The following is a 56254-nucleotide window of genomic DNA, read 5'->3' as shown; positions in this document are numbered from 1 at the left end:
ACAGCTGCGCCACATCCACCCAGCAGGAGCCGCCCGCCTCCAGCGTGGCGCCGACCGCGCAGGCGCTGCCGGGACGCGCGGCCGTCGTAGGAATCCTGCCCGGCACGCCCAGCGGAAAGCAGGTGTTCCACACAGGGTCCGTGATACCGGTGATTTTCAGCCGTAGCGATGTCTGGTTGCGGTAGACCACGGGCAGGAAGCCCTGCGGCGCTCCAGCGGCGCCCAGGGCGCTCGCCTGCACGGGAATGACAAGCGTCTCGCCCGCAGCCTGGTTGAAGGCTTCCTGCAATTCCTGAATCTGGGCCTGCACCCGCTCGCCCCAGACCGCCGTGGCTGCGGTCATGACAACAGCACCGCCCATGGCCCAGGCACGCAGGCCGACCAGGGAGATCCGCCCTTTTTGCACACCCCGCACAAGGCAGGCCCCCAAGGCCAACGCCAGCAGCGCAAGAGCGCCAGGGTGGTCCACAGGAATCGCCGCCGGCGCCACGGCCGCCAGCGGTGCCGCAGTGATGCTCTGGGCCTGGGCTGCCGGCACGGCACAGGCCACGGCCAAGGCGCCCAACGCCTGTGCGAGCCCCGTGCCACGGGCAAGGAATTGGAAAAGTTGCAGCATGGGTCTGGCCTGGAAGAAAAGATCCGAAGATCCGAACAGGCGGGGAGCGGTCCCCGCCACTGCCTTCAGGCAGGCCACAAATGACTGCGCTGCTGACAATTTCTTACTTTAGACGACGACCTGCGCAGCGCATATCCCTGAAAGCAGGTAATTGGCCAGCGGGCACCGGCTCTGGCAAGGGCCGCTCGAAGGCCGCACGACCCCTCCCATGCGCCCAGCTCGTCCGACCGCCCGCCCTTGCCTGGCAGGTACCGGCCCAAACCCACCCCGCCCACATGCGGGCCGCATATCACTCGACTTGTGACAACCCTAGAAAACCCAGGGATTTTCTCGCGGGCCTTTGTGATTTTTCCCATCAGAAAAACCGAGCCGCATCAGCGAATTAAGTCAATGGAGCCGGAGAAAGTTTCGCAAAAAGACAAACGCCTGCGCAATCTGACAAGAGAAAGCTTTTCCAAATGTAAACAATTGTTTATTCAGCCTGTAAGATTCCTCCAGTCAATCAGTGTTTCCCATGGGACAGGCCTGCGCCACCCCACAGATGCATTCATCATGAAAATGCATCAATCGAGCAGGATCATTGATTTTTTCATGCAAGAATTCTTACTCAATCCATCTTTTGACGCACAACATCCACGGCCACCCAGATGAGAGCGCATCCAGATTGTGGAGAATAATATCCGACCATCACCAGCGACCTGATCAGGGAAACAATAAAATCAGCCGGGCCGAGCAATTGCTGCAGGCGTGCAAATGGCCGGAGCCGCCGATATATCCATCATTGGTACTCAGGCATATTCAGGAAGCGCAGGCGATTTTCGAATTGCACCGCATGCCTGACCGCGCGGTGTCGTCGCGCATCGCAGCGGCCTTCATCCATTGCCAGCTGGGTGAGGAGCGCAATGCCATTTCACTGGCCACGGCGGCCATGGCCAATCCCGCGCTGCTGCCGCCCGAGGCCCTGGTGCGCGCCACCTATGTGCTGGCGCTGGCGCATGGCCGGCTGGGCGAGCTCGATACCGCCCTGCAATTGATCGAAGGCAAGGACCATGATTTTGCGCAAATGGCGCCCGGAGACAGCCCCTGGCTGCCCGCCCTGATCACCTGGGCCAGGGCGCAAATCCTATGGAAGGTCTTTCTTTATAAAAACCACCAGGACCTGTGGTGCGGGCCGCCGCCCGATTCAGGCCTGGTCCAGCTGGGTGCCGCTGCGCCCGACAGCGTTGCCTTGCAGGACCTGCTGGGGAATGTGGGCCGCCAGCTGCCAGCGGGCCTGGCCTGGCCGTACAGCGAGCTGCTGCGGCTGTCGCTCAAGGGGCTGGAGTCGGGCCGGCGCGAGGCTGCCGCCGTGGTCCGCGCCATTGAGCGCATCGGCATCCACTACCAGGCCAAGAACCCGCCCATTGCAGGCTGGGCCTGGCTCAGCAGTGCGCTGGTGCATTGCAGCAAGCGCCAGTACGGACAGGCGCTGCAGGCCGCCGTACTGGCCAAGTCCACGGCGCAGACCTACCAGTTGGAGGGCCTGCACCGCAATGCGCTGGTCTATGAGTACCACATACAGGAAACGCAGGGCGATTTCGCGGGCGCACTGTCCACGCTGAAGGCGCTGAACATCATGCGACTCAAGAGCATGGCCATCAGTCCTTATCTGGAGAAATCACGATTCACGGCCATGGACGAGGCGCGGTTGCATGACCTGGAACCTGCCTATGTGAAACGTGCCCTTCAATACATAGAAGACAACCTGGACAAGAAACTGCTGGTGCAGTCCATTGCCGACCATTGCCGCGTCAGCCGCCGCACGCTGGAAGTTTCATTTCGCCATAGCCGATCATGCAGCATTGGTGAATATATAAGACAAAGCCGTATCCACCTGGCTGCGGAATCCTTGCTGACCACGGATCAAAGCATAGGACAGATTTCCTCCCGGCTTGGATATTCCTCCCTCTCCACATTTTCCAGGGATTTTTCCGGCCATTATGGGATACCGCCATCGGCCTGGGTTCGGCACCACCGGCTGACGTGATTTGAAAAATCCTGGAATGCATATGACGGGCGTGTATTCAGGCCCTACCGATCACCCGAAGCAACATGCAAAGTAGGACGCAAAGGAAGACGCATGAAATATCTGAAGAATATGAAAACGGGCTCCATGCTGGGTCTGGGTTTCTCGGTTCTCATCCTCATCGCGCTGTCGATTGCGCTGCTGGGCCGAGCGCGGCTGATCCAGGCCTCGGACGATGTCTCCTACCTGGCCGACACGCGCATCACCAGCCTGCTCAGGCTGGTGGAGGTCAAGAGCTCGGTGGAGTTCATCTTCCGCGGCGTGCGCAGTCTGGCGCTGATCGAAGACCCTGCGGAAAAGGCCCTGGCCAAGGCCACGCTGGACACGCAGCGCCAGAAGATAGGCCAGCTCATGGAGCAGTTCCGCGAGGGACTGACCACGCCGCAGGGCATCGCCCTGTACGACCGCATGAGGAATGCGCGCACCGCCTACCTGCCGCTGCTGGACCAGTTCATGGCCGCGGCCATGCGGCATGACCTGCCCACCGTCTCGGCCATGCTGGGCAGCAGCGGAGAGTTCCGCAAGCAGCAGGACGCGTTCTTTGCCGCCATCAACGACATGCTGGCCCACCAGCAGGTGCGTGCCACGGAAACGGCCCAGGCCACCGAAGGCAAATCGCTGGCCGCCGGCCGGCAGATGCTGTCGCTGGCCCTGGCCTCGCTGTTGCTGGGTGCGCTGGTGGCCTGGGCCATCACCCGCCGCATCAAGGGCCTGCTCGGTGGCGAGCCGGCCTACGCGGCCCAGGTCACGCAGGAAGTGGCCAAGGGCAACCTGGCGGTGAACGTGCAGCTGCGCCGGGGCGATACCACCAGCCTGCTGGCCAGCCTGGAGGCCATGCGCGCCAGCCTGGCCGGCATCGTCAGCCAGGTGCGCCACAGCAGCGAATCGATTGCCACGGGCGCCAGCCAGATCGCCTCGGGCAACGCCGACCTGAGCGCGCGCACGGAAGAGCAGGCCGCCAACCTGGAGGAAACGGCTGCCTCCATGGAGCAGATGACCGCCACCATTCAGCAGAACGTGGACACGGTGCGCAGTGCCTCGGGCCTGGCCCAGTCGGCCAGCGCCACGGCCGTGCACGGCGGCGAGGTGGTGCATGGCGTGGTCAGCACCATGGAGGACATCACGCACAGCTCGCGCAAGATCGGGGAAATCATCGGCGTGATCGACGCCATTGCGTTCCAGACCAACATCCTCGCGCTCAATGCCGCCGTGGAGGCCGCGCGTGCCGGGGAACAGGGCAAGGGCTTTGCGGTGGTCGCCTCGGAGGTGCGCTCCCTGGCCCAGCGCTGCGCCAATGCGGCCAAGGAGATCAAGGGCCTGATCAGCGAGAGCGTGGGCAAGGTCGCCGCCGGCTCCCGCCAGGTGGCCGAGGCCGGCAGCACCATGAACGACATCGTCACCCAGACGCACCGCGTGGCCGAACTGATCTCCGACATCGGTGCCGCCACGCAGGAGCAGTCCCAGGGCGTGACCCAGGTCAGCGACGCCGTGCAGCAGCTCGACCAGGTGACGCAGCACAACGCATCCCTGGTGGAAGAGTCCGCCGCCGCTGCCGACAGCCTGAACAAGCAGGCCGCGCAGCTGGTGCAGCTGGTCAGCGTATTCCGCCTGGATGAGAGCGATGCCCGGGCACAGGCCGTTTCCGCGCCGGTGGCAGCGGCCGGTCTGGCGCGCGCACAGACCGCCAGGCCGTCTCCAGCGCTGGCCCCTGCCGTGCCCCGCCCCGCCAAGCCCTTGCGCGCGGCAGCGGCTGCGGCCTCCAGCGCGCCTGTGGCGCTGCCCGCCAAGGCGGCAACACCCCGCCGCGCCACGGCGGCCGGAATGGCCGAGACCGATGAGTGGGAGCAGTTCTAGAACAGGCTCAGCGCATCACCAGGCCGCCATCGACGAACAGTACCTGTCCCGTCATGAAGCCGCTCAGTTCCGAGGCCAGGAACAGCACCGGCCCCGCCACGTCTTCGGGGCTTGCCAGACGGCGCAGCGGCGTGGCGGCCATCAGCGATTCGCGGAAGGACTCGCGCGTGTCCTGCGTGCCCTGCGTGGGATAGACCAGGCCCGGCGCCACGCAGTTGACGCGTATGCCCACGGGCCCCAGCTCGCTGGCCAGGTTGCGGCTGAAGGCCACCAGCGAGGCCTTGGCCGTGGTGTAGTCGTGGTAGGGCACGACGGGGTGCTCCACCAGGTTGCTGGCGATGTTGACGATGCTGCCCCGCGCACGCTGGCGCATCTGCGGCAGCACGGCGCGGCAGACGTTGAAGGCCGCGCCCACGGCACCGTCGTACTGGGCCTGGTAGTCGCTCCAGTCCAGGTCGTCGAAACGGCTGCGCCGCTCGGGATCGAAGGCATAGGGCCTGAAGGCGTTGTTGACCACGATGTCGATGGCGCCGGCCTCGCGCGCGATGGCCTCGGCCATGGCCTGGACGGCAGGCTGCGAGCCCACATCGGCCTTGATGGCCCAGGCATCGCCTCCGGCCTGCTTGCCCGCAGCCTGGCAGGCCGCCACGGTGCGGGCGGCGGCAGCGTCGTTGGACAGGTGGTTGACCGCCACGAGGGCGCCCTCGCGCGCGAAGGCGGTGGCAATGGCCGCGCCTATGCCGCGGCCGGCGCCGGTGACCAGCACCACCTTGCCTTGCAGTCCCAGGGAAGACGGCTGTGCCATCTCAGGCCCCGGGCAGCAGGCTGGTGTCCACCACGTCGGACACCTTGATCTGCCTTTGCACCATGCCCAGCGCGCGGTAGGCGTCGGCGCCCTTTTGCAGGGCGGCCAGGTCGAAGCTGCCCAGCGGCTTGCCGGCCTGCAGCGGCTGCGAAGACGCATTGCGCAGGCGGATCACGTCCAGGTTGATATCGCGCTGAGTGCCGTCGATGGCGTGCTTGCCGGCCAGCGTGGCGGCCTCATCGGGGTTGGCCATCATCCAGGCGGCGCTGTCGCGGTAGCCCTTGAGGAAGGCGCGCAGCAGGTCCTTCTTGTCGCGCAGCGTGTCCTCGCGCACCACGAACATGTCGCTGGAGATGTTGAGGTGGTCGCGCACCTGCATCACATCGACCTCGCCAATGCCTTTGCGCAGGCCCACGGCCAGGCCGGTGTCGGTGGCGGCCGTGGCATCGACCTGGCCCTGCATCAGCGGCGCGAAGTTGAGCAGGCCGGTGACGACGATGGTCACGTCCGACTCCTTGAGGCCGGCCTGGTGCAGCATCACCAGCAGGTTCTGGCGCGTGCCGCTGGACAGGCTGTAGACGCCGATCTTCTTGCCCTTGAGGTCCGCCGGCTTGCGGATGCCGGCCGACTTGAGCGAGACCACGTTGAACACGTTCTGCGGGTAGATGTCGTAGATGGCGACCAGCTTCTCGCCCTTGTCCAGCGCCATGAAGAAGGAGCCGGGGTCGGTGAAGGCCACATCGGCCTGGCCGCTGAGCATGTTGCGGATGGCGTCGCCGCCGCCCGCGCCGGGCAGGTAGGCCAGCTCCACGCCCTGGGCCTTGAAGAAGCCCTTGTCGGGCTCGGCCAGGATGTTGGTGATCTCGCTGATGGGCTTGCTCCAGCCCGCCAGGCGGATCTTGCCTTGCACAGGAGCGGCCAGGCAATTGCCGGCCAGCGCCAGGCCGGCAAAACCGGCAGAGGCGCCCAGCAGGCTGCGGCGGGTGAGGAAGGGGGATTGCGGTGTGTGCATGGCGCTTGGGGAAAAGGTTGCGGAAGTGTTCAGGACGGTCAGGCGGCGCGCGAGCGCAGCAGCCGGCGCTCCAGCACCAGGCAGGCCTGGTACAGCAGCAGGCCCATGGCGGCGATCAGCACCAGGGCGGCGAACATGAGGGTGGTGTCCATCATTCCCTGGGCGGCAATGACCACGGCGCCCAGGCCCCGGCTGGCGCCCATGAATTCGGCCACCACGGCGCCGACCAGGGCCAGCACCACGGCCACGCGCAGGCCCGCAAGAATGGCGGGCAGGCCCGTGGGCAGCTTCAGGCGCAGCAGCGTCTGCAGCCGCGTGGCGCCCAGCATGCGAAACAGCTGCAGCCGCTGGGCATCGACCTGGCGCAGGCCGGTCAAGGTGTTTTCCATCAGCGGGAAAAAGCAGATCAGCGTCGTGATCAGCACCGTGGGCAGCATGCCGAAGCCGAACCACAGCACGAACAGCGGCGCCAGCGCCAGCTTGGGCACGACCTGGCTGACCACCACGTAGGGCTTGAGCACACGCTCCAGCAGCTCGGATTCAGCCAGGGCCATGCCCGCCAGCAGGCCGATCGCGCTGCCGGCCGCCAGCCCCAGCAGCAGGGCCTGGAGCGTCGCCCAGATGTGCGGCCAGAAATAGCCCGTGGCCAGCCCCGTCCACAGCGATGCCGCAATGGCCGAGGGCGCCGGCAGCACCAGGGCGGACAGGCCCCATTGCCGCACCAGCAGCTCCCACAGGCCCAGCAGGACCAGCGCCAGCGCGGCGGCCAGCAGGCGGGCATGGAACAAGGACACCGTCATGCCGCCGTCCTGTCCAGGGCTGCGCGCACGCGGGCGCAGTGTTCGTTGAACGCCGGCCCGTGGCGCATGGCCTGGGTGCGCGGCGCGGGCAGATCGACTGCCATATCGGCCACGATGCGCCCGCCGTGCATGAGGGCGATGCGGTCTCCCAGGTAGACGGCCTCGTTGATGTCGTGGGTGACGAAGAGCACCGTGGTGCCGCGCTCGCGGCAGGTGCGCAGCAGGTCGTCCTGCAGCTCGGCGCGCGTGATGGCGTCCAGCGCGGCAAAGGGCTCGTCCAGCAGCAGCAGCGGCGGATCGAGGACCAGCGCCCGTGCCAGCGCCACGCGGCTTTGCTGCCCGCCCGAGAGATGGCGCGGATGGCGCTGCGCGTGGCTGGCCAGGCCCAGCTGCTCCAGCAGCGCCAGGGCGCGTTGTTCGTCCTGCGGCGCGGGGCGCCTTTGCAGCGACACGGGCAGCAGCACATTGCCCAGCGCCGTATGCCACTCCAGCAGCGTGGGCGCCTGGAACATGAAGCCCAGTTGCGGGCCGGGCTCGGCCAGCTCGGCGCCACGCAGCAGGATACGGCCCGACTGCGGCCTGAGCAGCCCCGCCGCCAGCTTCAGCAAGGTGGTCTTGCCGCAGCCGCTGCGGCCCAGCAGGCAGTGGACCTCACCGGCCTGCACGCGCCAGTCCACGCCGTCCACCACGGGCGGGCGGCCAGGGTAGGTGAAGACCACTTGCTCGACATCGAGAAACGCCATGGTTGCAGCCCCGTCCGTCCCCTCTTGCAGGTTCGCCATGTCAGTCCGCATACGGCGCAAACGGCTGCGCCGCCGCCTCGGCAGATTGCTCTATCTCGGTCATGCGCACCAGATCCAGCAGGTTGAAGCGGCCGTCATGGTGCCAGCCGGCCTCGGGCATGCTCATGGAGCCGATGGCGCTGATGCGCGTGACGCCGGCCGCGCCCAGCAGGCCGGCCAGGCGGTACAGCTGCTCGGGCGAGGCGGCAATGCCGGCCGTCTGCAGGTAGTCGCGCTGCGCGGCCACCACGGGCACGGCGTCATCCAGGCGGTCCACGCACACCACGGCAATCGTGCGGTACAGGGCCGTGGGCGCCAGCGGCTGCAGGCTGTCGCTGTACGCCACGCTCCAGGGCGCGTCCACCGGACCCAGCAGTTGCTGTTCGTCACCCGACCATTCCACGGACTGCTGCCAGCGGGCCACGGCGGCGCCCTCCTCCAGCTCCAACGGCCGGCGCGCAAAGCGCCGCTGCAGGTTGGCCAGCTCGGCCGCCAGGTAGTCGGCAAAGGCACGCGGCGGCACGGGGGCACCGCGCTCCACGTAGAAGACATGGGGCGAGTAGCAGCCCTGCTGGTCGTAGCGCATCACGTCCCAGGCCGCCAGCCGCGCCACGGCGGGCGCCTTGAGCGTGTCCAGCGCGGCAGCGCCCACCATGCCGAAGCCCAGCTTGTGGCCATGCGGCAGAAAGCGCGTGGTCACGGGCAGGCGCTGGCGCAGCGCCTGCAGCGTCTGGTTGCCGCCGTAGGCGAGCACGGTGTCGGCCTCGGCGTGGAGCGCGGCGGCGGCATCTCCATTCGCGCCCTCCGCCCCATCCACAGCCCCCGCACCGCTCCACCACACCACGGCCAGGCAATCGGCCAGCGGCGGATGCACCTCGGCCAGCAGCCGTGCGAACCAGCCCGCGAACAGCGGCTCGGCGCTGGCCAGCTTGCCAATGGCGGGCGCCTTGACCAGCAGGCCGCAGACCAGGCTCCACAGGGACAGCGCAGGCACATTGCCGGCCCAGCTGTGCATCAGCAGGTCGGGCCCGAAGGCGCGCACCGCGCCGCCCTTGGGCGCGGGCTGGAAGCCGTCCAGCACGGCCGGGTTGGCAAAGTCCTCGGCCACGAAGCGCCGCAGCTGCGCGGCGCGGAAGGTCTTGAAGAAGCCCGTCAGCCCCAGGCGCACCATGTCGGCGTCATAGCCGCTGACCACGGGCAGCCAGGCCTCGGCCTGGCGCCGATAGGGATCGCTGCGGTCCAGCAGGCGGGCAATGGCACGGTCGATGGCGTCGATGATCTCGGCCACGGGCATGGCCCTGAGATGGCGGTCGGCGGCACGGCGCACATGGGCTGCCAGCGCATGCATCTGCGGGCCGGTCAGCAGGGGCACGGAGACTTCCAGCCGCACGCCACCGCGTTCGAAGGGCAGCACATGCCACTGCACCTCGTCCTCGCGCAAACCAGGCAGTTCGGGCAGGTAGCCGGCCGTGATCCGCTCGATGTTCATGCAGCAGCGGCCTTCACGAATTCATCGACCGCCAGCGAGCAGCCCTTGGCCGCTGCGCCCTCGGCACGCCCCAGCAACAGGAAACCGCTGTTCTCGCCATGGCCGGCCCACAGGCCCACGTCCTCGGTGAGGATGGTGGTGACCGCGTTGTAGTTGGCCAGGTCGCAGTGCACGAGAATGCCGCGCTCGCCGGGCGCCACGCTGCGGCCGGTGACGGGCTCGACCAGGCGCGAGCGTATCCAGTGCGGCCCCGACTTGACCGAGGGCAGCGTGGCATTGCCGTCGTCATAGAACTGCGTGCTCAACTCGGTCATGCCGTACATGTTGATGCAGTGGCTGCGCGGCACGCCCAGCAGCCGGGACAGGTCGGCGTAGAAGTCCTCCAGCGGCAGCTCGCGCGACTGGCCCTTGTAGCCGCCCGTGTCCAGGATGCGGCTGCCCGGCGGCAGGCAAAAGCTGCGGCCCTGCTCGCGCAGCGCGTCCATCACATGCACCAGGCTGAAGCTGGCGCCCAGCAGCGCATAGGGGCGGCCGCTGCGCTCGGATTCCTCCAGCACGGCGCACAGGCCGGGCATGTCCAGGCCGTCGGGGGTGAGGAAGTAGCGGCTGTCGGGAGTGCCGAATTCCGTCTTGGCCAGCGCCAGGTAGTGGGCCAGCGAAGAGTTGGGCATGGCCTGCTCGTCGGGAAAGAGGATGCCCATGGGCAGGCGCTCGTGCCCGGCCATGAAGCGCTGCGCGAAGTTGCGCGTCATCGACTCATCGTAGACATCGAGCGCGGGATGGAAGTGGCGCCCGCGCGAAGACAGCCCCTTGGCCTGGCCCGTGGTGCCGCTGGTCATGAACACGCGCTCCGCGGGCGAGGCCGGCTCGCTGCGCAGTTCCATGGCCTTGAACGCATCGATGGGCACGGCGGGAATGTCGCTCCAGGTCTTCACATTGCGCAGCGTGGCGCCGCGCCGCTGGCAGAAGCTGCGAAACGGCGCATTCGATTCGTATTGGTAGGCGAACAGCCGCAGGGCCAGTGCATCGAACTGCTCGTCGGTGCAGCCGTCCATGGCGATGAATGCAAGCAGGTCTGCGACCAGAGAAGCCGCCTGGGGCCGGGCCTTGTCCATGGAATTCCTTCGAGAGCTGGGACGTGATGCTCCGAAGGCTCCCCCGGCCGTGGCGCATGGGCGGCCACGCAGGGGTGCAGGCTCTTCTTCCGCCGGAATGACCCGGTTCAAGTTCTCGGGTGTGGATCTCAGCACTGGCGTGCACCCCGGAGCGGAGGGCTATCTTACAGCAGGGTCGCCAACGCCGCAGGCCCGGGGCCATCGCCCTGCAAGACTGCGTCAGCCCAGTGCCGTCAGCCGCCGCATCACCCATTCCACGGGCCCCTGCGCCACCTTCTTGCTCCAGGCCCAGGCGGCCAGGCTGGCGATGATCACGTACAGCGCGGCGGCCACGGCCACTTCGCGCAGGCTGCGTGAGCCGTCCAGCGCGCCCATGGCCTCCAGCAGGCCCATGCCGATGAGGATGTGTGCCAGGTACAGGGTCAGCGTCATGCGCCCGGCCGGCAGCAGGCCACGCCACGGTCCAGCGGGCCAGCGGTCGGCCAGCCGCAGGCAGGCGCCTATGGCAATGCTGGCGCAGCCCAGGCCCATCAGCAGGTAGGCCGGGCCGGGCGGCATGGGGCCGGTGCCCAGCCAGGGCGCCCAAGCGCTGCGGGCCGCAAGCGCCGAGACGGCGCAGGCCAATCCCACCATCACGCCACCCGCAGCCACCAGACCCCATTGCACGCGCGGCTCGGCCAGCGGCAGGCGCGCCAGCAGCATGCCGCAGAGGAAGAACGCAAACCACGGCAGCACCGGATGGAAGCCGTTGAACAGCAGGTTGCGCGCAAAGCCGGCCGGCTCCCACAGGCCCTGGTAGGACAGGCTCGCCCAGTCCCAGCCCTGGCTGTAGTCCAGCTGCAGCAAGGCCCAGGCGGAGAGCACGGCCACGGCCGCCATGCCGGCCAGCAGCGCCCTTGCGCCGGCCTGCAGCCAGGCGATGGCCAGCACGAAGTAGACCGCGTAGTAGTGAATGATGTCGGCCGGAAAGATCACCAGGTTCATGCCACCGGCCACCAGCAGGAACAGCGCGCGGCGCAGTGTCCAGAGGCGCGCCGTGGCCGGCTCCAGCGAGCGCGTGGCCAGCACCAGGCCCAGTCCCGCCAGCACCACGAAGGTGGCCGAGGCCTTGCCCTCCAGAAAATGGAAGAACGACAGCAGCCAGCCAGGCTCCTGCAGCGCGGGATGCATGGCCTGCTTGAAGTTGACGAACACCATGCCTGCCAGCGCGAGGTAGCGCGCCAGGTCCAGCCCCGCCAGGCGGGCGCCCCTGCCGGTGGCATGCCTCATGTCGCGTCTCCCCGTGCCTCGCCTCCAAGAAGGCAGGCCAGCAAGGCGGGATGCAGCACATCGACCCCTTCATCCGCCCCCGCTTCTTCTTGCGGCGTCACCCCCAGCGCAAAGCGCAGCGCATCGCTTTCCACGGCATCCAGCAGCAGTTGCGCGGCCAGGCGCACGGGCACGGCGGGCCGCAAGAGGCCCTGCTGCGCCCCGCGCTCCATGAAGCCTGCCAGGCCGTCGAGCATGCACCTGCGGTTGGCCTCGAAGGCGGGCGCCAGGCCCGGCGAACGCGCGATCTCGGACAGGCACTCGGCGCTGAGCACGGCCCATTCCCGCTGCCGGCACAGCGCCTGGTAGGCGGCCAGGAATTGCGCCACCACCGGCAGCGAAGGGGCTGCGGCCCGCTCCAGCGCCTGAAGCAAGGGCAGCAGCTCGGTCTGCTCCTGCGTGGCGACCTCGGCAATCAAGGCCTCCTTGCCGTCGAAGTGGTTGTACAGGTTGCCCAGGCTCACCGAGGCGGCCTGCGCAATGTCGCGCATGCTGGTGCAGTGAAAGCCGCGCTCCACGAAGCACTGCAGGGCCGCCTGCACGATGAGGGCCCTGCGCTCGCTGATGTCTTCCTTCTTTTTCATGCCCCGAATGATGAACGAACGTTCATTCATAGTCAACACCGGGGCACGAAGTCACAGCGGCGGCAGGGGGCCCACGCCGGAAGGAACGGCCTCCTCGTTGGGCCTGCAGGGCTGGCGCAGCATGCGCCGGCAGTCCGGCAGCTGCCGCTCATGGGCATAGGCGATGTGGCCCAGCACGATCTTCGACGGCCGGCTGCGGTCCAGCCAGACGGTGTTGGTCGAAGGCGTGGACAGATGGTCGAAGGCCCAGTACCCGGTCTGCGAAGGCGTGTCCAGGGTCACGCGCAGGCTGGAGCCCGCGCGGAACACATGGGCGAATTTATGGATTTCCACGCGCATCAGCGTGGGCTCGCCGGGGCGCAGCGGGCGCACGGCGGCCTCGGTGAAATCGCCCCAGGGCCTCAAGGCGGTGGAGCGCTGGCCGTCCAGCGCGCGCATGGAGGCACGCAGCCAGCCGCGCTGCACGAACATCTCCTGGCCGTCGGGACGCACCTCCGAGACGGTGACCTGCACATCGGTGTCGCCGGCCGTGGCGCTGAGCCACAGGTCCAGCGAGGCCTCGCCATAAAAGCTCAGCGCGCGCGGCAGCGGGGCCGTGGTAAAGCGCAGCAGGCCCTGCCCGGCGGGACTGGCCATCCATTGGCCCGCGCCGGACTCGGTGTCCGCGTCGGGATGGTTGGCATCGGCGCCCGGCAGCGGGTAGCGGTAGCTGGCCGATTGGCGCTCGGCCTGCGGGGGCGCATCGCCCAGCCCGCCGCCCGGCTGCAGCCACAGCGTCATGGGCGTGACGCGCACGGGCAGCCGGTCAAAGCTGGCCACGGCCGAGGGGCGCAGCTGCCCATAGTCGCCCCCACCGTTCATCCACTGCATTTCCTGCGCCAGCAGCACGCGCGGCGTGTGCTCGAAGCCGTTGCTCTCGCCCTTGAGAAAGCGCGCGTAAAAGCGCTTCATGGTCTCGCGAATAAAGGGGGCGCTGTCGGTGTGATGGTCGCCGTTGGAGCTGATCAACCACATCTTGTCCGGGGCGATGCTGTCCTCGTAGTAGCCCATGCGGGTGCCCACCTGCTCGTCCTGCCAGGACTGGGTGCCCAGCGTGGGAATGTCGATGCGGTGCGTGGTGTACATGGCGCTCTTGCGCGCGTAGCGGGCGCCGAAGAAGCGGTCCTCGTCCAGCCAGCGCGCCATGTCCAGGTCGGGGCGCTGGATCTTGCGGATGTTGTCCTCCACGACCTGGGCGCATCCGGTATCGCCGTCCAGCGCCTTGGCGTCCTCGGCGGCCTTGCGCCATATCGCGGGGAACTGCCCCCACCAATTGGCGGGAAAGCCGATGTTCTGGATGCCGCCCGGATAGGCCACGTCGCGGTAGGGATCGGCCACGTTCTTGCCCGGCGCGATCGCCTTGAGGCTGGGCGGACGCTGGGCCGCCACCCACAGCTGGTCGTAGCCCGAGTATGAATAGCCCACCATGCCCACCTTGCCCGTGGACCACGCCTGGCGCGCAGCCCACTCCACCGCGTGCGCCCCGGCCGCGCCCACGGAGGCGTCGGCCCACTGGTTCTCGCCCGTGGAGCAGCCCGTGCCGGGCACGTTCAGGCCCATCACGGCATAGCCTTCCTTGGTCCATTCCTGGGTGGTCTGGTCGGTGACCGAGCCCGATCCGTAGCCGTCGTACTCCATCAGCACGGGAAACGGCCCCGGCCCCTTGGGAAAGACCACCGAATAGCGCATCTTGTTGCCGTCAGGCAGCTGGATGTAGCCCCAGATGCGCGGCCCGGGGTTGGTGCTGCCCGACGAGCCCCCGCCGCAGGCCGCAAGGCCCAGGGCAAGGGTGGCGATGCCGGCCGCGCCGAGCCACGCGCGGGAATGGCGAAAAGTCATCATGGATGGTCCTCCTGGTTGCTGATGCAGTCATGCCCGCAAGGGGGCAGGCCGCAATGTAGGACCGTCCGGACGCATGGCGCACGCGCAGGCTGAAGGGGGGCTGAAGCACGCCTGAAGACAGGCTGAAGGCGAACGCGGCCAATCGCCACGGCCTTAGGCCCCGGACCACGGCAGCCGCGCGCCACACTATGATTCGATTTTCAGTTCCTTGACCCCATGCCCCGCGCCCGCACATCCAAGCCCGCTCCGTCCGAAGAGAACACGGCCCCGTCCGGCACCACAGCGCCGGGGCCGTCCATCGACGCCTCTTTCCTGCACACCCTGGTCGGCTACAACGCCCGGCGTGCCTCGATGTCCATCATCGAGGTGTTCGTGGAGCGCATGGCCACCCACGATCTCAAGATGGTGGAGTTCTCCGTGCTGTCCCTGGTGTCCCACAACCCCGGCATCACCTCGCGCCAGCTGTGCACGGCGCTGGACGTGATGCCGCCCAACCTGGTGGGCCTGATCGCCGCCCTGGAGCGGCGCAAGCTCATCGAGCGCCGCCCCCATCCCACAGACCGCCGCGCCGTGGGCGTGCACCTGACGCCGGCCGGCGCCGAACTCACGGCCCAGGCCGAACGAACGGCGGCCCAGCTGGAGATGGATGCCACCTACCGCCTGACCGATGCCGAGCGCAAAACGCTGATCCAGCTGCTGCAGAAGATCTACAACTGAGCGCGCTCAGTCCGCCTTCTGCGCGGCGGGCCGGTCCAAGCCCAGCAGCCGCACCGCATTGCCCTTGAGGATGCCGGGCATCACCTCGGGCTTGAAGCCGGCTTCCTGGAAATCCTTCATCCAGCGCTCGGGCGTGATCAGGGGATAGTCGCTGCCGAAGAGCACGCGGTCCCTGAGCAGGGTGTTGGCGTACTGCACCAGCTGCCGGGGAAAGTACTTGGGGCTCCAGCCCGACAGATCGATCCAGACATTGGGCTTGTGCAGGGCCACGGACAGGGCCTCGTCCTGCCAGGGAAAGCTGGGGTGGGCCATCACGATCTGCATGTCGGGAAAGTCGATGGCCACGTCGTCCAGGTGCATGGGATTGCTGTAGGCCAGGCGCAGGCCGCCGCCGCAGCGCATGCCGCTGCCAATGCCGCTGTGGCCCGTGTGGAAGATGGCCGGCAGTTGGTGCTCGGCCACCACCTCGTAGATCGGCCAGGCCATGCGGTCGTAGGGATGGAAGCCCTGCACCGTGGGGTGGAACTTGAAGCCCCTGACGCCCTCTTCCTCGATCAGCCGCCGCGCCTCGCGCGCACCCATGCGGCCCTTGTGCGGATCGATGCTGGCGAAGGCCACCATCATGTCGCTGTTGGCCCGCGCAGCCTCGGCGATCTCCTCGTTGGGAATGCGGCGCCGGCCCAGCTGCGATTCGCTGTCCACCGTGAACATCACCAGGCCCAGGTTGCGCTCGCGGTAATAGGCCACGGTCTCGGCGATGGTCGGGCGCCGGCCGTTGCCGAAGTACTTGTCGGCGGCGCGGTCGTACTCCTCGCCGTAGTTGTCGAACGGGTTCCAGCAGCTCACCTCGGCATGCGTGTGGATGTCGATGGCAATGAGTTTTTCGTGGTCCATGTCTGTCTCCTGTGCGGCCTGCTGCCTGCCCCGCAATCAAGGGGAAGTCCCAATAAGAAATTCGCAAAGGCCGCTTGAATTGGTTATTAAATATAACCAAAATCGCGGCCATCAGAAAGCGATGCAGATGCAGGCAACGGCTGCCACGTAACGGATTCGCGCTGAGGCTTCACACCACCTTCCGAGGAGACACACATGGACAGAAAGATCCACAAGACCCGTTCCCGCGCCTTGCCGGCCGCGCTGGCCGCCGCCCTGCCCGCCCTGCTGCTGTCGGCCTGCGGCGGCTCGAGCGACGGCATCGCGCAGCTGGCCGAGGCCCGCCCCGCCACGCTGCTGTCGTGCACGGACCTGGCCGCGAAAATATCCTTCCCCAACACCCGCATCACCGCCGCCGAGACCGTGGCCGCCGGCACGCTGGCGGTGGCGGGCAAGCCCATTGCCGAGCACTGCCGCGTGACCGGCCGCATGCACGAGCGCGTCAGCACCGTGGATGGCCAGAACTACGCCGTGGGCTTCGAGATGCGCCTGCCGCGCGACTGGAACGGGCGCTTCTTCTACCAGGCCAACGGCGGGCTGGACGGCGTCGTGAGCACGGCCGTGGGCGCGCTGGGCGGCGGGCCGCTGGGCAACGCGCTGCAGATGGGCTTTGCCGTGCTCAGCTCCGATGCCGGGCATGCAGGCAGCCTGGGTCCCTTCTTCGGCCTGGACCCGCAGGCGCGGCTGGACTATGGCTACCAGGCCGTGGGCAAGCTCACGCCCATGGCGCGCAGCGCGCTGCAGACGGCCTATGGCAAGGGGCCTGACCGCTCCTACCTGGGCGGCTGCTCCAACGGCGGGCGCCACGCCATGGTGGCGGCCTCGCGCTATGCCGACCAGTACGACGGCATCATCGCCGGCAACCCCGGCACGCGCCTGCCGCTGGCGGCCATTGCCAACATTGCCGGCGCCCAGGGCTATGCGAAGCTGGCGACCACGCCCTCGGACCTGGGCACGGGCTTCACCCAGGCCGAGCGCCGCCTGGTCAGCCAGGCCGTGCTGGCCCGGTGCGATGCGCTGGACGGGGCCACCGACGGCATGGTGCAGGCCGGCGCAGCCTGCCAGGCGAGCTTCGACCTGTCGCGCGATGTGCCCACCTGCGGCGGTGCGCGCGACGGCAGCTGCATCAGCGCCGAGCAAAAGAGCACCATTGCCGGCCTGTTCAAGGGCGCCACCACCAGCGGCGGCAGCCGCATCTACAACAGCTTCCCGTATGACGCGGGCCTGGATACGGCCGGCTGGGCCGGCTGGAAATTCTCCAACCCCATCAGCCGCGACTCCGGTGCCGTGGCCTTCATCTGGCAGACGCCGCCGGAAAGCGCCGCCAGCTTCAACGACGCGCAGTTCGCCCTCAACGGCAGCGTGGACAGCATGCTGGCCAAGGTGCAGGCGACCAACGGCACCTTCACGGAAAGCGGCCTGTCGCTGATGATGCCGCCCGACTACGGCAAGCTGCCCGTGCTGCGCAACCGGGGCGCCAAGCTCATGGTCTACCACGGCACGGCCGACCCCATCTTCTCCAGCGATGACACCGTGCAGTGGTACGACACGCTGCGCCGCAACCATGGCGACGCCGCCGACTTCGCCCGCCTGTACCTGGTGCCCGGCATGAACCACTGCAGCGGCGGCCCGGCCACCGATCAGTTCGACATGCTCAGCTCCCTCGTGGCCTGGGTGGAGAAAGGCCAGGCGCCGGACCGCGTGATCGCCAGTGCGCGCGGCGCGGGCAACGCGGGCGGCGCCAACGCCGACCTGCCCGCCAACTGGTCGCCCACGCGCACCCGGCCGCTGTGCCCCCATCCGCTGGCCGCCCGCTACAACGGCAGCGGCGACATGGAAAGCGCTGCCAGCTTCAGTTGCCGCTGACCATGCACTGAAGGCGGGCGGCGCCTGAACGGCCCGCCCCCTCCGCCCCCATCCACCCCTTGTCCGCAGTCCCGCCCCCGGCGGGGCCGGGCCCCGCTGCGCCCGAGAAAAGGCGCGCGGACACCCACGCCAAGACGGCAACGATTTTTCAAACCAGAGGAGACATCACCATGAAAACCACCCCATCCCCGCGGACCCTGGCGGCCACCGCCGTGCTGGCCCTGGCCGGCTCCGGCGCCAGCTTCGGCGCCTTCGCGCAAGGCACCTCCAGCGTCACGCTCTACGGCATCGTCGATGTGGGCGTGGAGCACCTGAACAATGTGGCGGCGGGCGGCGGTCTCAGCCGCATGCCATCGACCACCAGCATGGTGCCCTCGCGCTGGGGCCTGCGCGGCAGCGAGGACCTGGGCGGCGGCCTCAAGGCCATCTACACGCTGGAGTCGGGCTTTGCGCCCGACCAGGGCACCTTCAACCAGGGCGGGCGCGGCTTTGGCCGCCAAAGCTGGGTGGGCCTGGGCGGCAACTGGGGCAGCCTGACCATGGGCCGCCAGAACTCCATGCTGTTCTGGTCGCTGCTGGACTCGGACATCATCGGCCCGGCCGTCTTCGCCATGGGCTCGCTGGACGCCTACATTCCCAACTCGCGCGCCGACAACATGCTGGCCTGGCGCGGCAACTTCGGCGGGCTGGCACTGGGCGCGGGCTACAGCTTCGGGCGTGACACCGTCAATGCCGGCCCCAGCCCGGCAGGCACCAACTGCCCGGGCGAGAGCGGATCGGACACGCAGGCCTGCCGCCAATGGTCGCTGTACGCCAAGTACGACACACCGGCCTGGGGCGTGGCGCTGGGCTACGAGCAGCAAAATGGCCGCACGCCGGCCTCGTCCACCGACCCGGTGTTCGGCGGCATGAACTCCAGCGCCAAGCATGACGAGCGCCTGCACCTGGGCGGCTACTTCAAGCTGGCCGGCGTGAAGATCGGCGGCGGCCTGCTGCGCCGCGACAACGACGGCGACGCCGTCAAGCCACGCAGCAACCTGTGGTACGTGGGCGCCTCCTACCCGGTCACCGAGGCCCTGGTGCTCGAAACCCAGTGGCTCACGCTGCGCTACCGCGGCGTGTCGGGCTACGACTCCGACCTGCTGGTGGCACGCGCCATCTACAACCTGTCCAAGCGCACGGCCGTCTACACGCAGCTCGGCCACATCCGCAACGACCGCCTGGCCACCGTCTCGGTCAGCGGCGGCGCGCCGGGCAGCAACACCGCGCCGGGACGCTCGCAGACCGGCATCAACGTGGGCATCCGCCACATGTTCTGAGCCGCTTCCATCCGCCTGCCTTTCCCATATTCAACAGGAGACATCCCATGCAGATGCATCGCCGTCATTTCGTCCAGGCCCTGGGCAGCGCCGCCGCCCTGGGCTCGCTGTCACCGCTGCAAGCCCTGGCCCAGGCACTGGACCAGGTCAAGATCATGTACGGCTTTCCGGCCGGCAGCTCGGGCGACAGCGTGGCCCGCCGCGTGGCCGAGCGGCTGGGCGGCACGCCGTACAGCAAGGGCCCGGGCTTTGTGGAGAACAAGCCCGGCGCCGGAGGCCGCATCGCGGTGGAGGCCTTGAAGAACTCCCCGCCCAACGGTTCCGTGCTGGCACTGGCCCCCGTATCGGCCTTCTCGGTCTATCCCCACATCTACCCCAAGCTGACCTACAGGCCCGAAGACGCAACGCCCGTATCGATTGGCGCCGTGATCTACCACGGCCTGGCCGTGGGCCCCGCCGTGCCGGCCGAGGTCAAGACGCTCAAGGACTTCCTGGCCTGGGCCAAGGCCAACCCCGACCGCGCCAGCTTCGGCTCGCCGGGCGCGGGCTCCATGCCGCACCTGCTGGGCGCGCTGCTGGGCCTGCGCTCGGGCGTGGAGCTCAAGCACGCGCCCTATCGCGGCACCGTGCCGAGCATCACCGACCTGGTGGGCGGCCAGATCGCGGCCACCATGAACCCCAGCGGCGACTACCTTCAGTACCTGAAGGCCGGCCGCCTGCGCGTGCTGGCCACCTCGGGTAGGCAGCGCTCGCCCTTCCTGCCCGAGGTGCCCACCTTCACCGAGCTGGGCTTTCCCGATGTCACGGTGGAGGAATGGTTCGGGTTCTACGCGCCCGCCAAGACCCCGGCCGCCACCATTGCCAACGCCAACGCGGCCATCACCGCCGCGCTCAAGGACAAGGCCGTGATCGACGGGCTGGCGGCCCTGGGCCTGCTGGCGCGCGGCAGCACGCAGCAGGAGATGGCCGCCGACCAGCAGGCCGAGTTCGAGCGCTGGAGTTCGCTGGTCAAGCAGATCGGGTTCACGGGCGAGTCCTGATGGCGCACCCGGACGGCAGGTCCATATCCCTTCACGGGACAAGGCTACACTCATGCAACAAATAATGTTGCATGAAACAGAACAGCCAATTCTCGGACGTCCTGCATGTGCTGCTGCACATGGCCGAGGGCGATGGACCTGCCACCTCCGACATGCTCGCCGCCGCGCTGCAGACCAACCCGGTCGTGCTGCGCCGGCTGATGTCGGGCCTGCGCGATGCAGGCCTTGTCACCTCCGCCAAAGGCCATGGCGGGGGCTGGGTGCTGTCTTGCGAGCTGGACCGCACCACGCTGCGCGACGTGCATGAAGCCTTGGGCGCCCCTGATCTGGTGTCGCTGGGCTTCAGGGAAGACCGGCCCGAATGCCTGGTCGCCCAGGCCGTGAACGAAGCGCTGAGCAACGCGGTGCAGCAAGCCGAGGCCGCCCTGCTCGCGCGGCTGGGCTCGGTGACGCTGGCTGCCCTGTCCCAGGACTTCCATGCCCGCCTGGCGCGCCACCGCGCAGCGGGCGGCCAGGGCTGGTACCAACTGCAGGAGCACCAGCATGAAACACATTGATTTCGCCATCATCGGCGGCAGCTATGCCGGCCTGTCCGCCGCCCTGCAACTGGCGCGTGCGCGCCGCCAGGTGCTGGTGGTCGATGCCGGGCTGCGGCGCAACCGCTTCGTGGACCAGGCCGGCGAGACATCGCACGGCTTTCTCACCCAGGATGGCGTCGCCCCCGCCCAGATCGCCGCCCAGGCCCGGCAGCAGCTGATGGCCTACCCCACCGTGCAGTGGCTGGACGGCACGGCCGAGGACGCCCGCGTGGCGCCCGATGGCCGGCTGGAGTTCCATGCAGCGGGCACCGCCATCAGCGCCGCCCGCCTCGTCCTGGCGCTGGGCGTGCATGACAGCCTGCCGCCCGTGCCGGGACTGGCCGAGCGCTGGGGCCGCAGCGTCTTCCATTGCCCGTACTGCCACGGCTACGAGATGAATGCGGGCCGCATCGGCATCATCGCCAGCTCGGCCCTGGCCCATCACCATGCCGTCATGCTGCCCGACTGGGGCCAGACCACCCTGCTGCTCAACGGCGCCTACGCGCCAAGTGCCGATGAGCTGGCCGCCTTCGCACGCCGCGGCACACAGGTGGAGGCCACCCCCATCGCCCGCCTGGAAGGCCGGGCCGACGTGCTGCTGCAGGACGGCCGCCGCCTGGTCATGGATGGCCTGTTCACCCAGCCGCGCACCCGCATCGCCAGCCCCGTGGCCGAACAGCTGGGCTGCGCCCTGGAAGAAGGCCCCATGGGTCCCTTCATCAAGGTCGCGGAAGGCCAGGCCACCAGCGTCCCCAACGTGTTCGCCTGTGGCGACGCGGCCCGCGCGGCCGGCAACGTGGCCATGGCCGTGAGCGATGGCGCCATGGCCGGCATTGGCGCGCACCGGTCGATGATGGGATGGTGAACTGCGGCGCCCGCCCTAGAGCGTGCTATGCACTTTGATGTGCCCGCGAAAGCCGGGAAAGGGGTCCGGAACGAGGCGTAGCACGCTCTATCCGAAGACCGCGCCGCCCGCATCCAGCGCGGGCGGCCGCAGAAGATCGGCATTGACGCCCATGGCCTCGCTGGCCCGCTCCACGGCCTGCCAAAGGGGGGCCGGCATCTGCAGTATTTCCTCGGGGGAGTTCGCGCGGGCGATCCAGTCGCTGATCTCAACGTGCTGCTCGGGGGTGAGCAGGTCCAGGTTCAGCATTTCGTCAATGGTCTTCATCGGGTGTCGGTCTGTCGCTCGTGTGCGGAAGGTGTACGGAAAAGGAACGGCCCGTGCATTGTCAGCGGTCCACGGCAGGCAGTCGCTGCAGCAGGGCATCGCGGGCGCGCAGGCCGGCATTGGGCTTTTGCGCCTGCTCGTCCTGGATCAGCGTGGCGAACACCAGCCTGCGCTGGTCCTTGGTGGCCCAGCCCACGTACCAGCCATAGGCCCGGCTGGCGTCGTAGCGGTTGTCGCTGCCCGGCGAGCCCGTGCCCGTCTTGCCATGCACGGTCCAGCCGCCCACGGCCACTGGATGCCGGGTGATGCGCGCGGTCATGTCGATGGCCTGACTGTTCACGGGCAGTTCCCGGCGCACGATCCTGCGCATGAAGGCCACCTGCTCGGCCGCCGAGATGCGCAGCGAAGACACCACCCACACGCCGTTGTGGCCCGGGTCGGCCACTGGCACGGCAGAGACATCCTCGTTGCCATAGCGGAAGGCCTTCACGTAGGCGTCAAAGCGCTGCTGGCCCAGACGCATCACCACCTGCTGCGAGTACCAGAACACCGAGTCCTTCATCCACGCCTGGGGCGTGATATCGCGCCGCCAGGCATCGCCGCCCCAGTCCGGATACTCCGGTTGGTACGGCCACGCGGGCCGGGACTCGTCCTGCAGGATGCCGGCGTCATAGCCCATCAGGCTGATGGCGATCTTGAAGGTGGAGGCCGGCGTGACCCGCTCGGCGCAGGCCGGGCCGCTGTGCACCAGGGACTGGCCCGTGTCGGCGTCGGCGACGAGGGTGCACAGTTCGTGCGCGACAACGGGGACGGGAACGGAAACCCAAAAAAAAGCTGCCACGGCCGTGGCAGCGGTCCCAGGAAATCTATGCATGTGCTGTGCGCTGCGGTGTTCGTATCTGGCGCGCGATCATAGATGCGCGCGCAGCCTTTGCAGAGCCCCTGCAGCAAACAGCCCCACGGCGCCCTGGGCAAGCGCGTGTGGGACTTGCCCATGGATGGGAACTGCCCGCGGGGCTACGCCTGCGCCTCCTGCAACTGCCGCCACATCACCTTGCCGCTGCCGCTCTTGGGCAGGGCCTTGACGAACTCCACCACCTTGGGCGCCTTGTAGACGGCCATGTTCTCGCGGCACCACTGGATGATGTCCTCGGCCGTGGTGTCTTCCTTGCCGGCACGCAGCACGACGACGGCCTTGACCGACTCGCCCCGGTAGGCGTCGCGCGTGGAGATCACGCAGGCTTCCTGGATGGCGGGGTGGCGGAACATCAGCGACTCGACCTCGGCCGGCCAGACCTTGAAGCCGCTGGCGTTGATCATGCGCTTGAGGCGGTCGGTGATGAAGTAGTAGCCGTCCTCATCCACGTGGCCCAGGTCGCCGGTGCGAAAGAACCGCTTGCCGTCGATCTCCATGAAGACCTGGGCCGTGGCGTCGGGGCGCTTCCAGTAGCCGTCGAAGACCTCGGGCCCGTGGACCACGATCTCGCCCTGCTCGCCCTGGGGCACTTCGGCACCGGTGTCAGGATCGATGACGCGCGCCTCCGTGCTCATGAAGGGAATGCCCAGGCACTGCTGCTTGGGGTGCTCGGACGGGTTGCTGTGCGTGGGCGCAGCGGTCTCGGTCAGGCCGTAGCCCTCGCAAAAGCGCAGGCCGTATTGCTCCAGCAGGCGCTGGGCCACAGCCTGGGGCATGGCCGCGCCGCCGCCGCCGATGTACTTGAGGCTGGTGAGGTCGAACTGCGCGAAGTTGGGGCTGCCCAGCAGGTCGATGACCATGGTGGGGATGTTGGTCCAGCTGGTGACCTGGTAGCGCGAGATCAGCCGCCCGGCCAGCTCGCGGTCCCAGCGCGGCATGACCACCACGGTGGCACCCATGAAGATGGCCGTGTGCAGTACCGACACCATGCCCGTGATGTGGAACATGGGCACCACCGCCAGCACGACCGCCTCGCTGGTGCCGCTGCCCCAGTAGCTGCCGGCCACGGCGTTGTGGTTGATGGAGCGGTGCGGGTGCATGCAGCCCTTGGGGTGGCCCGTGGTGCCGCTGGTGTAGGGCAGCACGGCCATGTCGTCGCGGCCCACCACATGGGGCGGCGCAGCGTCGGTGCAGGCCAGGGCCTGCTGCCAGGTGTGGACGCTGCCGCCATCCAGCACAGCCGGCTCGCGCCGGGTGAGCAGCCAGTCGTGCCACTGCGCAGGCGGCGCATCGTCGCCCTGCACACCGGCATCGAAGGCATCGGTGAACTGGGTGACGATCAGGTGATCGAGCCGCTGGCCCGGCGCCAGCGCGTTGCTGGCCTTGGCCAGCTCGGGGGCCAGGTCGGCCGTGGTGATGGCGACCTTGGCGTCGGCGTCGGTGATGTAGTGCTTGAGCTCCTCGGCCATGTTCATGGGATTGACCGGCACCACCACGGCATTGGCGCGGAAGATGGCGTAGTGCGCCAGGATGAGCTGAGGCGTGTTCTGCATCAGCAGGATCACGCGGTCGCCGCGCTGCACGCCCAGGCTGTGCAGGTAGGCCGCCATGCGCTCCGTGCCCTCGCACAGCTCGCGGTAGCTGATGGAGCTGCCGAAGTAGCGGATGGCCGGCTTGTCGGGATAGCGGCGCGCGTTGACGGCCAGGTTCTCCCATACGCTGGTGGCGGGCACGGTGATGGAATGGGGCAGACGGCTGGGCCAGAAGGCGTGGTGCGCGGGCAGGGTCGACATGGACGGATGGGCGTTGAATGGTCGGTGAGTGGATCGGACGGCGGCAATCCGCCTTGCCAGCGAGGCTAGGCGCACACCCGGTTCCCGGCATTGGGGAAGGCCCCAGGGACTCGTCGCCAAAGTGACGCTTGAGCGCCCATGGCATACCGGTGCCACCGCAACTCGCCTTGTGCTTTCGCAAGCCGGCCACGGGCACGCCACAAGTACGCCACGGGTACGATGGCGCCATGCCCTCCACGCCCGCCATGCCCCACCTGTCCCGCCTGCAGCTGTCGCTGCGCGATCTGCTGGCCCGCCGCCGCAGCGCGGCCCTGGCCACCCAGCCCGCCGACTCCCCTGCCCCCGGGGCTGGCGATGCACTGCCCGCTCCCCGTCTGTCCATGGTGCCCTGGGCCTGGAATGCGCAGTTTGGCTGCTTTGTGCTGCACGTCAGCGCACTGGCAGCGCACACGCGGGCCATGGAACTGCACCCGGCCGTCAGCCTGCTGGTGTGCGCGGCCGAAGTGGACGGCGAGGGCGTGCATGCACTGGAGCGCGTGGCCATTGAAGGCGTGGCCAGCACACCACCGCCCGGCAGCGTGCTGGCCGATGGCGCGCGCGACAGCTATGTGCTGCGCTTCCCCGAAGCCGCGTTCATGACCGATCTGGGCGACTTCCGCTTTGTCTGCATCACGCCATCCATCGCCCGGCACGTGGCGGGCTTTGGCGCGGCGCGCGATGTGTCGGCCCATGACCTGATCGAAGCACTGAGCATCCAGCCCAGCTGACTCACGTGCCCCGCACGTGGGCCGCGATCAGGGCGCCCGCCACATCGCCCTGCCCCGCCACGCAGGCGCGTACATGGTCCTCCCACATCTGGCCCTGCTGCTCCACCTGGGCATGGACAAAGCGCTGCAGCATGCGCCGGGGATCGTCGCAGCGCTCGTAGGCATAGGGATCACCGCGCGTGCACAGCGCCTTGAACTGCAGCCAGGCCGCCTGCCGCGTGACGGGCATGCCCTGCAGGCGCTGCCACTGGTGCAGCAGCTCATGGGCAAAGATGCCTGCGATCTGCGGATGCGACAGGCGCAGCGGCTGGCGCGGATCGGACTGCATGAAAAAGGCACGCGGCATGAAGATGCGCCCGCCATTCATGGACAGCGCCCTGCGCGTGTCGCCCAGGCGGCGCAGATAAAGGCGCATGCGCGGCAGCAGCGCATCCAGCGAGGCACCGAAGTGCGTGCGCACAAAGGCCTGTTCCTGCGCATCGAGCGGCCGGCTCCAGTACACCATGCTCAGTCCCCCGGCCCCTGCCGATAGCGCCGTGCCATGAAATCCACGAAGGCACGCACGGCCGGGCGCAGATGCCGCGTGCGCGGATACAGCGCGTGGTAGCTGTACTGCCCCAGATGAAAACAGGGCAGCACCCGCACCAGCTGGCCGCGCTCGATGGCCGAGCGCACGGTATGCCAGGTCAGCGCCGCAATGCCCCGGCCTGCGCGTGCGGCCTCGAAGATGGTGGCCACCGAATCGGTGCGCAGCGCCGTGTGCGGCTGCACCTCGGTGACGGCGCCCTGCCCGGACACCACGCTCCAGCGCAGCTGAGCCGGACCCGCAGCAAAGGCCAGGGCGCGGTGCGCGGCCAGTTGCTCTGGCGCCTGCACCACCCCGTGGCGCATCAGATAGGCGGGCGAAGCCACCAGCACCAGAGGCGAATGCGTGAGCAGCCGCGCCTGCAGTCCACTGTCCGGCAATTGCCGGCTGATGCGCACGGCTGCATCCACGCCCTCGGCCACCAGATCCACCAGCCGGTCGGTGCACAGCAGTTGCAGCTCCAGATCCGGGAATTGCTGCTCGAACTCGGGCAGCCAGTCGCCCAGCTCGATGGCGCCCACGGCCAGCGGCAGCGTGATGCGCAGCACACCCGCCACGCGTGCGCGGCGCACGGCCAGCGCGGCCTCGGCCTCATCGAGCTGCTCCAGCAACTGCACGCAGCTGAGGTAGTAGCTGCGCCCCGCCTCGGTCAGGCTCAGCCCGCGCGAATTGCGCTGCAGCAGCTGCGTGCCCAGTTCCGACTCCAGCCATTTGACATGGCGCGAGGCGGTCGAATGCGTCATGCCCAGCCTGTCCTGCGCCGCCGTGAAGCCCTGCGCATCCACTACGCCGCAAAACACCCGCATGGCCTGCCATCTGTCCATTGCCCGTGCACTCCTTTGGCGGGGATTGTGGGGCATGCGGGCGGCCGCATTCCGTTGCGCCACAGCCCCACGCCGGCCCCTTTTCCGCCCCATTCCTCCCTTTGGGCCGCAGAAACAGACTATTCCTAGAGACAAGCACGCCGCAGCTGCCTAGATTGACCGGCAACCCGGACACAGGCTTGCCTCCACCAGCTCCCCGCCAGACGCATGGCCGCCTCCTGCCCGAGATTCCTAAAAATCCCGAGGGAGAAACTCACATGCACCCACGGCACACGCTGCTGCGCAGCGCCTTGCTATGCATTGCCGCACTGCTGGCCCAGGCCACGCCCACCCTGGCGGCTGCCGCCCCCAGCCTGGGCGGCGGCTCCGGCAAATGCGACCCCACCGTGCAAAGCTGCGCCCCCGGCGCGGGCGGCGGCATCGACCTTGGCGGTGGCGGTGGCGGCTCGGGCGGCGGCACCTGCACCCCCACGCCCGGCGGCAGCCCCTGCGGCGGCGCCGGCCCCGCCACCCAGGGCAACTCCAGCAGCACCCACCAGGGCGCAGGCAACCCCATCCACCTCATCAACGGCAACAAATACCAGCGCGAAGTGGACATGCCCGCCTTGCCAGGCGTGCTCGGCCTGGAAGTCGTGCGCCACTACAACAGCAGCTACAGCCGGGCCTACGTGCCGCCAGGCCTGCTCGGCCGCGGCTGGCTGCTCAGCTACGAGGCCCGCCTGTACGACCACCCCACCAACCTGCAGATCGTGCAGGCCGATGGCACCCGCATCATCTTCAGCAAGCTGCGCAAGCATCCCAGCCTGTGCGCCAGCGAGCAGCCGGGCAACGGCATCGTGCGCATCGAAGGCCCGGATACAAAGGGCACCAAGGAAACCAAGCCCGGCCAGGAACGGCACTACACCTGGCAATGGATGGACGGGCGCGAGCTGCGCTTCAACCACCGGGGGCGCCTGACCCGCATCAGCCTGCCCTCGGGCGAACAGGTCCGCCTGGACTACAACGCCAAGGGCAACCGCCTGCTCAAGGTCACCGACCCGCAGGGGCGCAGCCTGCGCCTGCACTACGCCCAATCGTCGGGCGAGGACAGCTTCACCGGCGTGCAGGCCATCGACACCCCGCTGGGGCGCATCGGCTACCGCCACGGCAGCGCACCGTTGCCCGGCAGCACCCAGCCCCAGGCCAAGCTGAACGCCAGCCTCGTGCAAGTCAGCCTCCCGTCGGCCGATGGCCAAGCCCCGGTCCAGCGCCACTACCACTATGAGGACCCGCGCCACCCCACCTTGCTCACCGGCATCAGCGTCCAGGGCCAGGGCAGCGACGGCAAGCCCATGGACGAGCGCATCGCCAGCTACGCCTACGGCGACACCGGCCGCGCCATCTTGAGCGTGCGCGGCCCGCCGGACAGCCAGCAGGAAAAAGTCACCCTGGACCTCAGCCAGCCCTGGAAGAACACCCTCACCAACAGCCTTGGGCAAGCAACCACCTACCACTACGACACCATCGGCGGGCAATGGCGATTGCTTGAAGTGCGCGGCCCGGGCTGCGCCAGTTGCGGCCCCGGCGACATGCGCTACCGGTACGACGCGCAAGGGCGCCTGACCGAAGCCACGCGGCTCGATCCCGCAGGCCGCCCGCTGGAAGGCACGCGCACCGAGCTGGACCCCTTCGGCCGCCCGCTGGCCGTGTACCGCATCGCCTACACACAAGGCCAAGCCCGGGCCCCGCAGCTGCAGGTGCGCTACGGCTACGGCAAGGACCCCTGGAAGCAATACGCGCCTGAACTCATCGCCCGGCCCAGCGTCGTGCCCGGGCGCGAACACCAGATCCGCATCCGCTACAACAGCAGCCGCCAGCCGCTGCAGATCACCGAGACGGGCTTCAGCCCATTGGATGCCCAGGGCCAGCCCGCAGGCAATGCGGACGGCGCCACGCCCATCGAACGCAGCACGCACTACCGCTACACCGAGATCAACGGCCGCAGCGTGCTGGTGGACATCGACGGGCCGCTGCCCACCTCGCTGGCAGGCTATGACGACGGAAGCCCGGCGCAGAACGATCTCACGCGGCTGCGCTGGGACCGCAGCGGCAGCCACGTCACGCGCGTGCTGCAGCCCGATGGCACCGCCGTGGCGCTGGAGCATGACAAGGCCGGGCGCATCACGACCCGCACCGAAGACGACGGCGTGCGGCGCCTTCAGCGCCAGATGCGCTACAGCGCCTTGTCCGCCAACGCCCTGCAGGCGGAAGAAATCACCACCAGCGGCTGGCTGCTCGATGCCGACGGCCAGCCCCGCGCCAGCAGCCGGCTGAGCCTGAATCCATACCGCATCCGCCACGACGCCCTGGGCCGCCCCAGCCATGCCATCGACACGGCAGGCCGCAGCATCACCTGGGCCTACCAGGGCAGCACCCAGGCTAGGCTCGATGGCCTGGGCAACCGGGGCCAGATCGAACGCGACAGCGAAGGCCGCATCACGCGGCTGGGCCTGTACCGCGAAGGCCAGGACCTCCCCGAACGTGCGGCCTACTACGGCTGGAATGCGCAAGGGCGCCTGAGCCACCGCCTGCTGCCCGATGGGCGCCTGGACAGCTACACCTACGGCGACGCGGGCGAGTTGCTCCAGCACACCGATGGCGACGACACCCGCACGCGCTGGCTGGACAACGGCAGTCTCCATGCCAGCCTGTCGCAAACGCCCGATGGGGCGGTACGGCTGGCATTGCAAGGCCCGGCCAGCGCGGCGATGGAGCAGATCACCAGCAAATCCCGGAGCACCCAACCCGCCGAACGCCGCCAAGCCCTGCGCGACGACTTCGGCCGTACCGTCTGGCTTCAGCTTGCCGATCATGGCCGCCAAAGCGCACGCTACAACGAAGCCGATCAATTGCGGGTGCACACCCGCGCCGACGGCAGCAGCACCCACTACCAGTACGCTCCCAGCGGGCGTCTGCTGTCCAAGACCTACGAGCCGGCGCCCGGTGCAGATCGTCGCTCTTCCTCGCAAACCCGGCTGCACTACCAGGGCCGGCTGCTGCAGACCATCGACAGCAACTGGCAGCGCGAGTCCATCGAATACGACGCCCTGGGCCGCCCCGTGGCACGCACCATTGCGCTGGCCACGCCCGACGGCCAGGCCGAACATACCTACCGCACCGCCACGCGCTATGGCCCGGACGGCCGGGTCCACAGCCGCACCCTGGCCGATGGCCGCGTGCTCGTCACCCGGCGCGGCCCCGCCAGCGAAGGCGCCAGCGTGCAAGGGCTGCAACTGCAAAGCGCCTGGGTGGCCGGCCTGCTGCAGGCCAGTGACCACTGGCTGGGCGCCGGCGCCACAGGCTTGCTCGAACGCCTGCTGCCCGCGCAGACGGTGGTCGGCGACATCCAAACGGACGCCTTCAACGGCCTGCAGCACTACACGGCAGGCAATGGCCTGGCCACCTCGCGCCAATACGACATTGCCGGGCGCCTCACGCAGCAGACCACCGGGCAAGGCACATCACAAGGCACATCGCAAGGCAGCGCACCCATCCTCAGCCAGCGCTACCGCTACGGCGTGGGCCCGCGCATCCGCGCCATCGAGCAGGAGTGGCCACCAGCGGGCCTGCACAAGACCGACTACCGCTACCAGGGCTTCGGCAGGCTGGTGCAGGACAACGCACCGTCAGCACCAGCGCCCGTGCAGCGCGACAGCCAGGGCCGCACCGTCCAGGACGCATTGCACCGCTACACCTACACCGAAGCAGGACAGCTCCAGGGCATCAGCGACCACCAGGACCGGCCCATCGCCAGCTACCGCTACAACAGCCTGGGCCAGCGCGTGGGCAAGACCGTGCACCAGGGCGATGGGCAAACGCACAGCCACTACCTGTGGCAGGACAACCGGCTCGTCGCGGAAATGGATGGCGAAGGCCGCATCACCAGCCAGTACCTGTACCTGAACGAGGGGACTCGCACCCTGCCCATCGCCAAGCTGGAATCCGCGCACAACCGGGACAACGCCAGCGGCAAGGCGCGCATCCTGCACATCCACAACGACCACCGGGGCAGTCCGCAGGCCATGACGGACGCAGGCCAGCGCGTGGTCTGGCGTGCCCGCCAAACCCCCTGGGGAGCGCCGGCCATGCATCAGGCCGGCCACACAAGCCTGCCCCGGCAGCAGGCCGTGCTCAACCTGCGCCTGCCGGGCCAGTACTTCGACGAGGAAAGCGGACTGCACGACAACTGGCACCGCAGCTACGACCCGGCCAGCGGCCGCTACCTGCAGCCGGACCCGCTGGGCTACCCGGACGGACCCGATGCCTACCTGTATGCCGGCGGCGACCCGCTCAACCGCATCGATCCCACCGGGCTGTACCAGGAGGACATGCACTACTACATGGTCTTCTTCCTGGCCCTGGCCGCCGGCCTGGACTACGAACCTGCGCGCATCACGGCGCTGGCTTCGCAGTACGTGGATGACAACCCCATCACCAAGCCGCTGGACGATGCCAACACCCTCACCACGGTGGGCTCGATCTTCAAGAACCACCGGCAACTGCTGTGGTACCACTTCACGCTGTCCGACGACAAGGGCACCACGCTGCCCCAGTACGCCAACGACAACGTCAACAGCGTGGTGGGCAACCTGAGCCCGCAACTGAACAACCTGCTCAACGCCAGCCGGCTGGGCAACCCGGCCCAGCCCTGTGCCGAATACCAGTTCCTGGGCGAATTCCTGCACTCCTACCTGGACACCTTCAGCCACCGGGACAAGGACAACCGGCCGTTCGATGCCATCAGCGCGAAGCTGGGCATAGGGCATGGGTTTGCGGGGTCCGAGCCGGATTACACCTATGACGAGGACATGCCAATACTGGGGAATATGCCTGATCCAGAGGTGCCTTATTGGGGCCAGCGGGAGTATCGATCGCTGCAAGGGGAGAAGGCGGTTTATGAGTTTTTGACGCGGTATGGGGCTAAGCCGGCGGTCAGTTTTAAAGAGATAGAGAAAGTGCTGGAGAGATTTAATGCTACTCGAGAGACTGGAAGAAATTCACCAAATAAATTTAATTTACTAGAAGATACCATCAAAGCCTGGATAAATGATGGCAAGCTAAAACCGACAAAGACAGATCAAAAGGAAGGATTAGTTGAATTAATGGAAATTAACCTTAAAGATGCAGAGTCTGGAGCTTACAGTGAAAGACAAGCCAACTCTAATCGGGAAAAATTTCTTGGAGGGCTCGTTGGGCAAGAAGAAAAGTATCCAGGCGTCTGCTTACCCAGGAGTATCATATGCAAACCAGTATGAAAACTAAATCACTGATATTCATCTTGGCAATTTTATCTTCCGGACTCTCCCAAGGCATGACTTGGGAAGAATGGGCGGAAAGTCGCCATCCCCCCAGCGACAAAGGTCCATTGCCAGATGGCTGCAGTCCCGTCAAATATCGAGGTGGCTTTCATCCTATTGTTGAGTATGTCAGAGGGAGGGGGAATCACTGTGTAGTTCACGACTTTGTACAAAGAAAATTAAGAGATTTCATTAATGGCAGAGTACGCGGGTCACCAACAGACGAGGCTGGTCAGGGCAGTGTAATTAGTTTCTCGGAAGACAGCCATTCCAACATTGATCTAAGGAAACATCTTATATCTGGCAAGCCGTTTGAAAATACCCGCGGCATAGGCATGAATAGCAAATCACTGACTCACTTGGCAGTTCACAACGGAAAAATCGAAACGCCCGGTCCACTAGGTATTGGAATAGATATGGCACCTTATATAGAAGGTCGTCAGAGGCTACAGGAGTTGACAGAAGATCGTCCAGCAATCAAAGAAGTCGGCTACAGCCGTACATTCGCGGGTATTTGGGATTACACCCCACCCACCTTCTACACAGCAGAAAACCTCCAAATCAAATCCGGCGGCCGCGCCATCATCATGGCCGGCTCCGACAACGTGGTGCGCAACAACACCATCGAGGTCGATGGCCGCACCGCCGTCTATCTGTACGGCCCGCGCTCGCTGGTGGAGGGCAACACCTTCATCGTGCACATGGACCTGCGCGACAAGGCCCCGTTGCCCGCCATCCTCAAGCTGCGCGATGCCGATGGTTCCATCATCCGCAACAACCGCTTCATCGTGAAGCGCAGCGGGCTGTTCAGGAAGAAGGAAGAGGAACCCCAGGCCGGCATCAACCTGCTGGAGTCCAAGGACGTAGTGATCGAAGGCAATGTGTTTGAAGAGATCACATTGCCGGTGCGCAAGGATGCGGCCAGTACCACAACAGAGAGTGGAAACATTTCAAAAGGCAGCCCCTGATGGAATGGAGGTATTCGACGGCCATATGCGTTATGAGTTTTTGACGCGGTATGGGGCTAAGCCGGCGGCGAGCTTTAAAGAGATAGAGAAAGTGCTGGAGAGATTCAATGCCACGCGGAAGAGTGGGAGCAATTCTCCAGATAAATTTGATTTGCTACGAAACCATCTAAATAAATGGATTAATGAGGGAAAATTGAATTTAACGAAAGACAATAAAAGTCAGATCAAAATAACAAAAATAGATTTGAAAGATAAAAATTCAGAGGAATATGACTTTGAGAAAGCAGAAAACAATAGAGAGGTCTTTCTTGGTGGTCTAGTGGGTAGGGAGAAAGACTATCCAGGTGTGTGTTTGCCAAGGAGTTTGTTATGCAAACCCGTATAGTGTGCATTTTAATAATATTTGTGCTGCTAGCTTTTTGGCGGACTGGGCATGCAGAAAAACAGCAATGGGAAAAATGGACCGAGAGCCAACACCCTCCTGTTGACGCAAAACTTCCACCCATATGGTGCAAGGCTGTAAAATATAGAGGTCAGAGAGTTCCAATATCAGAGTCAATCAAAGGTTCTGGTAAGCACTGCGTTGTTCATGATTTCGTTCAGCGAAAATCTCGTGACCTCATATCTGGTAGACAAAGAGGGTCTCCAATAAATGATGCTGGAACCGGAAATATATTAACGTTCTTCGAAAGCAGCAATGTGGACCTGGACTTGCAAAATCATCTCGTATCGGGATCGCCTTTTGAAGATACTCGTGGCATTGGAACTAAGGGGATTGAATTATGCTTTCTAAAGGTTCATAATGGAAAGATTGAAACACCTGGAAGATTGGGAATAAGCATAGAAATGGCTTCTGGAGATTCAAATATTAGAAAAAGAATAGAAATGATGAAGGAAGATATTTCAATAATTATTAAAACAAATTGGAATGGCGAGAACCAGAGCTTCAACGAAATTCCCTGGGACTACTCTCCACCCACCTTCTACACAGCAGAAAACCTCCAAATCAAATCCGGCGGCCGCGCCATCATCATGGCCGGCTCCGACAACGTGGTGCGCAACAACACCATCGAGGTCGATGGCCGCACCGCCGTCTACCTGTACGGCCCGCGCTCGCTGGTGGAGGGCAACACCTTCATCGTGCACATGGACCCGCGAGACAAGGCGCCGTTGCCCGCCATCCTCAAGCTGCGCGATGCCGATGGTTCCATCATCCGCAACAACCGCTTCATCGTGAAGCGCAGCGGACTGTTCAGGAAGAAGGAAGAGGAACCCCAGGCCGGCATCAACCTGCTGGAGTCCAAAGGCGTTGTGATCGAAGGCAATGTGTTCGAGCAGATCGCCGTGCCGGTGCGCAAGGATGCGGCCAGCACCACGACGGAGTACGGCAACGCCGTGGATTCTCGCTAGGAGACGATGCGCGGGCCCTGCCTGCAGGCTCAGCGCAGGGGCAGCTGCACCACATGCGCGGTGGGCAGCACATCGCCGAACACATCCTCGATCTCGGCCAGCGCGGCACGGTGCAGGCTGTCGGCGTCCACGGATTCGCCATTGCTGCGCGTGATGGCACGTGTGGCTACGGCGTCGCTGGCCACGACGACCTCGAAGCCCAGCGGCGCGGCATCGCGTGCGGCGCCGGCCACGCAGGCGTGCGTCATGAGGCCGCAGATGACCACGGTGGTGATGCCACGCGCGCGCAGCTGGTCGGCCAGGTCGGTGCCGACGAAGGCGCTGACGCTGCGCTTTTGCACCACGGTGTCGCCCGCGCGCGGCTGCAGGCCGGGGTGGAACTGGACGGTGCTGCCATTGACGGCGAACACGGGCGCACCTTCCGGGGCAATGTGCTGGATGTGGAACACGGCAACCTGCCCGGCATCGGCCCATTGCAGCAGGCGCCGGGCCTGCTCCAGGACCTGCGGGCCGCGCGGGATGGGCAGGCGGCCGCTGAAGTACTCGTTCTGGAAGTCGATGACCAGCAGCGCCGTGGCACCCCGTGGCAACTGGCTGCGCCCCGGCGCGCCGGACAGGGCGCGGAGGGTGGGATGGCTGGTGGATTGGGTGGCATGGCTGGCCTGTTCTGCGAGGGACATGCAGTGCTCCTGAAAACGGGAAGTGGTTGATGCCTGCAGTCTAGAAACGCACAGGGCCCACCACAACGCCATGGAGCGGCCAGCATCTGTGCAGTTTCTGCACAGATCGCCCGTGCTTTGAAAAATGCCCCATCTCTGTGATGGCGCATACGGCCTTGGGCCTTGCATCGCTCCAACCGGCTGCGTGCCGGTGAAGGTGGCGATGCCGCGTTGAACCATGGCCTGCGGCCCTCCCGATCACGGAAGGGCCGCAGGCCGGCACGGCGCTAGTTCTGCAGCTGCTGCCAGACCTTGTCCAGCCGCTTGATGCTGACCGGGTACGGCGTGCGCAGCTCCTGGGCGAAGAAGCTCACGCGCAGCTCCTCCAGCATCCAGCGGTACTCCTGCATGCGCGCATCGATGTGGCCCTTGCGCTCGGCCACCAGGCGCCAGTAGCGCTGCTCCAGCGGGCGCAGCTCGGCCAGGCGGCTGGCGTCGCGCGCAGGGTCGGCGCGGTACTTGTCCAGCCGGCTGGTGATGGCCTTGAGGTAGCGCGCGTAGTGCTGCAGCTGGGTCCAGGGCGCGGCCGCGATGAAGTTCTTGGGCACCAGGCGCTGCAGTTGCTGGGCGGCGTCGGCCGTGGCGTCGGGCGCGTTCTTGGTGTCCTTGATCTTGCGCTGGGCCGCCGCGTACTCGACCAGGATGGTGGAGGCCATGCGCGCCACCTCGTTGGCGATCAGCGTCAGCCGGCCGCGTCCGTCCTGCACGCGCTGCTTGAACTGCGCGTCGTTGGTGGGCAGCGGCTCCTGCAGGAAGGCGCGGTCTATGGCCACGTCGATGATCTGCTCGCGCAGTTCCTCCTGCGTGCCCAGCGGCATGTAGGCGACGGCCATCTTCTGCAGGTCTGGAATGTTCTTTTCCAGGTACTTGAGCGCATCGCGGATCTGCAGCGCGAACAGGCGGCGCAGGCCCACGCGGTGGCGCGCGGCCGCGACCTCGGGTTCGTCGAAGACCTCGATGCCGACGGCATCGCCATGGTCGATCAGCGCCGGAAAGCCGATCAGCGTCTGCCCGCCCCGGCCGATCTCCATCAGCTCGGGCAGCTCGCCAAAGCTCCATTCCTTGTAGCGGCTGTCGGCGGGCTGGCTGGGCCTGGCGTTGCTGGCGGGCTTGGCCTGGTCCGCCTTTTCAGGCTTTGCTGTCTTGTCCGGCCTGGCGCCAGATGCCGCCTTCTTGCCGGCTTCGGACGCGGCGGCAGGTGGGGCCGCAGCCTCGGTGACCGAAGCCACCTTCAGCGCGGCCAGCGCCTGGAAGGCGCCGCGCGCCTTGGCGCCCAGTTCGGCCTTGAGCGCGCCCAGGTTGCGGCCCTGGCCCAGCTGGCGTCCATGCTCGTCCGTGATGCGGAAGTTCATGAACAGGTGCGGGCTGAGCATGTCCAGCTTGAAGTCGGCACGCTTGACGTCCAGCGAGGTCTCGTCGCGCACCTGCTTGAGCAGGGCATCGATGAGCGATCCCTGGCCCCAGCGCTCGGGCGTGGTGAAGAGTTCGGCCAGGCGCTGGGCGCTTTCGGGCAGGGGCACGAAGCGGCTGCGCGGGCGCTGCGGAAGGCTCTTGAGCAGGGCCTGGAGCTTGTCCTTGAGCATGCCGGGCACCAGCCATTCCACGCGCTCGTCGCTGACCTGGTTGAGCACGAACAGCGGCACGGTGACGGTGATGCCGTCGCGCGCGTCGCCCGGGCTGTGCAGGTAGCTGGCCGTGCAGTCCACGCCGCCGAGCTTGACCACCTTGGGAAAGGCCTGGGTGGTGATGCCGGCAGCCTCGTGGCGCATCAGTTCGTCGCGCGACAGGCGCAGCAGGTCGGCGTTTTCCTTGGCCGCCTCGCGGAACCAATGGTCGAAGGTGGCGCCGCTGAACACGTCCTTGGGGATCTGCTGGTCGTAGAAGGCGTAGATCAGCTCGTCATCGACCAGCACGTCCTGGCGGCGGCTCTTGTGCTCCAGCTCCTCGACCTTGCGCACCAGCTTGAGGTTGGCGGGCAGGAAGTGCCAGCGCGTGTCCCACTGACCCTCCACCAGGGCCTGGCGGATGAAGATCTCGCGCGCGGACTGCGGATCGATGCGGCCATAGCTCATGCGCCGGCCGTTGTAGACCACCAGGCCGTAGAGCGTGGCGCGCTCCAGCGCCACCACGTCGGCCTGGTTCTTGGACCAGTGCGGATCAAGCAGCTGCTTCTTGAGCAGGTGGGCGCCGACTTCCTCCAGCCACTGCGGATCGATGGCGGCGATGCCCCGGCCGTACAGGCGCGAGGTTTCCACCAGCTCGGCCGCAACGATCCAGCGCCCGGGTTTCTTGGACAGGTGGGCGCCCGGGTGCGGATGGAAGCGGATGCCGCGCGCGCCCAGGTAGGCGTCGCTTTCATCGCCCTTGTAGCCCAGGTTGCCCAGCAGGCCGGACAGCATGGACAGGTGCACGGCGTCGTAGCCCGCGGGCTCGGTGTTGACCTTCCACTTGTGCTCGTTGACCACGGTCAGCAGCTGCGAGTGGATGTCGCGCCATTCGCGCACGCGGCGGATGTTGATGAAGTTCTGGCGCAGCAGCTGCTCCCACTGGCGGTTGCTGAGCTTGTGCGAGGGCTCGTCATCCGTGCCGGGACCGGTGTCCTGCGGATGGAAGGCCGCCAACGCCTCGGCCGCCGGGGCGGCCACGCTCTGCCCGCCGCTGCGCTGGGCCACGGGCAGGAAGGCGGCATTGCGCGCCGATGGCTTGGCGGCCGGTGCCTGGGCCGTGGCCATTTCCTTGCGGCTCTTGGCCACCACCTTGCCGCCGCGCGCATCCTGCAGCCATTTCCACAGGCGCAGGTAGCCGCTGAATTCGCTTTTCTCGTCGTCGAACTTGGCGTGCTGCTGGTCGGCCTGCTGCTGGGCCTCCAGCGGCCGGTCGCGCACGTCCTGCACGGACAGGGCCGAGGCGATGACCAGCACCTCGGCCACGGCGCCGCGCGTGCGCGCCTCCAGGATCATGCGGCCCACGCGCGGGTCCAGCGGCAGGCGCGACAGCTCGCGGCCCATGGGCAGCAGCTCGCCGCGCTCGTCCACGGCGCCCAGCTCGCCCAGCAGCTGGTAGCCGTCGGCAATGGCGCGGCCCGAGGGCGCTTCGAGGAAGGGAAAGTTCACCACGTCGCCCAGGCCCAGCGACTTCATGCGCAGGATGACGCCGGCCAGCGAGGAGCGCAGGATTTCAGGGTCGGTGAAGCGCGCGCGCGTGCCGAAGTCGGCCTCGTCGTACAGGCGGATGCAGATGCCGTTGGCCACGCGGCCGCAACGGCCGGCGCGCTGGTTGGCCGCTGCCTGGCTGATGGGCTCGACCAGCAGCTGCTCGACCTTGCTGCGGAAGGAATAGCGCTTGACGCGCGCCGTGCCCGCATCGATCACATAGCGGATGCCGGGCACGGTCAGCGAGGTCTCGGCCACGTTGGTGGCCAGCACGATGCGCCGGCCCGTGTGGCTGTCGAAGATGCGGTCCTGCTCGGCCTGCGACAGGCGCGAGAACAGCGGCAGCACCTCGGCATGGCGCAGCACGGGCTGCTGTGCCAGGTGCTTGCGCAGGTGGTCCGCCGCCTCGCGGATCTCGCGCTCGCCGGGCAGGAAGACCAGGATGTCGCCACCCGCGCCGCCGGCCCACAGCTCGTCCACGCCTTCGGCGATGGCGTCGTTGAGGTCATGGTCGCGCTTTTCCTCGAACGGGCGCCAGCGCATCTCCACGGGGTAGGTGCGGCCCGAGACCATGATCACCGGCGCAGGCCCCTGGGGGCCTTCGAAGTGCCTGGAGAACCGCTCGGCATCGATGGTGGCCGATGTCACCACCACCTTGAGGTCGGGGCGCCGGGGCAGGATCTGCTTGATGTAGCCCAGCAGGAAGTCGATGTTGAGGCTGCGCTCGTGGGCCTCGTCGATGATCAGCGTGTCGTAGGCCTTGAGCAGCGGGTCGGTCTGCGTCTCGGCCAGCAGGATGCCGTCCGTCATCAGCTTGACCGAGGCGTCCTTGGACAGCCGGTCCTGGAAACGCACCTTGTAGCCCACCACATCGCCCAGCGGCGTGTTCAGCTCCTCGGCAATGCGCTTGGCCACCGAGCTGGCGGCAATGCGGCGCGGCTGCGTGTGGCCGATCAGGTGGCCGCGCACCTGGCCCTTGTCGTCGGGCGTGGCGTTGACCTTGCCCCGGCCCAGCGCCAGCGCGATCTTGGGCAGCTGCGTGGTCTTGCCCGAGCCCGTCTCGCCGCACACGATGATGACCTGGTGCCGGTCCATGGCCTCCATGATTTCCTCACGGCGGGCGGATACGGGCAGGGATTCAGGGAAGCTGATCTTCAAAGGCATAAGGGGCTGGATTATCCCCGCGCCATGCCGGCGGCGCCACGCGGCTGCAGATTTCCATACGCCGGCCCTGTGCCGCCCGCATGAAAACCCCCGCATGCCAGGGCCTTCGCCAAGTCAGGCCAGCGGCATGCAAGGCATTGCGCACAATCGGCGCTCGCCTTGCCGCCCGCTCCCGGCGCTGGCCGCCTCACCCGCCTTCCTCGATCTGCTCCCCATGGTTACTCTTGCCGCCCTCGTCATCCCGCTACTGGCCCTGTGGCTGTGGTGGCCCGTCCGCCTGATGCCGCGCCGCGCCCGCCTGATGGCGGCCGTCGCCACGGCGGCCCTGGGCTGCACGCCCGCCCTGCTGCTGGTGCTGCTGCGCGAGGGCACGGTCGAGTACCGCACGCTGGCCTATCTGCAGGTGCCGGGCGGCTGGGTGCTGGCCCTGCTGCTGATGCTGGCCGTCTTCATCGTGCTGCGCGACGGCCTCTGGGCGCTGGCCGCCGTGGCCCGGCGCGAGGACTGGAAGCAGCGCCTGCACGCACCGCTGCTCACGGCCGGCGCACTGGCCCTGGCGGGCCTGCTGTCGGCCTGGGGCGTGGCCAATGCGCTGCGCCCGCCCGAGGTGCACGAACGCACGCTGCGCCTGCCCGGCCTGCCCACCGGCCTGGAAGGCCTGCGCGTGGCCGTGCTGGCCGACATCCACGCCAGCCCCATCAACGACGCGCGCTATGTGCAGACCATCGTGGACCGCACGCTGGGCGCGCGCCCCGACCTCATCGTGCTGCCCGGCGACATGGTGGACGGCGACGTGGGCAGCGGCCGCGCCAACGTCGCGCCGCTGGCGCAGCTCAAGGCACGCCACGGCGTCTGGGCGGCGCCCGGCAACCATGAGTACTACAGCGGCTACGACGCCTGGATGGCCGAATTCCGCCGCCTGGGCCTGAACCTGCTGGAAAACCGCATGCAGCTGATCGATGTGCAGGGCGCGCGCCTGGCGCTGTCGGGCATCGGCGATCCGGCCTATGGCCGCCTGTCGCGCCAGAACACCGACCCGTCCGTGGCCGAAGGCGTGCCGCCCGACATCGACACCGTGGCCCGCCAAGCCAAAGAGGCTGGTGCGCAATACCACCTGCTGCTGGCCCACCAGCCCAAGACCGCCCGCGACAACGCGGCCCACGGCGTGGGCCTGCAGCTGTCGGGCCATACGCACGGCGGCCTGATCCTGGGAATGGACCAATGGCTGGTGGCGCCCGCCAATGACGGCTTTGTGCGCGGCGAGTACGAGGTCGGCGCCATGAAGCTCTTCGTCAGCGCCGGCGCAGGCCTGTGGGCCGGCTTTGCCGTGCGCCTGGGCGTGCCGGCCAGCATCGACCTGCTGGTGCTGCGCGGCGCCTGACCTTCAGGTCGCAGGCGCAACCGCTGCGCCCTGGATGCCGTGGCGCTGCAGTGCCTCGGCCACAAAGCCCGAGGCCTTGGCCTCTTCCACAAAGGCCGCCAGCACGCGCAGGGCCTCATCGCCCCGCCCCTTGGGCAGGCCCATGGCCTGCTGGATCACCATGAAGCGGCCTGGCAGCAGGCGCAGGCCGGGCAGGCGGGCGGCATCGGCCTCCAATTGCTGCTTGACGCCGGCGGCCACGTCGGCCGTCGATTCCACAAAGGTCTGCACCACGGCGGGCGAGGACACGGCGCGCTCTATCTGCGCATGCTTGAGCTCGCGGCTCAGGTACAGGTCATAGGCGCTGCCCTTGCCGACCACGACTGTGTGCCCGGCCCGGTCCACCTGGGCGTTGTCGGTCAGCGGCGAATCCTGGCGCACCAGGTAGCTGCCCTCGATCAGCACATAGGGTGCCGTGAAGCCGATGCCCGCGCCGCGCACGGGGTCCACGGCAAAGAAGCCGAAGTCGGCCTCCTCGCGCGTGACGGCATCCACCGACTTGGCGGCCGTGTCGAAGACCACCAGTTCCAGCTCCAACCCCAGCTGCTGCGCAAAGCGCCGGGCCAGGTCGATGGACACGCCCGCAGGCCGGCCGTCGGCATCCAGCCGCGCAAGAATGGGATTGCCGGTGTTGATGGAGGCGCGGATGCGGCCAAGCGGCGCGAGGGTGGACAGCAGCTGGGAGGAATGGTTCATGGATGGCTTTCGAAGTGGCAGACAGAAGGGGCGGCGGTCTTCAAACCTTCATTGTCTGCGCACACGGCCGGTGCAAGGTCCGGGTGTCATCTCACCAGCGAGCATGGCTTGCCGGTATCGGGTCTTGGATTGCCATTGAGTCCAGCACTGGAATTGGGGTTGGACTTCATCGCAATCCCTGCTGGTCAAGCGGCATGAAATCCGCACACAACCCATTGTTATAAAAGGAAAAAACAACACCTTAGAATCAGACCATGTAGAGATCGTCTGAGGCAGAGAATGAACCTGGACAGCAAACTTCAGATATCGCTGAGCAAGCGCTCCGGCAACATCGTGCTCCGGCGTGATCTGAGCAGATTGGCAAGCGCTTCCCACCTCAGCGAGGCCTTGCATGACTTGGTCTCGGACGGCCGCCTGATCCGCCTGGGCGCCGGCATCTATGCCAAGGCAAGGCCCGACGCCAGCGGCGATCCGCAGTTGCTCGCCCCCAGCGATGAGCTGGTCAGGGAGGTGCTGGACAGACTGGGAATCAGGTTTCGCAGCGTGGATCTGATCAACGAGGCGGGTCAGGCCACGCTGCTGATCGATGCAGGCAGCCAGCGCATCTCACGCAGGCTGAATCTGGGCGATGTCGCCGTGCGCTATGTCCGCAATCCCTCGGCACCTGATGAACCCGGCGAAACCTTGCCCGCAGACGTGAACGCCCTGCCCACCAAAGGTGTACGCCAGTTTGTCGAGCGGCTGGCCCGCACGCACCACATCCAGCACCAGCGTACCGGACTGGACGACTATGCACAGGCAGTCACACGCGCTGCAGGAGATGAAGTGGAGCTCGACAGCACGGGCAAGCTGCTCGTGGCCTTGAAGAAAAAACATGTCATCAATGGCCGGCAGCTTGCCAGGCTGATGACCAATCACATGAGGGAGGTGCAGGATGTTCGATCCGTTCGGGGACTTCGAAAGCGCGGGCTACCTGCGCAACATTGAAGGACTGAAAGACGCCCGTGAGGTCAAGATCCAGGAACACCTCTTTTTCGAGGCCAACCTGGAAGAAGCACTTGCCTTTCTGGCAAGCATCCGGGGCCGGATTGGCTACCGCGATTTTTTGCGCGTTCACGCCATCCTGTTTTCCGACTTCTACCCCTGGGCCGGCCAGGACAGGCGTGCGCTGGGCGTGGGCCGGCTCGTCGGCAGGGGTGCAGGCCTGCAATTCGAAGTGTCAGAGCTGTGCCAGCGCGCCGTCGAATGGGGCCTGGACATGGGCAACGATGCAGGCACCCTGCGCGACAAACCTGGTGCTGTCATGGGCGCGTTTGCCTGGGGTCATCCCTTTCTCGACGGAAATGGACGCAGCATGCTGCTGATCCATGCCGAGCTGTGCCACCGCGCGGGCTTTGCCATCGACTGGCTGGCCTCCAACAAGGAGGCTTATCTGAAGGCACTGACCCAGGAGATCCAGAACCCGCAAGGCAGACACCTCGATGCCTATCTGCGCCCCTTGATCACCTCTGCCAACACGCAGACCACCTTGCTTGATCATCTGCGGGCATTGCCAGGGCTGAAGGGTCCGGGCGATGACGTGCATCGCCCGGACATGAACGTGGCATACCGGGCCGACGACCAGGAAGCAGCCCAGTCCTATCTGGAGATGAAGCGGGCACGCGGCGAACACGCCGCTTGACAGCGGTACAGCACCCCTCCCCCTCCCCTACCCCTCATTGACCAGCAACGACAGCGCATGCGCCTCGGTAGGCAAAGGCACATCCCAGCGCTGCAGCAGGCCGAGCAGGGCCGCGTTGGTCAGCGTGGTGTCGCGCGCGCGGTTGCGGGCCAGCAGGGTTGGGCGGCTGGCTTCCAGGTGCACGAGTTCCACGCGGGCGCCGTAGGCCAGGCACAGGTCCACGGTCTTGCCGCGCATCTGGCGCGACAGGTGGGTGGCGTTCCAGACGAAGGGCTGGCCCGCGCGCAGCAGGGCCTTGGCCTTGTCCACGGCGTGGTGGGCGGCCGCGCCCTCGTTCTGGCCGTGGCGCAGGCCCAGCTCCGTACGCGCATCGTCGAAGGAGACCACGGGCAGGTCGCCATGGTGGGCGGCCACCCAGGTGTTCTTGCCGCTGGCCGGCAGGCCGCACATGACGATGGCGCGCGAGCCTTCCTGTGCGTGCAGCGCATAGTCGGGATGCAGCTGCGCGCCGCGGAAGTAGCGCACCGCCGTCTCGTCCGAGGCAAAGCGGCGCGGCGTGCGCAGGCAGCCCTCTTCCAGCGCGAACTCGCGCACCAGCTCGATGTTGACCAGCACGGACGCAATGTCCGGGCAGATGCGCCCGCGCATGTCGGCCCGCGCCAGCAGCGTGAGCAGGTGCAGGTCCACCTGCCAGGACAGCTCGCGCACGATGAACTCGGGCGAGAGGCCGCGCCGCGAATCGGCAAAGGCGAAGAACGGCACCTGGTGCACGGCGATCAGCCGGCAGATGGCCTCGCGCTGGTCCACGGGCGCGCCGGCTTCCCAGAGCATGAGCCGCGCATCCAGCGCACCCCGGCGCGAGTGGCCGGGCTGGCCGATGCGGCCGTCCTCGCCCACCACGGTGGTCGAGCACTTGGCCACGTCGTGCAGCAGCGCGGCCAGGAAGACCGTCTCGCGCTCGGTGGCGGTGAGTGCCGCATGGCCGGGGTCGGCCAGCAGCTCGCGTACCACCATCTGCGTGTGTGTCCAGACATCGCCTTCGGCGTGGTAGACCGGGTCCTGCGGCGTGGTTTTGGCCTGCTCCAGCAGGGGGAAGGCGGCCAGGCAGGCCGCGAAGTCGGGGTCGGCGCCGGGCTGCGGCACCAGGGACTGGATCTGTTTCCAGTTCGTCATGGCAATCTCCTTGCGATGGGTCTGCGCTGCAGGCCTCACCAGCTTTTTGAAATATCGGCCGCAAAGATGTCTGCGCCTTCGCGCAGCCCGTTGGGGACGATGGGCCGCTCGCTGTGGTGCGAGCCCGAGTCGAGGATGACCTGCACGAAGTCCGGCCGCACGAACTTGTAGCGCGCCACGGTCTGGCCGTCCTCCTCCACCTTGAGGTAGAGGCCTTCGGCCAGCTCGGAGCCGTCGGTCTGCCGCCAGCACAGCGGCAGGTCCAGCTTCTGGCGGGCCACCACCTGCTCGAAGGCCTGGCGCCAGCGCGCGCTGCGGCCCAGCGAGGGGGCCAGCAGCGCCAGCAGGTCCTGCATGCGCCGGGGCGCCGCCCCGCTGTAGAGCACGGGCACCGAGACCACGGGCACGCCGGCCAGCAGGGCATGGCGGCGCGGCGTGTCCAGGAAGCACTGCGCCGAGCGGTCCCAGATGTCGAACTCGCAGAACCAGTGCGGCAGCGCGTCGTAGAACAGCGAGTGCTTGGCATACATCCACTCGCCGAACACCTGGTAGCGGTCGTCCAGCAGGGACAGCAGCGCACCCTCGTGGGCCTGGGCCCATTGCTTGAAGAGGTTGAACTGGCGCTCGCGCCCGCCGGGCCGCTCGCTGTCCAGGTAGTGGCCGCGCGACTGCAGCAGCAGCTGGCCGTCGCCGGCAAAGCTCAGCGCGGCGTTGGCGCCGTCGAGCTTTTCCTCGACGACGATGTGCCGGCCGGCCAGCCGCTCATAGGGCACGGCGTCGTCCTGGTCGCCGGCCTGCAGGCGCGAGCCGCGCAGGTGCGGCGTACGGGGGTACTTGAGGATCTCGATGTTCGAAAGAAAACGAGGGCCTGGAGAAATGGATGGGGTCATGTCGTGCTTTCCAAAAGCGATGCAGCACCCCACGGCGACATGCCGTGGAGCGGGAAAAGCCGACGACGACGCCAGGCGCCGCAATGCAGGGGATACAGCGACAGCGCGGCCTGGCCCGTGGTGGCCGGGCCGGCAGGCTGTCGAAGGGGAAGATGGCAGGACTGTCGGGGCCGTCCGCAAAAAGGACGGTCAGCCGCAAGCCCTCAAAAGGCCACGCACCGCAGCGCACACGCAAAAGACATCCGGGGCAAGGCCAGGATCAGCGTGTGACGAAGTCGTTCAGCAGGAAGCTGTGCGGCGGGGCATGGTGCACCTCGAAAGGGTGAGGGTGGATGGGAGGGGTGCGAGTCTATCGCCCGTTGCCCCGCAGGCACAAGCGGCTGCGCGCCATGCCGGGCCGATTGTTGGCTGCTAGCCACGCACGGCGGACTTGAAGGCGGCGCCCAGCGCATCCAGCGCCGCGCGCGGCCGGCCTTCGCGCACGCGGGTGTGCAGCAGCACGGGCAGGCGCGGCAGCGTGGGCAGGCCCAGGCGCGGGCCCACGTCCACGGCGCCCAGGGCCAGCATGCGCGGCGCCAGCGCAGCCACGCCCAGCCCCGCCATGACGGCGGCCGAGACAGCGGCCACGCCGCCGCCCACGAACACCTCGGTCCACGGCATGCGCGCCGTATCCAGCAGTTGCCCGGCCATGGCGCGCACGCCGCAGGGTTCGGCCAGCGTGGCCAGCGGCAGGGGCTCGCCCGCGCGGTGCTGCCAGCCGGGCGCGGCAAACCAGCCGAAGGGCTCCTCGGCCAGCAGCTCGCCGTCGTCACGCCCGGCATGCGTGCGAACGATCACCGTGTCGTACTCGCGCCGGTCGAACCCCTGCAGCAGCGGGCCGGACGATGCGATGCGGATGTCGATCAGCAGTTGCGGGTCCTGCGCATTCATGCGGGCGATCAGGGCCGGCAGCTCCGGCCCGGCCACGTGGTCGCTGATGCCGATGGTCAGCCGCTGGCGCGTGCTGACGGCCAGCGCCAGTGCGCGCTCATGGGCCTGCAGCAGTTCGCGCGCATGGGGCAGGAAGTCGGCGCCCAGCGCCGACAGCTGCACATGGCGCGGCGTGCGCTCGACCAGCCGGCAGCCCAGCCGCTGCTCCAGCCGCTTGAGCTTGAGGCTGACTGCGGCCTGCGTGGTCTGCATGGCTTCGGCCGCGCGCGTGAAGCTGCCCAGGTCCGCGATGTGCACGAAGCCTTGCACGGCATCCAGGTCCAGAGGTCGTTGAATCATTTCAATCCATTATTACTGATATCAGCAATCATGGCTTTTCAAAATATCTGGCGCAGCCTACCTTCGAGGCTCCCACAACGCAAAGCAACGCAACTCAACTCAACGCAAAGGAGCCACACCATGCCCATGACCCGGATCAACATGCGCGCCGGCAAGTCCCCCGCCTACCGCCAGGCCATCTGCGACAGCCTCTACCGCGCCATGCGCGAGACCTTCAACGTGCCGGAGGACGACCAGTTCATGACCATCACCGAGCATGACGGCGACAACTTCCGCTACAGCGCCTCCTACCTGGGCGTGGCGCGCAGCGACGATCTGGTGCTGGTGCAGCTCACGGTCAGCAACACCCGCAGCCTGGAGCAGAAGATGGCGCTGTTCAGCCGCATCGCCGAGCTGCTGGTCGAAAGCCCCGGCCTGCGGCCCGAGGACGTGTTCGTCAACCTGGTCGAGGTGGACAAGGAGAACTGGTCCATGGGCCATGGGCTCGCGCAATACGCAACTTAAGACACGCGGATCGGCGCAACACCCACAGCGGCGCGCTCAGTCCGGCACACTCAGTCCGGCACAGCCAGCGCCGCCACGAATTGCTGGCCCACGGCGGTGATGATCTCGGCGCGCGCCGCCGTGCGCAGCTGCACCAGGGCGATCTGCCGGCTCTCGGCAGTCTGGGCAAGGGGCAGCACGCGCAGGCGCGGGTCGCCCTCCCAGCCATGCCGCGCCAGGTTGGGCAGCATGGCCACGCCCATGCCGTCGCGCACCAGCTCCACGATGGTCTCGATGGAGTTGAGCTCCAGGAACTCCTGGGGCTTGGCGCGCAGACGGCGCAGCGTGCGCTCCACCAGCTCGCCCGTGTGCTCGGTGCGGTCGAAGCGGATGAAGGGATAGCGCTCCACCATGTCGGCAGGCGCCGCGGGCCGGGCGGCGCGCGGCGCCAGCAGCACCATGGGCTCGGCGTACAGCGGCGTCCAGACCAGCGAGGGGCGCTTGATGGCCGGGTTGTAGACCACCACGGCCGCGTCCAGCTCATGGTTCTCCACCTGGGCGATCAGCCGGTTGGACTTGCCCGAGACCACATGCAGGTCCACCGCCGGATGGTGGCGCTTGAGCTCCAGCGTGGCGCGCACCAGCTGGCTCAGCGCCGAGACGATGGAGCCGAACTGCACGGTGCCGGCCAGCGGTGCGTCGGCCCGCGTGCCGTGCTTGGCCTGCTCGTACAGCGCCACCAGCTGGGTGGCAATGGGCACCAGCGCCCGGCCCTGCTCGTTGAGCGTGACCAGCTTGCCCTGGCGCGCGAACAGCTTGCGCTTGAGGTCGTTTTCCAGCGTGCGCATCTGCAGCCCCACGGCCACCTGGGTCAGCGCCACGCGCTGTCCGGCGGCGGTGAAGGAGCCCTCGGCCGCCACGGCGAGGAAAGTGCGAAGAATGCGCAGGCTTGGCATAAAAGTTTTGCTTTCAAGATTCGTAAGAAATTCCAGCTTTCACCAAACAGTTTCTATCATCAAAATCGCTGGCAACCGATAGCCGATCGTCCTGATCGCACCCTCCCACTTCCCGGATTTCTGGAGATCTCCATGCCTGCACCCGTGTCCCGCCGCCTGCTCGTCTGCTGCGCCGCCCTGTTGACCTGCGCCACGCCCGGCTGGGCCGCGCCCGCCGCCGATGCCTGGCCCTCGCAGCCGCTGAAGATCATGGTGGGCTTTGCCGCCGGCGGCGCCAACGACATCGTGGCCCGCATCCTGGCCAAGGAGCTGCAGCAGCGCCTGGGCCAGAGCGTGGTGGTGGAGAACCGCGGCGGCGCGGGCGGCCTGATCGCCAGCGAAGTGGTGGCCAAGGCGCCCAAGAACGGCTACACGCTGCTGCTGGGCTCCATCGGCAGCAACACCGTGGCGCCCGTGCTGGCCAAGAAGCTGTCGTTCGACCCGCGCAAGGACCTGGAGCCCATCACCCTGGTTGCCGAATCCGGCAACGCGCTGCTGGTGAACGCCGCCCTGCCCTACAAGACGGTGCAGGAAATGATCGAGGCCGCGCGCAAGGCGCCGGGCAGCATCAACTACGCATCGTCGGGCAACGGCTCCACGCTGCACCTGGCCGGCGCGCTGTTCGCGCAGCAGGCGGGCGTGAACCTGGTGCACGTGCCCTACCGCGGCAACGGCCCGGCCATCACCGATGTGTCGGGTGGCCAGGTGCAGGCCATCTTCTCGGGCATTCCGCCCGCCATCACCTCGGCCAAGACCGGCCAGACCCGCATCCTGGCCGTGACCACGAAGCAGCGCGTCAAGAACCTGCCCAACGTGCCCACCGTCGCCGAGGCCGGCCTGCCCGGCTATGCCTTCACGTCCTGGTACGGCCTGTTCACCACGGGCGGCACGGACCCGGCCATCGTCGAGCGGCTGGCCCAGGAAGTGCGCAAGATCATGGAGCGCCCCGAAGTGCAGGCCCAGTTCGAGGCCCAGGGCCTGGACCCCGAGACCAGCGACCCCAAGTCCTTCAAGCAGCAGATCGACCGCGAGCTGACGCGCTGGAGCCGTGACGTGAAGACCATGGGCATCACCGCCGACTGAGGCAGGTTCTTTCATGCACGCCTCTTCCTCACCCTTCACTCCCGGCAACCCCTACGACTCCAGGCGGGTGCCCGTGTTCGCGCGCAATGCCGTGTCCACTTCCCACCCGCTGGCGGCGCAGGCCGGCCTGCGCATGCTGTGGGCAGGCGGCAACGCGGTGGACGCGGCCATTGCGGCGGCGGCGGCCATGACCATCGTCGAGCCGGTGAGCAACGGCCTGGGCTCGGACGCCTTCTGCATCCTCTGGGATGGCAAGGAGCTGCACGGGCTCAACGCCAGCGGCCGCGCACCGCAGGGCTGGGCGCCCGAGTACTTCCACCAGCGCTATGGTCGCCAGGACAAGCCGCCGCGCCGGGGCGTGGACTCCATCACCGTGCCGGGCGCCGTCAGCGCCTGGGTGGCCCTGCACGAGCGCTTCGGCAAGCTGCCCTTTGACGCGCTGATGGAGCCGGCCGCCGAGATCGCCGAGCGCGGCTACCTGGTGCCGCCCGTGGTCCAGCAGAAATGGGCCGCAGGCGCGCCCGAGCTGCAATCGCAGCCGGGGTTCAGGGAAAGCTTCCTGCCCCGGGGCCGCGCGCCGGAAGTGGGCGAGCTGTTCCGCTTTCCCGCCGCAGCGCGCGCCCTGCGCGCCATTGGCGCCACGCGCGGCAAGGCCTTCTATGAAGGCGAGATTGCCCGGGCCGTGACCTCGTTCGTGCAGCAGCACGGCGGCTGCCTGGGCATGGCCGACATGGCCGCGCACGAGGTGCAATGGGTGCAGCCGCTGGCCAAGGACTACCGCGGCCACACGCTGCACGAGATCCCGCCGGGCGGGCAAGGCATTGCCGCGCAGATCGCGCTGGGCATTCTGTCCAACTTCGACCTGGCCAGCCTGCCCGTGGATGGCGTGGCCTCCCAGCATCTGCAGATCGAGGCCATGAAGCTGGCCTTTGCCGACATCTACCGCTACGTGGCCGATGCGGACATGGAGGTGACGCCCGCACAGATGCTCGACGACGCCTACCTGGCCTCGCGCGCCAGGCTGATCGATCCGCGCCGTGCGCAGGACTTCAAGGCCGGCAACCCCGTGCGCGGCGGCACCATCTACCTGACGGCAGCCGACGAGAACGGCATGATGGTCAGCTTCATCCAGAGCAACTTCTCGGGCTTTGGCTCGGGCGTGGTGGAGCCGACCTTCGGCATCAGCCTGCAAAACCGCGGCCACGGCTTCGGCACCGACCCCCAGCATCCCAACCGCGCCAACCTGGTGGGCCCGGGCAAGCGCCCCTTCCACACCATCATTCCGGCCTTCCTGACCCGCGACGGCCAGCCCGTGATGAGCTTCGGCGTCATGGGCGGCAACATGCAGCCCCAGGGCCACATGCAGACTGTGGTGCGCATGCTGGACTACCGCCAGTCGCCCCAGGCGGCCTGCGATGCGCCGCGCTGGCGCGTCAACGAAGGCCTGTCCATCAACGTGGAAGGCGGCATGGACCCGTCCACCATCGCCGGCCTGCAGGCGCTGGGCCACCAGGTGGAGGTCATCCACGACCCCTACCAGGACTTCGGCGCCGGCCAGTTCATCTGGCGCATGGGCGATCCCGCCGTGGAGGGCTACCAGATCGCCAGCGACCCGCGCCGCGACGGGCTGGCGGCCGGGTACTAGAGGAACGGAAAAATGCGCGCGGCGGCTACTCCGCGCGCAGACGCCCCTGGCGGGTCAGCCGCGCCGCCAGCGCGGCTTCTTCGCTGACCAGGCGCTGCAGCACGGCCGCGCTGGCCGGGAAGGGCTCGCTGCCCAGCTCGCGGATCAGGCGGCTGAACTCCGGGTCGGCCACAGACTGGGAGATCCAGCCATACAGGCTGTCCACGCTGGCCGTGGGCGCACCCTTGGGCGCGAACACGCCCACGAAGGTGGTGGCATCGAACACCGGCAGGCCCAGCTGGGCCAGGTCGGGCACATCGGCCAGCCCGCCCCCGGCGCGCGGCCCCAGCACGAACAGCGCGCGCAAGGCGCCGCTCTTGATATGCGGCGTGGAGCTGGTGATCTGGTCCACCACGGCATCGATCTGCCCGCCGATCAGATCGACCAGGGCCGGCCCCGATCCCTTGTAGGGCACGGGATTGACGCGCACCTTCACGGCATCTTCCAGCTGCAGCACGGCCAGGTGATTGGGCGAGCCCGGGCCGGCATGGCCCACGGTCACGCTGCCATCCCTGGCCTTCATCGCCTTGATGAAATCGGCAGCGGTCTTGAAGCGCGCGTCGTTGGCGCGCACCACCACGACCACGGGCGTGCGGCTGACCACGGCAATGGGCGCAAAGCTGTCGGCGCGGTAGGGCAGCTTGATCATCTCGGGCAAGGTGCCCAACTGGCCCGGCGTGGCCACCAGCAGCGTATGCCCGTCCGGCTCGGCGCGCGCCACCCAGCCCGAGCCCACGGCACCACCGCCGCCCGCACGGTTGTCCACGATCACGGACTGCCCCGCATGCCGGGCCAGCGGAATGCCCAGCGTGCGGGCCACGATGTCCACGTTGCCGCCCGGCGCAAAGGGCACGACCAGCGTGAGCGGCTTGGCGGGAAATGCGCGCGCCTGCACTGCCGATGCAGCCGATGCCGCAGCCAGCGCCGCGAAAGATACCGCCGTGCGGATAAAGCCTCTGCGGCCCGATGTGATTCGATTCATTTTCTCTGTCTCCTGCTATTTGAAAATCAATGACCCCAATACAGGCGCGCGGGGTTATCGACCAATACCGTGTGCCTGTATTCCTCTGGAACCCAATCCACCAATGCCCGCGCCAATTCGCCAGCGGAATTCGAACGGGCCTTTATTCCGGGATGCGGCCAGTCCGACCCCCATACGATCCGGTGCGGATTGGCCTGCACCAGGGCATGTGCAATGGGAACCACGGCCGGGTCCACGGCCGATGCCGTTGCCGATATCCGGTAGGCGCCCGAGAACTTCACCCAGGCCCGGCCTTCCTTCATCAGCGCCTGCAGATTGCGGCTGCCCGGCCCGCCGGCGCCCAGCTGGCGCGACGGGTGGCCGAAGTGATCCACCACCACGGCCACGCCCATGTCGGCCACGCGCTGCGCCAGGCCAGGGTCTTCATCCACGTTCACCAGCAATTGCACATGCCAGCCCAGGCCCCGGATGCGGTCGACCACGGCCTGCAGGCTGGAGACGGAGACCCCGCCCGAAAACAGCGCATTGCACCGTGCGCCCCGCACGCCCAGGGCGTGCAGCGCTTCGATCTCTGTATCCGGCGTGTCCTCGTAGATCACGGCCACGCCACGCATGCGGCCCGCCTCGGCATGGCGCAGCGTCTGCTTGAGAAGGCCGTGATCGCGGCCATACACGCTGGGCTGGACCAGAACGCAACGGTCCACGCCCAATGGGCGAAAGGCTTTCCAATAATCGTCCATGGACGCAACGGCCGGTGTATAGGCGCGCTCCGCAATCAACGGAAAATCTTCTGAACGACCAAATACATGGAAATGGGTATCGCAGGAATTTTCTGGAAACAGATATTGTTCCGCTGGATTTTCGACTGCGTCGCAATCACCGGCACAGCGGTTGAAACTGGGTGAATTCATGGGCATTCATTTCAAAGCTGGTGCATTGTCGTGACGCACGTAAAATTCAGTCAAGCTCATCTTTGTCATCATCAAAATGAACAGCATTCAACATGCAGACGGTGCGCCCCGGGCCCCGGTCAACCTGCGCAGCATCGACCTCAACCTGCTGGTGATCTTCGAGGCCCTGGTGGAGGAACGCAGCGTGGGCAAGGCCGCCGCGCGGCTGGGCATCACCTCCTCGGCCGTCAGCCATGCGCTGCGCCGGCTGCGCACCCAGTTCAACGACCCGCTGCTGCTGCGCACGGCCGAAGGCATGTCGCCCACGCCCGAGGCCGTGCGCCTGGCGCGCAGCTTCCGCAAGGCCTTCAGCGAGATCGAAAGCGCCATCGAGGTCAGCAAGGGCTTCGATCCGGCCACGGCGCGGCGCAATTTCCACCTGCGCCTGTCCGACTACGTGGGCGTGCTGCTGCTGCCGCAGCTGTGCATCCATCTGCGCGCCGTGGCGCCGGGCATCAGCCTGTCGGTGCAGTCCTTCGACGGCCGCCAACCCTCGGATCGCGTCGAGTACGAAGGCGTGGAGATACGGCTGTCCGTCTCGCGCGGGCGCTCGGTGCTGTCGGCGTCACGGCGCCTGCTGGACGACCAGTGGATGGTGCTGATGCGCAAGGACCATCCGGCCGCCGCCTCCCCGCTCACGCTGGAAAAATACCTGGAGCAAGGCCACCTGAAGGTCACGGGCGTGGGCAGCAGCATCGTGGATGAACTCCTGGCCGAGCGCGGGCTGGCGCGGCGCGTGATGTTCCAGGTGCCCACCTGGCTGGGCATGGTGCCCGTCATCGAATCCACCGACCTGGTGGCCGCCATGCCCGCGCACTGGATGCACAGCGTGCTGTCCGGCTCCAACTGCGTGGCGCGCCCCATGCCCCTGCCCGAGCTGGCCCTGTCCATCGACGCCGTCTGGCATCCGCGCAACGACCATGACGCGGGGCACAAATGGTTCAGGGAGCTGATCCACCAGATCTTCCAGGAGGCGTACAGCAAGTCACAGTGCGGATATATACTTTGATACATACCAGCAGGAGGAATCACCGTGACGCAGACTGCCAAGCTTTTCACCACCGGTCGCAGCCAGGCCGTGCGCCTTCCCTATGAATTCCGGTTCGAGGAAAAAGAGGTCTACATACGTCGCGACCCCGTCACGGGCGACGTGATCCTGTCGCGCCGTCCCGACTCATGGCAAGAGTTCTTTGCGCTCGACGCCACCACCGACGTGCCGGCCGATTTCATGGACACCGCTGACCGAGCGCAGCCAGAGTCAGGCCGCGATCCGTTTGCCGACGAAGGCAGTACGCGATGACACGCTACCTGCTGGACACCAACATCGCCAGCCACATCATCAAAGGCGATATCCCTGCCGTGCGCGAACAGCTGGTTCGCGTACCCATGCACCAGATCGCAGTGTCGGCGGTCACGCAGGCCGAACTGATGTACGGGGTCGCCAAGCGCGGCCACCCTGCCGGGCTGTCGCTGCGGGTGACAGGGTTCCTGGCCCGCGTCGAGGTGCTGCCCTGGACGGCCCAGGTGGCCGATGCCTACGGCCACCTGCGCGCCGCTTGCGAGGCGGCCGGCATCACGCTGGCCTCCATGGACATGATGATTGCCGCGCACGCCCTGCTCCTGCAGCAGCAGGCCGCGCAGGCCGGCGAGCGCTCGGTGCTGGTCACAAGAGACCGGGTGTTCAGCCGCATTCCCGAACCCGGACTGGCCATCGCGGACTGGACGACCGGCCCGGCTGGCTGAATCGGCGCTTAACCCAGCCCTCATGCTTTTCGGTGAAGATGCGGTCTTTCCGCCGCACAAGCCATGACACCAGAACAACACACTCCAGCGCTGCAGCGCCGCAACCTCGGCCTGCTCGTGGCCGCGCAATCGCTGGGGGGCGCGTCGCCACCCATCATCATTTCGCTGGGCGGCCTGGTGGGGCAGCAGCTGTCCACCAATCCCACGGCCACCACGCTGCCGGTCAGCATCTACCAGTTGGGCCTGGCGCTGTCCACGCTGCCTGCGGCTTGGCTGATGCAGCGCATGGGGCGGCGCACGGCCTATGTGCTGGGCGCCATCCTGGGCGTGGTCTCGGGCGTGATCGCCGCCCAGGGCATTGCGCACTCCGATTTCGTGGCCTTCTGCATCGGCACGGCGCTGGCGGGCTTTTACGCGGCCTGCGTGCAGAGCTACCGCTTCGCGGCCACCGACGCCATGACCGACCCCGCCGAGCAGGCTCGCGCCATCTCGCGCGTGATGATCGGCGGGCTGATCGCGGCCATCATCGGCCCGCAGGTGGTGATCTGGACGCGCGACGCCCTGCCCATGACGCCGTTCGCCGGCAGCTTCTACAGCCAGGCCGTTCTCGCCCTGCTGGCCCTGCCGCTGCTGCTGGGCCTGAAGCTGCCGCCGCCCCAGGCCCGCGCCGTGGCGGGCGAGGCCCGGCCGCTGGCCGAGATTGCGCGCACACCGCAGTTCATCGTGGCGGCTTCGGCCGGCGTGGTCAGCTACGGCCTCATGGCCTTTCTGATGACGGCCGCGCCCATGGCCATGGTGGGCTGCGGCCACACGGTGGGCGAGGCGGCGCTGGGCATCCAGTGGCATGTGCTGGCCATGTTCGCGCCCAGCTTCTTCACGGGCCGGCTGATCGCGCGCTTCGGCAAGCGCCGCATCACGGCGCTGGGGCTGGTGATGATCGCGGCCTCTGCCCTGATGGCGCTGATGGGGCTGGAGCTGCTGCACTTCTGGGGCTCCCTGGTGCTGCTGGGCGTGGGCTGGAACTTCGGCTTCATCGGCGCCACGGCCATGGTGACCGAGTGCTACCGCCCTGCCGAGCGCGCCAAGGTGCAGGCGCTCAATGACTTCCTGGTCTTCGGCACCGTGGCCGTGGCCTCGTTCGGCTCGGGCCAGTTGCTGCACACGGCCGGCTGGGACGGCATCAACACCTGGCTGCTGCCCATCGTGGGCGTGGTGCTGCTGATGCTGGCCATGCAGGGACGGGGTCGCGGCGCGGGCGCGCCGGCCTGAAGTGTGAAGCGCATGTCGGAACGGACGCCATGCCAGGCCATCGGAAATCGTGGTCCAGACCTCTTGTGGAGAGAATCCATGCGTGAAGCCATTGCACTGTTGTGCGGCCTGACATTCGCAGTTCCAGCCATGGCGCAGATCTATCAATGCAAGGATCCATCCGGAGAAATGAATTTCTCCGACCGTCCATGCAGCAGCGCGCAAGTCGGCGGCATGATCGAGCGCCGAAAGACGGATGCGGAGATTCTCCAGGAGCGCGCCGAGGCCGCGCAGGCCAACGAGCGCAAATACCGCCAGCAGGCCGTCGACGCACAGCGGCGCCAGATCGATAGCCAGCAGCGCATGATCGACCAGCAGGCGCAGCAG

At 67.2% G+C, this 56254-nt stretch carries 50 protein-coding genes (2 of these 50 cut by a window edge); 25 read left to right on the top strand and 25 right to left on the bottom strand.

Annotated features, from left to right (window positions below; translation table 11 throughout):
* A protein-coding gene (locus ACRSCF_RS11080; RefSeq protein ID WP_244388040.1) for a midcut-by-XrtH protein crosses the window boundary here: on the bottom strand, positions 1–616 show its 5' portion. Its footprint begins 2243 nt before the window's first position; only the first 616 of its 2859 coding nucleotides appear in the window; the start codon lies at positions 614–616; its stop codon lies beyond the left edge, outside the window.
* Between the two features lie 300 nt (positions 617–916).
* Between ACRSCF_RS11080 and ACRSCF_RS11075 the strand changes: the two genes are divergently transcribed.
* From ACRSCF_RS11075 to ACRSCF_RS11065, 3 genes are all read left to right on the top strand, one after another.
* Entirely contained in the window at positions 917–1267 is a 351-nt protein-coding gene (locus ACRSCF_RS11075) for a hypothetical protein (protein WP_126312084.1), read from the top strand.
* A complete protein-coding gene (locus tag ACRSCF_RS11070) occupies positions 1236–2642 on the top strand; it encodes a helix-turn-helix domain-containing protein (RefSeq protein ID WP_244388039.1) in 1407 nt (468 codons plus the stop codon). The genes ACRSCF_RS11075 and ACRSCF_RS11070 overlap by 32 nt, the downstream gene beginning before the upstream one ends.
* A gap of 93 nt (positions 2643–2735) precedes the next feature.
* Positions 2736–4535: a methyl-accepting chemotaxis protein gene (locus ACRSCF_RS11065; protein ID WP_034367622.1), complete on the top strand. Its 1800-nt coding sequence runs from the start codon at positions 2736–2738 to the stop codon at positions 4533–4535.
* Positions 4536–4542: 7 nt separating this feature from the next.
* Here ACRSCF_RS11065 and ACRSCF_RS11060 read toward each other — a convergent pair whose 3' ends face one another.
* The 9 genes from ACRSCF_RS11060 to ACRSCF_RS11020 form a co-directional block, all read right to left on the bottom strand.
* Positions 4543–5340, bottom strand: a complete 798-nt coding sequence (locus tag ACRSCF_RS11060; protein WP_154834033.1) for an SDR family oxidoreductase — start codon at positions 5338–5340, stop codon at positions 4543–4545.
* Between the two features lies 1 nt (position 5341).
* Positions 5342–6352, bottom strand: coding sequence for an ABC transporter substrate-binding protein (locus ACRSCF_RS11055; protein WP_126312081.1), 1011 nt, complete (start codon positions 6350–6352; stop codon positions 5342–5344).
* A gap of 38 nt (positions 6353–6390) precedes the next feature.
* Positions 6391–7152 (bottom strand): ABC transporter permease, encoded by a 762-nt coding sequence (locus ACRSCF_RS11050; RefSeq protein WP_324623122.1) that lies wholly within the window; start codon positions 7150–7152, stop codon positions 6391–6393.
* Positions 7149–7934 (bottom strand): ABC transporter ATP-binding protein, encoded by a 786-nt coding sequence (locus tag ACRSCF_RS11045; RefSeq protein ID WP_016453238.1) that lies wholly within the window; start codon positions 7932–7934, stop codon positions 7149–7151. The genes ACRSCF_RS11050 and ACRSCF_RS11045 overlap by 4 nt, the downstream gene beginning before the upstream one ends.
* 1 nt (position 7935) lies before the next feature.
* Positions 7936–9423 carry an acyl-CoA reductase gene (locus ACRSCF_RS11040; protein WP_244388036.1) on the bottom strand — a complete coding sequence of 496 codons (1488 nt, stop codon included), beginning with the start codon at positions 9421–9423 and terminating at the stop codon, positions 7936–7938.
* A complete protein-coding gene (locus tag ACRSCF_RS11035; protein WP_034367620.1) occupies positions 9420–10538 on the bottom strand; it encodes a long-chain-fatty-acid--CoA ligase in 1119 nt (372 codons plus the stop codon). Before ACRSCF_RS11035 ends, ACRSCF_RS11040 begins: the two co-directional genes overlap by 4 nt.
* A gap of 219 nt (positions 10539–10757) precedes the next feature.
* Positions 10758–11807, bottom strand: coding sequence for a DUF418 domain-containing protein (locus tag ACRSCF_RS11030; protein WP_244388035.1), 1050 nt, complete (start codon positions 11805–11807; stop codon positions 10758–10760).
* Entirely contained in the window at positions 11804–12430 is a 627-nt protein-coding gene (locus ACRSCF_RS11025; RefSeq protein ID WP_432675757.1) for a TetR/AcrR family transcriptional regulator, read from the bottom strand. The genes ACRSCF_RS11030 and ACRSCF_RS11025 overlap by 4 nt, the downstream gene beginning before the upstream one ends.
* A 51-nt stretch (positions 12431–12481) precedes the next feature.
* Entirely contained in the window at positions 12482–14311 is a 1830-nt protein-coding gene (locus tag ACRSCF_RS11020; RefSeq protein ID WP_244388034.1) for a CocE/NonD family hydrolase, read from the bottom strand.
* 216 nt (positions 14312–14527) lie between these two features.
* Between ACRSCF_RS11020 and ACRSCF_RS11015 the strand changes: the two genes are divergently transcribed.
* Positions 14528–15028, top strand: a complete 501-nt coding sequence (locus tag ACRSCF_RS11015; protein ID WP_016453244.1) for a MarR family winged helix-turn-helix transcriptional regulator — start codon at positions 14528–14530, stop codon at positions 15026–15028.
* Positions 15029–15034: 6 nt separating this feature from the next.
* Here ACRSCF_RS11015 and ACRSCF_RS11010 read toward each other — a convergent pair whose 3' ends face one another.
* On the bottom strand, positions 15035–15922 hold the full coding sequence (locus ACRSCF_RS11010; protein WP_016450570.1) for a 4-hydroxyphenyl-beta-ketoacyl-CoA hydrolase: 888 nt from the start codon (positions 15920–15922) through the stop codon (positions 15035–15037).
* Between the two features lie 195 nt (positions 15923–16117).
* On the opposite strand from ACRSCF_RS11010, the gene ACRSCF_RS11005 reads away from it, so the two are divergent.
* The 5 genes from ACRSCF_RS11005 to ACRSCF_RS10985 all read left to right on the top strand — a co-directional run bounded on the left by ACRSCF_RS11005 (position 16118) and on the right by ACRSCF_RS10985 (position 21629).
* Positions 16118–17827: a tannase/feruloyl esterase family alpha/beta hydrolase gene (locus ACRSCF_RS11005; RefSeq protein WP_244388033.1), complete on the top strand. Its 1710-nt coding sequence runs from the start codon at positions 16118–16120 to the stop codon at positions 17825–17827.
* 170 nt (positions 17828–17997) lie between these two features.
* Positions 17998–19146 (top strand): porin, encoded by a 1149-nt coding sequence (locus ACRSCF_RS11000; RefSeq protein WP_016450572.1) that lies wholly within the window; start codon positions 17998–18000, stop codon positions 19144–19146.
* Between the two features lie 47 nt (positions 19147–19193).
* Positions 19194–20186, top strand: a complete 993-nt coding sequence (locus ACRSCF_RS10995; RefSeq protein ID WP_016450573.1) for a tripartite tricarboxylate transporter substrate-binding protein — start codon at positions 19194–19196, stop codon at positions 20184–20186.
* A gap of 71 nt (positions 20187–20257) precedes the next feature.
* Positions 20258–20743 carry an Rrf2 family transcriptional regulator gene (locus ACRSCF_RS10990; protein WP_016453247.1) on the top strand — a complete coding sequence of 162 codons (486 nt, stop codon included), beginning with the start codon at positions 20258–20260 and terminating at the stop codon, positions 20741–20743.
* Entirely contained in the window at positions 20730–21629 is a 900-nt protein-coding gene (locus tag ACRSCF_RS10985) for an NAD(P)/FAD-dependent oxidoreductase (protein WP_016450575.1), read from the top strand. Before ACRSCF_RS10990 ends, ACRSCF_RS10985 begins: the two co-directional genes overlap by 14 nt.
* 87 nt (positions 21630–21716) lie before the next feature.
* Here ACRSCF_RS10985 and ACRSCF_RS10980 read toward each other — a convergent pair whose 3' ends face one another.
* The 3 genes from ACRSCF_RS10980 to ACRSCF_RS10970 form a co-directional block, all read right to left on the bottom strand.
* Positions 21717–21935, bottom strand: a complete 219-nt coding sequence (locus ACRSCF_RS10980) for a hypothetical protein (protein WP_016450576.1) — start codon at positions 21933–21935, stop codon at positions 21717–21719.
* A 61-nt stretch (positions 21936–21996) separates the two neighbouring features.
* Positions 21997–22809 (bottom strand): class D beta-lactamase, encoded by an 813-nt coding sequence (gene blaOXA, locus ACRSCF_RS10975; protein WP_016450577.1) that lies wholly within the window; start codon positions 22807–22809, stop codon positions 21997–21999.
* A 143-nt stretch (positions 22810–22952) separates the two neighbouring features.
* Positions 22953–24644 (bottom strand): long-chain fatty acid--CoA ligase, encoded by a 1692-nt coding sequence (locus tag ACRSCF_RS10970; RefSeq protein ID WP_034369151.1) that lies wholly within the window; start codon positions 24642–24644, stop codon positions 22953–22955.
* 227 nt (positions 24645–24871) lie between these two features.
* On the opposite strand from ACRSCF_RS10970, the gene ACRSCF_RS10965 reads away from it, so the two are divergent.
* Positions 24872–25411, top strand: coding sequence for a pyridoxamine 5'-phosphate oxidase family protein (locus tag ACRSCF_RS10965; protein WP_034369154.1), 540 nt, complete (start codon positions 24872–24874; stop codon positions 25409–25411).
* A 1-nt stretch (position 25412) separates the two neighbouring features.
* On the opposite strand, the gene ACRSCF_RS10960 is transcribed toward ACRSCF_RS10965, so the two are convergent.
* Together ACRSCF_RS10960 and ACRSCF_RS10955 are read right to left on the bottom strand one after the other, a co-directional pair.
* Positions 25413–25916, bottom strand: coding sequence for a hypothetical protein (locus tag ACRSCF_RS10960; protein WP_034369157.1), 504 nt, complete (start codon positions 25914–25916; stop codon positions 25413–25415).
* A gap of 2 nt (positions 25917–25918) precedes the next feature.
* Positions 25919–26821, bottom strand: a complete 903-nt coding sequence (locus ACRSCF_RS10955; protein ID WP_244388032.1) for a LysR family transcriptional regulator — start codon at positions 26819–26821, stop codon at positions 25919–25921.
* A gap of 257 nt (positions 26822–27078) precedes the next feature.
* Here ACRSCF_RS10955 and ACRSCF_RS10950 point away from each other — a divergent pair, with 257 nt between their 5' ends.
* From ACRSCF_RS10950 to ACRSCF_RS10935, 4 genes are all read left to right on the top strand, one after another.
* Entirely contained in the window at positions 27079–32115 is a 5037-nt protein-coding gene (locus tag ACRSCF_RS10950; RefSeq protein ID WP_244388031.1) for a DUF6765 family protein, read from the top strand.
* Positions 32100–33125 (top strand): right-handed parallel beta-helix repeat-containing protein, encoded by a 1026-nt coding sequence (locus ACRSCF_RS10945; RefSeq protein WP_244388030.1) that lies wholly within the window; start codon positions 32100–32102, stop codon positions 33123–33125. The genes ACRSCF_RS10950 and ACRSCF_RS10945 overlap by 16 nt, the downstream gene beginning before the upstream one ends.
* Positions 33097–33510 (top strand): hypothetical protein, encoded by a 414-nt coding sequence (locus ACRSCF_RS10940; protein WP_126312073.1) that lies wholly within the window; start codon positions 33097–33099, stop codon positions 33508–33510. Before ACRSCF_RS10945 ends, ACRSCF_RS10940 begins: the two co-directional genes overlap by 29 nt.
* Positions 33511–34013: 503 nt before the next feature.
* Complete coding sequence (locus tag ACRSCF_RS10935) at positions 34014–34535, top strand: right-handed parallel beta-helix repeat-containing protein (protein WP_244388029.1); 522 nt, start codon at positions 34014–34016, stop codon at positions 34533–34535.
* Positions 34536–34564: 29 nt separating this feature from the next.
* Here the strand turns inward: ACRSCF_RS10935 and ACRSCF_RS10930 are convergent, their stop codons facing one another.
* Together ACRSCF_RS10930 and hrpA are read right to left on the bottom strand one after the other, a co-directional pair.
* Positions 34565–35215, bottom strand: a complete 651-nt coding sequence (locus ACRSCF_RS10930) for a cysteine hydrolase family protein (protein WP_034367449.1) — start codon at positions 35213–35215, stop codon at positions 34565–34567.
* Positions 35216–35481: 266 nt separating this feature from the next.
* Positions 35482–39570: an ATP-dependent RNA helicase HrpA gene (gene hrpA / locus ACRSCF_RS10925; protein WP_244388028.1), complete on the bottom strand. Its 4089-nt coding sequence runs from the start codon at positions 39568–39570 to the stop codon at positions 35482–35484.
* A gap of 214 nt (positions 39571–39784) precedes the next feature.
* Here hrpA and ACRSCF_RS10920 point away from each other — a divergent pair, with 214 nt between their 5' ends.
* Positions 39785–40951, top strand: coding sequence for a metallophosphoesterase (locus ACRSCF_RS10920; protein ID WP_034367456.1), 1167 nt, complete (start codon positions 39785–39787; stop codon positions 40949–40951).
* 3 nt (positions 40952–40954) lie between these two features.
* Here the strand turns inward: ACRSCF_RS10920 and ACRSCF_RS10915 are convergent, their stop codons facing one another.
* The gene (locus ACRSCF_RS10915; RefSeq protein WP_244388027.1) at positions 40955–41686 is read right to left on the bottom strand and encodes an ABC transporter substrate-binding protein; all 732 of its coding nucleotides are present in this window, start codon (positions 41684–41686) and stop codon (positions 40955–40957) included.
* 279 nt (positions 41687–41965) lie between these two features.
* Between ACRSCF_RS10915 and ACRSCF_RS10910 the strand changes: the two genes are divergently transcribed.
* Together ACRSCF_RS10910 and ACRSCF_RS10905 are read left to right on the top strand one after the other, a co-directional pair.
* Positions 41966–42673: a hypothetical protein gene (locus ACRSCF_RS10910; RefSeq protein ID WP_034367446.1), complete on the top strand. Its 708-nt coding sequence runs from the start codon at positions 41966–41968 to the stop codon at positions 42671–42673.
* Complete coding sequence (locus ACRSCF_RS10905) at positions 42621–43367, top strand: Fic/DOC family protein (protein WP_016448231.1); 747 nt, start codon at positions 42621–42623, stop codon at positions 43365–43367. The genes ACRSCF_RS10910 and ACRSCF_RS10905 overlap by 53 nt, the downstream gene beginning before the upstream one ends.
* Positions 43368–43394: 27 nt before the next feature.
* On the opposite strand, the gene ACRSCF_RS10900 is transcribed toward ACRSCF_RS10905, so the two are convergent.
* From ACRSCF_RS10900 to ACRSCF_RS10890, 3 genes are all read right to left on the bottom strand, one after another.
* Positions 43395–44540: an AAA family ATPase gene (locus tag ACRSCF_RS10900; RefSeq protein ID WP_244388026.1), complete on the bottom strand. Its 1146-nt coding sequence runs from the start codon at positions 44538–44540 to the stop codon at positions 43395–43397.
* A 35-nt stretch (positions 44541–44575) separates the two neighbouring features.
* Entirely contained in the window at positions 44576–45430 is an 855-nt protein-coding gene (locus ACRSCF_RS10895) for an RNA ligase family protein (protein WP_244388025.1), read from the bottom strand.
* Between the two features lie 411 nt (positions 45431–45841).
* Entirely contained in the window at positions 45842–46699 is an 858-nt protein-coding gene (locus ACRSCF_RS10890) for a LysR family transcriptional regulator (protein WP_016448234.1), read from the bottom strand.
* Between the two features lie 120 nt (positions 46700–46819).
* Between ACRSCF_RS10890 and ACRSCF_RS10885 the strand changes: the two genes are divergently transcribed.
* Complete coding sequence (locus ACRSCF_RS10885; protein ID WP_016448235.1) at positions 46820–47203, top strand: tautomerase family protein; 384 nt, start codon at positions 46820–46822, stop codon at positions 47201–47203.
* A 50-nt stretch (positions 47204–47253) separates the two neighbouring features.
* Here ACRSCF_RS10885 and ACRSCF_RS10880 read toward each other — a convergent pair whose 3' ends face one another.
* A complete protein-coding gene (locus ACRSCF_RS10880) occupies positions 47254–48138 on the bottom strand; it encodes a LysR family transcriptional regulator (RefSeq protein ID WP_016448236.1) in 885 nt (294 codons plus the stop codon).
* Positions 48139–48270: 132 nt separating this feature from the next.
* Between ACRSCF_RS10880 and ACRSCF_RS10875 the strand changes: the two genes are divergently transcribed.
* On the top strand, positions 48271–49260 hold the full coding sequence (locus ACRSCF_RS10875) for a Bug family tripartite tricarboxylate transporter substrate binding protein (protein ID WP_013801719.1): 990 nt from the start codon (positions 48271–48273) through the stop codon (positions 49258–49260).
* Positions 49261–49273: 13 nt separating this feature from the next.
* The gene (locus tag ACRSCF_RS10870) at positions 49274–50905 is read left to right on the top strand and encodes a gamma-glutamyltransferase family protein (RefSeq protein ID WP_244388024.1); all 1632 of its coding nucleotides are present in this window, start codon (positions 49274–49276) and stop codon (positions 50903–50905) included.
* A 25-nt stretch (positions 50906–50930) separates the two neighbouring features.
* Here the strand turns inward: ACRSCF_RS10870 and ACRSCF_RS10865 are convergent, their stop codons facing one another.
* Both ACRSCF_RS10865 and ACRSCF_RS10860 read right to left on the bottom strand, forming a co-directional pair.
* A complete protein-coding gene (locus ACRSCF_RS10865; RefSeq protein WP_016448238.1) occupies positions 50931–51926 on the bottom strand; it encodes a tripartite tricarboxylate transporter substrate binding protein in 996 nt (331 codons plus the stop codon).
* Between the two features lie 26 nt (positions 51927–51952).
* A complete protein-coding gene (locus tag ACRSCF_RS10860) occupies positions 51953–52837 on the bottom strand; it encodes an amidohydrolase family protein (protein WP_324623114.1) in 885 nt (294 codons plus the stop codon).
* A 76-nt stretch (positions 52838–52913) separates the two neighbouring features.
* On the opposite strand from ACRSCF_RS10860, the gene ACRSCF_RS10855 reads away from it, so the two are divergent.
* From ACRSCF_RS10855 to ACRSCF_RS10835, 5 genes are all read left to right on the top strand, one after another.
* Positions 52914–53885 (top strand): LysR family transcriptional regulator, encoded by a 972-nt coding sequence (locus tag ACRSCF_RS10855; protein ID WP_034367441.1) that lies wholly within the window; start codon positions 52914–52916, stop codon positions 53883–53885.
* Positions 53886–53909: 24 nt separating this feature from the next.
* Complete coding sequence (locus ACRSCF_RS10850) at positions 53910–54176, top strand: antitoxin (RefSeq protein WP_016448241.1); 267 nt, start codon at positions 53910–53912, stop codon at positions 54174–54176.
* The gene (locus ACRSCF_RS10845) at positions 54173–54619 is read left to right on the top strand and encodes a type II toxin-antitoxin system VapC family toxin (RefSeq protein WP_034367439.1); all 447 of its coding nucleotides are present in this window, start codon (positions 54173–54175) and stop codon (positions 54617–54619) included. The genes ACRSCF_RS10850 and ACRSCF_RS10845 overlap by 4 nt, the downstream gene beginning before the upstream one ends.
* A gap of 63 nt (positions 54620–54682) precedes the next feature.
* Positions 54683–55888 (top strand): MFS transporter, encoded by a 1206-nt coding sequence (locus ACRSCF_RS10840; RefSeq protein WP_034367436.1) that lies wholly within the window; start codon positions 54683–54685, stop codon positions 55886–55888.
* 78 nt (positions 55889–55966) lie between these two features.
* On the top strand, positions 55967–56254 hold the start of the coding sequence (locus ACRSCF_RS10835) for a DUF4124 domain-containing protein (protein ID WP_034367434.1). 342 nt of this gene lie beyond the right edge of the window; the window shows 288 of its 630 coding nt (coding positions 1–288); it begins with the start codon at positions 55967–55969; the stop codon falls past the right edge of the window.

The sequence above is a fragment of the Delftia sp. 11MD genome, assembly GCF_050907895.1.
GTDB lineage: Bacteria > Pseudomonadota > Gammaproteobacteria > Burkholderiales > Burkholderiaceae_C > Comamonas > Comamonas tsuruhatensis.
The sequence above is the reverse complement of the archived record's forward strand: the minus strand, read 5'-3'. Positions and strand labels throughout refer to the sequence as shown.

Excerpts from the sequence above, each read along its gene's own strand:
- ACRSCF_RS11000 (WP_016450572.1), top strand. The coding sequence starts at position 17,998 with ATGAAAACCACCCCATCCCCGCGGACCCTGGCGGCCACCGCCGTGCTG.
- ACRSCF_RS10875 (WP_013801719.1), top strand. The coding sequence starts at position 48,271 with ATGCCTGCACCCGTGTCCCGCCGCCTGCTCGTCTGCTGCGCCGCCCTG.
- ACRSCF_RS10880 (WP_016448236.1), bottom strand. The coding sequence starts at position 48,138 with ATGCCAAGCCTGCGCATTCTTCGCACTTTCCTCGCCGTGGCGGCCGAG.
- ACRSCF_RS10840 (WP_034367436.1), top strand. The coding sequence starts at position 54,683 with ATGACACCAGAACAACACACTCCAGCGCTGCAGCGCCGCAACCTCGGC.
- ACRSCF_RS11030 (WP_244388035.1), bottom strand. The coding sequence starts at position 11,807 with ATGAGGCATGCCACCGGCAGGGGCGCCCGCCTGGCGGGGCTGGACCTG.
- ACRSCF_RS10960 (WP_034369157.1), bottom strand. The coding sequence starts at position 25,916 with ATGGTGTACTGGAGCCGGCCGCTCGATGCGCAGGAACAGGCCTTTGTG.
- ACRSCF_RS10935 (WP_244388029.1), top strand. The coding sequence starts at position 34,014 with ATGAAGGAAGATATTTCAATAATTATTAAAACAAATTGGAATGGCGAG.
- ACRSCF_RS11015 (WP_016453244.1), top strand. The coding sequence starts at position 14,528 with ATGCCCCGCGCCCGCACATCCAAGCCCGCTCCGTCCGAAGAGAACACG.
- ACRSCF_RS10950 (WP_244388031.1), top strand. The coding sequence starts at position 27,079 with ATGCACCCACGGCACACGCTGCTGCGCAGCGCCTTGCTATGCATTGCC.
- ACRSCF_RS11020 (WP_244388034.1), bottom strand. The coding sequence starts at position 14,311 with ATGATGACTTTTCGCCATTCCCGCGCGTGGCTCGGCGCGGCCGGCATC.
- ACRSCF_RS10990 (WP_016453247.1), top strand. The coding sequence starts at position 20,258 with ATGAAACAGAACAGCCAATTCTCGGACGTCCTGCATGTGCTGCTGCAC.
- ACRSCF_RS11045 (WP_016453238.1), bottom strand. The coding sequence starts at position 7,934 with ATGGCGAACCTGCAAGAGGGGACGGACGGGGCTGCAACCATGGCGTTT.
- ACRSCF_RS10965 (WP_034369154.1), top strand. The coding sequence starts at position 24,872 with ATGCCCTCCACGCCCGCCATGCCCCACCTGTCCCGCCTGCAGCTGTCG.
- ACRSCF_RS10915 (WP_244388027.1), bottom strand. The coding sequence starts at position 41,686 with ATGAACCATTCCTCCCAGCTGCTGTCCACCCTCGCGCCGCTTGGCCGC.
- ACRSCF_RS10985 (WP_016450575.1), top strand. The coding sequence starts at position 20,730 with ATGAAACACATTGATTTCGCCATCATCGGCGGCAGCTATGCCGGCCTG.
- ACRSCF_RS11035 (WP_034367620.1), bottom strand. The coding sequence starts at position 10,538 with ATGGACAAGGCCCGGCCCCAGGCGGCTTCTCTGGTCGCAGACCTGCTT.
- hrpA (WP_244388028.1), bottom strand. The coding sequence starts at position 39,570 with ATGCCTTTGAAGATCAGCTTCCCTGAATCCCTGCCCGTATCCGCCCGC.
- ACRSCF_RS10970 (WP_034369151.1), bottom strand. The coding sequence starts at position 24,644 with ATGTCGACCCTGCCCGCGCACCACGCCTTCTGGCCCAGCCGTCTGCCC.
- ACRSCF_RS11050 (WP_324623122.1), bottom strand. The coding sequence starts at position 7,152 with ATGACGGTGTCCTTGTTCCATGCCCGCCTGCTGGCCGCCGCGCTGGCG.
- ACRSCF_RS10910 (WP_034367446.1), top strand. The coding sequence starts at position 41,966 with ATGAACCTGGACAGCAAACTTCAGATATCGCTGAGCAAGCGCTCCGGC.
- ACRSCF_RS10905 (WP_016448231.1), top strand. The coding sequence starts at position 42,621 with ATGTTCGATCCGTTCGGGGACTTCGAAAGCGCGGGCTACCTGCGCAAC.
- ACRSCF_RS11010 (WP_016450570.1), bottom strand. The coding sequence starts at position 15,922 with ATGGACCACGAAAAACTCATTGCCATCGACATCCACACGCATGCCGAG.
- ACRSCF_RS10870 (WP_244388024.1), top strand. The coding sequence starts at position 49,274 with ATGCACGCCTCTTCCTCACCCTTCACTCCCGGCAACCCCTACGACTCC.
- ACRSCF_RS10865 (WP_016448238.1), bottom strand. The coding sequence starts at position 51,926 with ATGAATCGAATCACATCGGGCCGCAGAGGCTTTATCCGCACGGCGGTA.
- ACRSCF_RS10885 (WP_016448235.1), top strand. The coding sequence starts at position 46,820 with ATGCCCATGACCCGGATCAACATGCGCGCCGGCAAGTCCCCCGCCTAC.
- blaOXA (WP_016450577.1), bottom strand. The coding sequence starts at position 22,809 with ATGCATAGATTTCCTGGGACCGCTGCCACGGCCGTGGCAGCTTTTTTT.
- ACRSCF_RS11025 (WP_432675757.1), bottom strand. The coding sequence starts at position 12,430 with ATGAAAAAGAAGGAAGACATCAGCGAGCGCAGGGCCCTCATCGTGCAG.
- ACRSCF_RS10895 (WP_244388025.1), bottom strand. The coding sequence starts at position 45,430 with ATGACCCCATCCATTTCTCCAGGCCCTCGTTTTCTTTCGAACATCGAG.
- ACRSCF_RS10855 (WP_034367441.1), top strand. The coding sequence starts at position 52,914 with ATGAACAGCATTCAACATGCAGACGGTGCGCCCCGGGCCCCGGTCAAC.
- ACRSCF_RS10920 (WP_034367456.1), top strand. The coding sequence starts at position 39,785 with ATGGTTACTCTTGCCGCCCTCGTCATCCCGCTACTGGCCCTGTGGCTG.
- ACRSCF_RS10930 (WP_034367449.1), bottom strand. The coding sequence starts at position 35,215 with ATGTCCCTCGCAGAACAGGCCAGCCATGCCACCCAATCCACCAGCCAT.
- ACRSCF_RS11065 (WP_034367622.1), top strand. The coding sequence starts at position 2,736 with ATGAAATATCTGAAGAATATGAAAACGGGCTCCATGCTGGGTCTGGGT.
- ACRSCF_RS11040 (WP_244388036.1), bottom strand. The coding sequence starts at position 9,423 with ATGAACATCGAGCGGATCACGGCCGGCTACCTGCCCGAACTGCCTGGT.
- ACRSCF_RS11055 (WP_126312081.1), bottom strand. The coding sequence starts at position 6,352 with ATGCACACACCGCAATCCCCCTTCCTCACCCGCCGCAGCCTGCTGGGC.
- ACRSCF_RS10890 (WP_016448234.1), bottom strand. The coding sequence starts at position 46,699 with ATGATTCAACGACCTCTGGACCTGGATGCCGTGCAAGGCTTCGTGCAC.
- ACRSCF_RS10980 (WP_016450576.1), bottom strand. The coding sequence starts at position 21,935 with ATGAAGACCATTGACGAAATGCTGAACCTGGACCTGCTCACCCCCGAG.
- ACRSCF_RS10945 (WP_244388030.1), top strand. The coding sequence starts at position 32,100 with ATGCAAACCAGTATGAAAACTAAATCACTGATATTCATCTTGGCAATT.
- ACRSCF_RS11005 (WP_244388033.1), top strand. The coding sequence starts at position 16,118 with ATGGACAGAAAGATCCACAAGACCCGTTCCCGCGCCTTGCCGGCCGCG.
- ACRSCF_RS10845 (WP_034367439.1), top strand. The coding sequence starts at position 54,173 with ATGACACGCTACCTGCTGGACACCAACATCGCCAGCCACATCATCAAA.
- ACRSCF_RS11060 (WP_154834033.1), bottom strand. The coding sequence starts at position 5,340 with ATGGCACAGCCGTCTTCCCTGGGACTGCAAGGCAAGGTGGTGCTGGTC.
- ACRSCF_RS10900 (WP_244388026.1), bottom strand. The coding sequence starts at position 44,540 with ATGACGAACTGGAAACAGATCCAGTCCCTGGTGCCGCAGCCCGGCGCC.
- ACRSCF_RS10955 (WP_244388032.1), bottom strand. The coding sequence starts at position 26,821 with ATGGACAGATGGCAGGCCATGCGGGTGTTTTGCGGCGTAGTGGATGCG.
- ACRSCF_RS10860 (WP_324623114.1), bottom strand. The coding sequence starts at position 52,837 with ATGAATTCACCCAGTTTCAACCGCTGTGCCGGTGATTGCGACGCAGTC.
- ACRSCF_RS10995 (WP_016450573.1), top strand. The coding sequence starts at position 19,194 with ATGCAGATGCATCGCCGTCATTTCGTCCAGGCCCTGGGCAGCGCCGCC.